This is a genomic window from Ethanoligenens sp. (genome assembly GCF_047718355.1).
Taxonomy (GTDB): Bacteria; Bacillota; Clostridia; order Oscillospirales; family Ethanoligenentaceae; genus Ethanoligenens.
The window spans coordinates 1-52,277 of sequence record NZ_JBDNLG010000010.1 but is presented as its reverse complement, the minus strand read 5'-3'; the positions used below and the strand labels follow the sequence as shown (position 1 = coordinate 52,277).

General features: G+C 47.6%; 53 protein-coding genes and 2 riboswitches. Of the genes, 33 read left to right on the top strand and 20 right to left on the bottom strand.

Features of this window, described 5'->3' with window-relative positions:
- Nucleotides 1-192: 192 nt before the first annotated feature.
- Nucleotides 193-849 (bottom strand): energy-coupled thiamine transporter ThiT, encoded by a 657-nt coding sequence (locus ABF463_RS02870; RefSeq protein WP_415532037.1) that lies wholly within the window; start codon nt 847-849, stop codon nt 193-195.
- A 44-nt stretch (nt 850-893) separates the two neighbouring features.
- A riboswitch (TPP riboswitch) is annotated at nt 894-1,005 on the bottom strand.
- Between the two features lie 283 nt (nt 1,006-1,288).
- The gene (locus tag ABF463_RS02865; RefSeq protein ID WP_415532036.1) at nt 1,289-3,637 is read right to left on the bottom strand and encodes an ATP-dependent helicase; all 2,349 of its coding nucleotides are present in this window, start codon (nt 3,635-3,637) and stop codon (nt 1,289-1,291) included.
- Between the two features lie 330 nt (nt 3,638-3,967).
- Here ABF463_RS02865 and ABF463_RS02860 point away from each other — a divergent pair, with 330 nt between their 5' ends.
- From ABF463_RS02860 to hisE, 14 genes are all read left to right on the top strand, one after another.
- Nucleotides 3,968-5,887 (top strand): HlyD family efflux transporter periplasmic adaptor subunit, encoded by a 1,920-nt coding sequence (locus ABF463_RS02860; RefSeq protein ID WP_415532035.1) that lies wholly within the window; start codon nt 3,968-3,970, stop codon nt 5,885-5,887.
- A 49-nt stretch (nt 5,888-5,936) separates the two neighbouring features.
- On the top strand, nt 5,937-6,629 hold the full coding sequence (locus ABF463_RS02855) for an ABC transporter ATP-binding protein (RefSeq protein WP_415532034.1): 693 nt from the start codon (nt 5,937-5,939) through the stop codon (nt 6,627-6,629).
- Nucleotides 6,626-7,813, top strand: a complete 1,188-nt coding sequence (locus tag ABF463_RS02850; RefSeq protein WP_415532033.1) for an ABC transporter permease — start codon at nt 6,626-6,628, stop codon at nt 7,811-7,813. Before ABF463_RS02855 ends, ABF463_RS02850 begins: the two co-directional genes overlap by 4 nt.
- A 71-nt stretch (nt 7,814-7,884) precedes the next feature.
- Nucleotides 7,885-8,403 (top strand): hypothetical protein, encoded by a 519-nt coding sequence (locus tag ABF463_RS02845; RefSeq protein WP_415532032.1) that lies wholly within the window; start codon nt 7,885-7,887, stop codon nt 8,401-8,403.
- A gap of 205 nt (nt 8,404-8,608) precedes the next feature.
- The gene (gene hisZ, locus ABF463_RS02840; RefSeq protein WP_415532031.1) at nt 8,609-9,802 is read left to right on the top strand and encodes an ATP phosphoribosyltransferase regulatory subunit; all 1,194 of its coding nucleotides are present in this window, start codon (nt 8,609-8,611) and stop codon (nt 9,800-9,802) included.
- On the top strand, nt 9,799-10,434 hold the full coding sequence (hisG, locus tag ABF463_RS02835) for an ATP phosphoribosyltransferase (RefSeq protein WP_415532030.1): 636 nt from the start codon (nt 9,799-9,801) through the stop codon (nt 10,432-10,434). The genes hisZ and hisG overlap by 4 nt, the downstream gene beginning before the upstream one ends.
- Nucleotide 10,435: 1 nt before the next feature.
- Nucleotides 10,436-11,722 carry a histidinol dehydrogenase gene (gene hisD / locus ABF463_RS02830; protein WP_415532029.1) on the top strand — a complete coding sequence of 429 codons (1,287 nt, stop codon included), beginning with the start codon at nt 10,436-10,438 and terminating at the stop codon, nt 11,720-11,722.
- Nucleotides 11,719-12,774, top strand: coding sequence for a pyridoxal phosphate-dependent aminotransferase (locus ABF463_RS02825; protein ID WP_415532028.1), 1,056 nt, complete (start codon nt 11,719-11,721; stop codon nt 12,772-12,774). Before hisD ends, ABF463_RS02825 begins: the two co-directional genes overlap by 4 nt.
- Entirely contained in the window at nt 12,771-13,349 is a 579-nt protein-coding gene (gene hisB, locus ABF463_RS02820) for an imidazoleglycerol-phosphate dehydratase HisB (protein ID WP_415532027.1), read from the top strand. Before ABF463_RS02825 ends, hisB begins: the two co-directional genes overlap by 4 nt.
- Before the next feature lie 69 nt (nt 13,350-13,418).
- Entirely contained in the window at nt 13,419-14,021 is a 603-nt protein-coding gene (gene hisH / locus ABF463_RS02815; protein ID WP_415532026.1) for an imidazole glycerol phosphate synthase subunit HisH, read from the top strand.
- Nucleotides 14,018-14,746: a 1-(5-phosphoribosyl)-5-[(5-phosphoribosylamino)methylideneamino]imidazole-4-carboxamide isomerase gene (hisA, locus tag ABF463_RS02810; RefSeq protein ID WP_415532025.1), complete on the top strand. Its 729-nt coding sequence runs from the start codon at nt 14,018-14,020 to the stop codon at nt 14,744-14,746. The genes hisH and hisA overlap by 4 nt, the downstream gene beginning before the upstream one ends.
- Nucleotides 14,736-15,494: an imidazole glycerol phosphate synthase subunit HisF gene (hisF, locus tag ABF463_RS02805; RefSeq protein WP_415532024.1), complete on the top strand. Its 759-nt coding sequence runs from the start codon at nt 14,736-14,738 to the stop codon at nt 15,492-15,494. Before hisA ends, hisF begins: the two co-directional genes overlap by 11 nt.
- A gap of 29 nt (nt 15,495-15,523) precedes the next feature.
- Nucleotides 15,524-15,850, top strand: a complete 327-nt coding sequence (gene hisI / locus ABF463_RS02800; protein WP_415532039.1) for a phosphoribosyl-AMP cyclohydrolase — start codon at nt 15,524-15,526, stop codon at nt 15,848-15,850.
- Nucleotides 15,847-16,173, top strand: a complete 327-nt coding sequence (gene hisE, locus ABF463_RS02795) for a phosphoribosyl-ATP diphosphatase (protein ID WP_415532023.1) — start codon at nt 15,847-15,849, stop codon at nt 16,171-16,173. Before hisI ends, hisE begins: the two co-directional genes overlap by 4 nt.
- Before the next feature lie 111 nt (nt 16,174-16,284).
- Here the strand turns inward: hisE and ABF463_RS02790 are convergent, their stop codons facing one another.
- Entirely contained in the window at nt 16,285-17,157 is an 873-nt protein-coding gene (locus tag ABF463_RS02790; protein WP_415532038.1) for a metal ABC transporter substrate-binding protein, read from the bottom strand.
- 259 nt (nt 17,158-17,416) lie between these two features.
- Here ABF463_RS02790 and ABF463_RS02785 point away from each other — a divergent pair, with 259 nt between their 5' ends.
- Nucleotides 17,417-18,184: a phosphopantothenoylcysteine decarboxylase gene (locus tag ABF463_RS02785; protein WP_415532022.1), complete on the top strand. Its 768-nt coding sequence runs from the start codon at nt 17,417-17,419 to the stop codon at nt 18,182-18,184.
- A gap of 16 nt (nt 18,185-18,200) precedes the next feature.
- Nucleotides 18,201-18,755 (top strand): flavoprotein, encoded by a 555-nt coding sequence (locus ABF463_RS02780; protein ID WP_415532021.1) that lies wholly within the window; start codon nt 18,201-18,203, stop codon nt 18,753-18,755.
- 35 nt (nt 18,756-18,790) lie between these two features.
- Here the strand turns inward: ABF463_RS02780 and ABF463_RS02775 are convergent, their stop codons facing one another.
- Nucleotides 18,791-19,054, bottom strand: coding sequence for a hypothetical protein (locus ABF463_RS02775; RefSeq protein ID WP_415532020.1), 264 nt, complete (start codon nt 19,052-19,054; stop codon nt 18,791-18,793).
- A gap of 7 nt (nt 19,055-19,061) precedes the next feature.
- On the opposite strand from ABF463_RS02775, the gene ABF463_RS02770 reads away from it, so the two are divergent.
- Nucleotides 19,062-21,260 (top strand): Ig-like domain-containing protein, encoded by a 2,199-nt coding sequence (locus ABF463_RS02770; RefSeq protein WP_415532019.1) that lies wholly within the window; start codon nt 19,062-19,064, stop codon nt 21,258-21,260.
- 54 nt (nt 21,261-21,314) lie between these two features.
- Here ABF463_RS02770 and ABF463_RS02765 read toward each other — a convergent pair whose 3' ends face one another.
- From ABF463_RS02765 to asd, 5 genes are all read right to left on the bottom strand, one after another.
- Nucleotides 21,315-22,940 carry a putative polysaccharide biosynthesis protein gene (locus ABF463_RS02765; protein WP_415532018.1) on the bottom strand — a complete coding sequence of 542 codons (1,626 nt, stop codon included), beginning with the start codon at nt 22,938-22,940 and terminating at the stop codon, nt 21,315-21,317.
- Nucleotides 22,941-23,112: 172 nt separating this feature from the next.
- Complete coding sequence (locus tag ABF463_RS02760) at nt 23,113-23,601, bottom strand: ACT domain-containing protein (RefSeq protein ID WP_415532017.1); 489 nt, start codon at nt 23,599-23,601, stop codon at nt 23,113-23,115.
- Between the two features lie 5 nt (nt 23,602-23,606).
- Nucleotides 23,607-24,371: a 4-hydroxy-tetrahydrodipicolinate reductase gene (gene dapB / locus ABF463_RS02755; protein WP_415532016.1), complete on the bottom strand. Its 765-nt coding sequence runs from the start codon at nt 24,369-24,371 to the stop codon at nt 23,607-23,609.
- Nucleotides 24,372-24,453: 82 nt separating this feature from the next.
- Nucleotides 24,454-25,356, bottom strand: coding sequence for a 4-hydroxy-tetrahydrodipicolinate synthase (gene dapA, locus ABF463_RS02750; RefSeq protein ID WP_415532015.1), 903 nt, complete (start codon nt 25,354-25,356; stop codon nt 24,454-24,456).
- Nucleotides 25,357-25,370: 14 nt separating this feature from the next.
- The gene (gene asd, locus ABF463_RS02745; RefSeq protein WP_415532014.1) at nt 25,371-26,453 is read right to left on the bottom strand and encodes an aspartate-semialdehyde dehydrogenase; all 1,083 of its coding nucleotides are present in this window, start codon (nt 26,451-26,453) and stop codon (nt 25,371-25,373) included.
- Between the two features lie 158 nt (nt 26,454-26,611).
- Nucleotides 26,612-26,788: riboswitch (Lysine riboswitch) on the bottom strand.
- A gap of 116 nt (nt 26,789-26,904) precedes the next feature.
- Here asd and queA point away from each other — a divergent pair.
- The 9 genes from queA (at nt 26,905) to ABF463_RS02700 (ending at nt 34,668) form a co-directional block, all read left to right on the top strand.
- The gene (gene queA, locus ABF463_RS02740; protein WP_415532013.1) at nt 26,905-27,933 is read left to right on the top strand and encodes a tRNA preQ1(34) S-adenosylmethionine ribosyltransferase-isomerase QueA; all 1,029 of its coding nucleotides are present in this window, start codon (nt 26,905-26,907) and stop codon (nt 27,931-27,933) included.
- A gap of 138 nt (nt 27,934-28,071) precedes the next feature.
- Complete coding sequence (gene tgt / locus ABF463_RS02735; RefSeq protein WP_415532012.1) at nt 28,072-29,202, top strand: tRNA guanosine(34) transglycosylase Tgt; 1,131 nt, start codon at nt 28,072-28,074, stop codon at nt 29,200-29,202.
- Between the two features lie 217 nt (nt 29,203-29,419).
- Nucleotides 29,420-29,731, top strand: a complete 312-nt coding sequence (gene yajC, locus ABF463_RS02730; RefSeq protein ID WP_415532011.1) for a preprotein translocase subunit YajC — start codon at nt 29,420-29,422, stop codon at nt 29,729-29,731.
- 164 nt (nt 29,732-29,895) lie between these two features.
- On the top strand, nt 29,896-30,306 hold the full coding sequence (locus ABF463_RS02725; protein WP_415532010.1) for a TIGR04086 family membrane protein: 411 nt from the start codon (nt 29,896-29,898) through the stop codon (nt 30,304-30,306).
- A 117-nt stretch (nt 30,307-30,423) separates the two neighbouring features.
- Nucleotides 30,424-30,564, top strand: coding sequence for a six-cysteine ranthipeptide SCIFF (gene scfA / locus ABF463_RS02720; protein WP_415532009.1), 141 nt, complete (start codon nt 30,424-30,426; stop codon nt 30,562-30,564).
- A 108-nt stretch (nt 30,565-30,672) separates the two neighbouring features.
- Nucleotides 30,673-32,028: a thioether cross-link-forming SCIFF peptide maturase gene (scfB, locus tag ABF463_RS02715; protein ID WP_415532008.1), complete on the top strand. Its 1,356-nt coding sequence runs from the start codon at nt 30,673-30,675 to the stop codon at nt 32,026-32,028.
- Between the two features lie 176 nt (nt 32,029-32,204).
- Nucleotides 32,205-33,005, top strand: coding sequence for a pyrroline-5-carboxylate reductase (gene proC, locus ABF463_RS02710; RefSeq protein WP_415532007.1), 801 nt, complete (start codon nt 32,205-32,207; stop codon nt 33,003-33,005).
- A gap of 87 nt (nt 33,006-33,092) precedes the next feature.
- The gene (locus ABF463_RS02705) at nt 33,093-33,731 is read left to right on the top strand and encodes a stage II sporulation protein M (RefSeq protein WP_415532006.1); all 639 of its coding nucleotides are present in this window, start codon (nt 33,093-33,095) and stop codon (nt 33,729-33,731) included.
- Between the two features lie 16 nt (nt 33,732-33,747).
- Nucleotides 33,748-34,668 (top strand): site-specific tyrosine recombinase, encoded by a 921-nt coding sequence (locus ABF463_RS02700; RefSeq protein WP_415532005.1) that lies wholly within the window; start codon nt 33,748-33,750, stop codon nt 34,666-34,668.
- 106 nt (nt 34,669-34,774) lie between these two features.
- On the opposite strand, the gene ABF463_RS02695 is transcribed toward ABF463_RS02700, so the two are convergent.
- On the bottom strand, nt 34,775-35,770 hold the full coding sequence (locus tag ABF463_RS02695; protein WP_415532004.1) for a tyrosine recombinase XerC: 996 nt from the start codon (nt 35,768-35,770) through the stop codon (nt 34,775-34,777).
- A 39-nt stretch (nt 35,771-35,809) separates the two neighbouring features.
- On the opposite strand from ABF463_RS02695, the gene ABF463_RS02690 reads away from it, so the two are divergent.
- A complete protein-coding gene (locus ABF463_RS02690; protein WP_415532003.1) occupies nt 35,810-36,364 on the top strand; it encodes a methylated-DNA--[protein]-cysteine S-methyltransferase in 555 nt (184 codons plus the stop codon).
- Here ABF463_RS02690 and ABF463_RS02685 read toward each other — a convergent pair.
- Nucleotides 36,308-37,012 carry a L,D-transpeptidase family protein gene (locus ABF463_RS02685; RefSeq protein ID WP_415532002.1) on the bottom strand — a complete coding sequence of 235 codons (705 nt, stop codon included), beginning with the start codon at nt 37,010-37,012 and terminating at the stop codon, nt 36,308-36,310. The two genes, ABF463_RS02690 and ABF463_RS02685, sit on opposite strands and share 57 nt — an antisense overlap.
- 140 nt (nt 37,013-37,152) lie before the next feature.
- On the opposite strand from ABF463_RS02685, the gene ABF463_RS02680 reads away from it, so the two are divergent.
- The 6 genes from ABF463_RS02680 to ABF463_RS02655 all read left to right on the top strand — a co-directional run bounded on the left by ABF463_RS02680 (nt 37,153) and on the right by ABF463_RS02655 (nt 44,070).
- Nucleotides 37,153-37,929, top strand: coding sequence for an N-acetylmuramoyl-L-alanine amidase (locus tag ABF463_RS02680; protein WP_415532001.1), 777 nt, complete (start codon nt 37,153-37,155; stop codon nt 37,927-37,929).
- Between the two features lie 35 nt (nt 37,930-37,964).
- Nucleotides 37,965-39,350 carry a DNA repair protein RadA gene (radA, locus tag ABF463_RS02675; RefSeq protein WP_415532000.1) on the top strand — a complete coding sequence of 462 codons (1,386 nt, stop codon included), beginning with the start codon at nt 37,965-37,967 and terminating at the stop codon, nt 39,348-39,350.
- Between the two features lie 460 nt (nt 39,351-39,810).
- Nucleotides 39,811-41,025, top strand: coding sequence for an efflux RND transporter periplasmic adaptor subunit (locus ABF463_RS02670; protein WP_415531999.1), 1,215 nt, complete (start codon nt 39,811-39,813; stop codon nt 41,023-41,025).
- On the top strand, nt 41,018-42,217 hold the full coding sequence (locus ABF463_RS02665; RefSeq protein WP_415531998.1) for an ABC transporter permease: 1,200 nt from the start codon (nt 41,018-41,020) through the stop codon (nt 42,215-42,217). The genes ABF463_RS02670 and ABF463_RS02665 overlap by 8 nt, the downstream gene beginning before the upstream one ends.
- Nucleotides 42,218-42,306: 89 nt before the next feature.
- Nucleotides 42,307-42,585 (top strand): hypothetical protein, encoded by a 279-nt coding sequence (locus ABF463_RS02660; RefSeq protein ID WP_415531997.1) that lies wholly within the window; start codon nt 42,307-42,309, stop codon nt 42,583-42,585.
- A gap of 978 nt (nt 42,586-43,563) precedes the next feature.
- Nucleotides 43,564-44,070, top strand: coding sequence for a GNAT family N-acetyltransferase (locus ABF463_RS02655; RefSeq protein WP_415531996.1), 507 nt, complete (start codon nt 43,564-43,566; stop codon nt 44,068-44,070).
- A gap of 115 nt (nt 44,071-44,185) precedes the next feature.
- On the opposite strand, the gene ABF463_RS02650 is transcribed toward ABF463_RS02655, so the two are convergent.
- The 9 genes from ABF463_RS02650 to ABF463_RS02610 all read right to left on the bottom strand — a co-directional run.
- Nucleotides 44,186-44,398 carry a hypothetical protein gene (locus ABF463_RS02650; protein ID WP_415531995.1) on the bottom strand — a complete coding sequence of 71 codons (213 nt, stop codon included), beginning with the start codon at nt 44,396-44,398 and terminating at the stop codon, nt 44,186-44,188.
- A gap of 72 nt (nt 44,399-44,470) precedes the next feature.
- Nucleotides 44,471-45,094 carry a metalloprotease gene (locus tag ABF463_RS02645; RefSeq protein ID WP_415531994.1) on the bottom strand — a complete coding sequence of 208 codons (624 nt, stop codon included), beginning with the start codon at nt 45,092-45,094 and terminating at the stop codon, nt 44,471-44,473.
- Between the two features lie 78 nt (nt 45,095-45,172).
- Complete coding sequence (locus ABF463_RS02640) at nt 45,173-46,093, bottom strand: M23 family metallopeptidase (protein ID WP_415531993.1); 921 nt, start codon at nt 46,091-46,093, stop codon at nt 45,173-45,175.
- 107 nt (nt 46,094-46,200) lie between these two features.
- Nucleotides 46,201-47,511, bottom strand: coding sequence for a hypothetical protein (locus ABF463_RS02635; protein WP_415531992.1), 1,311 nt, complete (start codon nt 47,509-47,511; stop codon nt 46,201-46,203).
- 45 nt (nt 47,512-47,556) lie between these two features.
- Complete coding sequence (gene ybaK, locus ABF463_RS02630) at nt 47,557-48,033, bottom strand: Cys-tRNA(Pro) deacylase (RefSeq protein WP_415531991.1); 477 nt, start codon at nt 48,031-48,033, stop codon at nt 47,557-47,559.
- A gap of 176 nt (nt 48,034-48,209) precedes the next feature.
- Nucleotides 48,210-49,409, bottom strand: coding sequence for a redoxin domain-containing protein (locus tag ABF463_RS02625; RefSeq protein WP_415531990.1), 1,200 nt, complete (start codon nt 49,407-49,409; stop codon nt 48,210-48,212).
- Between the two features lie 248 nt (nt 49,410-49,657).
- Nucleotides 49,658-51,418, bottom strand: coding sequence for an ABC transporter ATP-binding protein (locus tag ABF463_RS02620; RefSeq protein WP_415531989.1), 1,761 nt, complete (start codon nt 51,416-51,418; stop codon nt 49,658-49,660).
- Between the two features lie 67 nt (nt 51,419-51,485).
- Nucleotides 51,486-51,701, bottom strand: a complete 216-nt coding sequence (locus ABF463_RS02615) for a DUF3006 domain-containing protein (RefSeq protein WP_415531988.1) — start codon at nt 51,699-51,701, stop codon at nt 51,486-51,488.
- Nucleotides 51,698-52,277, bottom strand: a 580-nt coding sequence (locus tag ABF463_RS02610; RefSeq protein ID WP_415531987.1) for a ComEC/Rec2 family competence protein, incomplete at its 5' end; no start/stop codon positions are given. The genes ABF463_RS02615 and ABF463_RS02610, both read right to left, overlap by 4 nt.

Below are 52,277 nucleotides of genomic sequence, written 5' to 3'. Positions count from 1 at the left end.
ATAGCAAGTAATCCGCATTGTCAATTTATAAGTATAAAAAAAAGAGGCCTTTTGCAAATTTAATAATAGCGGAAATCACAGTGGCTGGGGACATGTCAGCACGGTGCATCCAGCACAGCAAAAATGAGGGAATATAAGGGTACAAAAGCGTCAATGTTTAGCCCAATATGAAAGAAGGCGTAAAGAGGAGCATCAGTGAAATTTAGGCTGGCTAAAACGGGCTTGGGGCTCGATCAGTGACCGGCATGGACGATAGAGCAAAATCCCTACGACCAGGCAGATGGCAAGGTCTGGAAGAAGATAGAACGCATTATAGAGGACAGAATAGGCCAATACATGTCCTTTTAAGAATGCGAGCGATTTTGGAAAACTGCCCACGTCGAACGCATATGCGTAAAAAATAACGACACCCGAGATGACGTGCGATACAAACCGAATGGCTACTGCTGTTACTATACCGAGCAGAAACTTGACAAAACCTCTGCCATAAATTCCGGCGAGACCCAGCGCTGAAAACGCAATGATATAATCAAGAAATGCAGATCCCACAATGCTTTGCCAGTGCATACCAGCAAAACTGGAAAGCAACCCTCCATCCAGTAGCAGTTTGATAATTGAGAATGTAAAACCGGTTAGTAGCCCCCATTTTGGGCCGTATTTATAGCCGGCGATAAGAATCGGAAGCATACTGCAAAAGGTGATTTCTCCGCCGAGCGGCATTTGCCACAGTTTTAGTAGACTGAGTACGACGGCAAGCGCGATTAATATTCCGCTTTCCACCAAGCGCAAAGTCCTTGCGTTCATTCTGGTTCTGGTTCCCCTGTTGAATGCTTGTTTTTGATTTTTCATTGTATTTACCTCCAATATACAAAAAACTGCGCTGGAAAACCGGCGCAGTTAAGTCTTCGTATTCCTACGCCGGCATTATCCGGATCAGGTTTCTGGGTTAGAAATATCAAAACATTTCTTCTCAGCCGAAATCATTCAGCACCCCATTCAATTGTTTTCCAATTATAATACATGTGTTTTCTTCTGTCAAGAAAGGCACACCGCTTCTCGCAGGCTTCCTTTGGGCAAAGACGGGCATATGTCTTATAACATGCACATTGTTATTCGCTGCAGGAATCGTACACACGCGGGGTATCTATGCACACAGCTTCTTTAAAGGTCTTGTGCCCGCTGGAATTTGCGGGGGAAGCTTTGCTGTCCGCCATAAAAATCCTCCTAAAGCGTAATGTAATTTCACTACACTACCATTCTATGAGGATGGACGGGAGATGTGATTGTATCAAAGTTTTTTCAGCCGGGCAAAATTGGCCATCAGTTTTTTGGTGCCGCAAGTATCAAATGCGATTTCCAGCAGCGTGTCTCCGCCCATAGATTTTGCTGATAATACTAAGCCATGACCGAATGTACCATGCCCAACGGCATCTCCTGGTGCGAACACGATTTTGGTTTGTACGGGTCTGGATACACCGGGGCGATCTAACTTGACCGGCGCGACAGGTGCCGCACGACGTATCTGCGGACGCTCGAAATGCGGCCGCATATCCTGCGCGTCTTTCAAGCTGTTTGGTATCTCATCCAGAAAACGAGACGGGCGATTGCGCACAGTCGTTCCAAATAACATGCGTGAGCCGGCGCAGGTCAATGTCAGACGACTTTTGGCGCGTGTAATGCCCACATACGCCAACCGACGTTCTTCTTCCAATTGCTCGGGATAAATCATGACACTCTGTCCGGGAAACACGCCCTCTTCCATGCCAGCTATAAATACGGCGGGAAATTCCAACCCTTTTGCGGCATGGATGGTCATCATCACGACAGTATCCGCCTGTCCGTCATAGTTGTCGATATCAGTCATCAGCGCTGCTTCTTCCAAAAAGCCTTCCAAAGAAGGTTCATCGGTGTTCTGTTCATAGTCGGCGGCGTTGGAAATAAGCGTGCTCAAATTTTCCTTGCGGCTTTTTGCTTCGTCGTCATCCCCAAGGGCAGAAAGATACCCACTCTCCTCCATCACCATGCGAATCAGTTCGTGCGGCGGAACCAACACGCATTGCCCCCGCATCCGTTCCAAGAAATTCATAAACGACTCGATACGCGCTGTTTTTTTGGAGAAATATTCATATTCCTGACAATGATCGAACACTTCATATAATGTTTGTCCGGTCTGTTCAGCAATTTGTTGTACGGCTGCCATGGTTGCGCTGCCAATGCTGCGTTTCGGTGCATTGACGATCCGCGAAAAATGCAGATTGTCACCCGGGTTGTTGATGACGCACAGATAGGCCATCATATCTTTGATTTCCAACCGCTCGTAGAACCGGTGCCCACCAATAATCCGGTAGGGGATACCCATACGCACAAAGGCCTTCTCAATCGGGCCGGACTGTGCATTCATTCGGTATATAACCGCCTGATCGGAAAATTTCATGCCGGCCTTAACATTATCTAAAATAGAATTGGCAATAAACAGCGCCTCACTGCTCTCATCTTCAAAGCGGCAGGCTCTGACCCGGTCCCCCGCCGGATTTTCCGTCCAAAGTTTTTTGCTTTTCCGGCCGGCGTTGTTTGCGATGACGGCGTTGGCCGCATCAAGGATCGCCGAGGTGGAGCGGTAATTCTGTTCCAGCTTGACAACCCGTGCGTTTTTGAATTGTTTTTCAAAACTCAAAATATTTTCAATTGTAGCGCCCCGGAATTTGTAGATGCTCTGATCGTCATCACCGACTACGCAGAGATTTTGACTTCTGCCGGCCAACAAACTGATGAGTTTATATTGTACAGGATTGGTATCTTGGTATTCGTCCACCAAGATATACCGAAACCGTCGCGCATAATGGTCCAGCACATCTGGATTTTTTTCAAACAGCATAACGGTCAGGCGCAGCATATCGTCAAAATCCAGCGCATTGGCTTGCCGCAGCGCCTGTTGATATTTGTAGTACACGGTGGCAATTTTTTTTAGACGAAAATCATCCCCTGCATCCAGTTCAAATGCGGCAGGACTCATATTCTTTTCTTTGGCACGACTAATGGCAGGCAGAGCTGTTTTATTAGCAAAACTGCGGTCATCACCGGCAACATCACGGCAACACTCCCGTAATACCCGAATGCTGTCGTCTGTATCGTAGATTGTGAAAGAGCGCGAATAGCCCAGTTCCAGCTTGTCAATCTCCCGACGCAGGATGCGCGAACATGCAGAATGGAATGTACATGCCCAAAGTTCCATCGCCTGTTCGCCGAGCATGTTTTCCAGTCGGCTTTTCATTTCATTTGCGGCTTTGTTGGTGAAAGTGATGGCAAGCAGCGCCCATGCGGGTGGTGCGTCCACAGCCAATAACTCCCTGAGCCGTTCATCTTGAAACGCGTTTTTTTCCAGGCAGTCTTTCAGATAGGTGAGATCGGATTCCGTCAGGTTTTCCGGAATCGCATCGCTTTCATAAGCAGAGCCATATTTTAAGATGCAGGCGACACGGTTGACCAGTACGGTGGTTTTTCCGCTGCCGGCTCCCGCAAGGACCAAAAGTGGTCCTTGTGTTGCAAGAACAGCCTGCCTCTGCCGGTCATTCATGCGGGAGAACTCCGCTTCAATAATTTTTTTTCGCAATGTAAGAAATTCGCTGCGTATATTCATGTTTTATTTACCCCTGCTTAAGCGATAATGAAGAACTGTTTTACAACATCCACTGATAAGCGTATTGCACGGGTCACGGCAACACACAAGTACCCCTTATTTTATGCTATTTTCTCGTAAAAAGCAAACCTACATAGAAATCAGAGAAAGGCGTGTATATCTGCCAACGGATTTCGGGTGCTCCCATCGCCTTCTTCACTTTCCTCATTTGGAATGTTTCAAGACCATTCACGCGGTTTTCATAAATCCGTCACAAATTTTCCGCATACTGATACTGGATTTAATTAATCACACGCGGGTCTACCGCGTGATAAAACGGGGGAATACCATATGAAAAAACCGTGGCGGACAAAAGACGCGCCGCAAAGCAGCACATCCTTGGATCCGGGCACACGGCAAAGTGGAGTCAAGTGGTATCGAAAAACATGGTTTAGAGTGACAGCTGTAATAGTTGTAGTTGCCATTGTGGGAGGCAGTGTTGTCATCTACCATGTGTCGGCATCGGCCAATGCACCAGTATCCACCACCACATTTCGCTTGGCGCAGGCTCGAACGGGAAATGTGGAAAAAACCGTTTCCGGGACCGGTACGGTGTCCAATGCCGCACAGGAGACGTTGACCGCTCCGGATGCCGGCACGGTGGACAGCGTTTCTGTCAAAAGTGGGGACACTGTGAAGCAAGGCCAGGTACTCGCACATATCAACAGCCCAGCAGCGCAGCAAACGCTCGAAACCAAGCAGGCTGCACTTACACAAGCGCAGAACACGCTTGCAAACGCACAAGCCTCCCTGAACAACCTGTATGTTACGGCGCCGCTTGCCGGGCGGATCAAATCGGTGCAGGTATCCGCGGGAGATACTGCCTCGACGGTCAGTGCGCTTGGCTATCTCTGTTATCTTTCCACCAGCCGCTCGATGACGCTGACGATTTCTGGAGCACAGACATCTGTTGCAAACGGAGCCGCCGTTAATGTAGGACTGAGTGACGGCGGCACGGTGGCCGGAACAGTTACAGCAGTCAGCGGTGGGCAAGGGGGAGCTTCAAGTATCACGGTTACCATCGGTACGGATACCCCGGCAGTCGGCTCAACGGCCACGGTGACGACGACTGATGGGAAATCAGTAGGCAGCGGCACATTGGCGCTCGTCAACTATTACAAGATCACATCTTCCGGCTCGTCCAATGCTTCCGGTGGTTCCGGTAATAGTGGTTCCGGAAACAGCGGCGGAACGGCTGGAAGCTCCAGTGGCAGTTCTATTACCAATGTATACGTGAGTGAAAACCAGATGGTCGGCAAAGCACAGAACCTGTTTAAGCAGGACGGCACCTCACTGAACAACACCATTGCTTCCGACCAGCAGGCGGTCACGTCCGCGCAAAACGACGTTGCTTCCGCGCAAGCTGCCGTGGATGCCAACAACATCACCAGTCCAGTCAACGGCACTGTTACTTCGGTGGGGGTAAAAGTAGGGGATAGTGTGGCGAGCGGCGGGACTATTGCAGGGGTGATTGATCCCACACAGATGGAAACGCAGGTGTCTGTCAATGAAGATGATATTGGCAGTGTCAAGACGGGGCAAACCGCCAATGTGACACTCAGCGCAATTCTCGGCAAAGCATACACTGGCACGGTGACAGAGGTTGACACCATCGGCACCAATTCTAATGGCGTGGCAACATTCAATGTCATGGTCGGCATCAATAACCCTGACAATGTTTTAGTTGGCATGTCCACCAATGTGAATATTGTAACCCAAAGTGTCCAGAATGTGGTGACGGTTCCTGCGGCCGCAGTTTTGGAAAAACGGGGGACCACAGGATATGTTATCCCATCTTCAAGCGTAACCGATTCCAACGGCAAAGCTAAACCCCTTGATAATGTCGATACGCGTGAGCTGGTGCAGAAATATGGCAAAGAAGTAACTATTGGTCTTGCGAACACCAGCACAGTGGAAATCAAGAGCGGATTAAGCGATGGAGATGGCGTGGCAGAACCAATCACAATTAATCTTGCGGCCGTCAAGAGTCTGACAGGCAGCCAAACCAGCTCCAGCCTAAGCACGTTGCTTGGCGGCGGTGGATACGGCGGCGGTGGCGGCTATGGCGGTGGTGGATATGGCGGTGGTGGATACGGCCGCCGCAGCACCGGTGGCACGGGTAATACTGTCGGCGGAGGAAATACGACGGCCGGCACAACCTCCGGCAGTGCATCCAAGACAACAACCGGCGGGGGGGCAAACGGAGGATGACTGCTTTTATAAGACAGCGCAACGGTAACGCAGGCGGGGAGGAATTGCAGTGGCGGCTACCATAGAGATAGAGCATCTTGTAAAATCTTATGTAATTGGCGACAACGAAGTGCATGCCCTGAACGATGTGTCCTTATCGGTATCGGAACATGAGTTTGTCGCCATCGTCGGTCCCTCCGGCTCCGGTAAATCTACGCTGATGAATATCATCGGATGTCTGGATATTGCCACTTCCGGCAGTTACAAATTAAAAGGGCAGGAAATTAGCCTGTATCGGGAGGATGAGCTTTCAGAATTCCGCAACCGGATGATTGGATTTATTTTTCAGCGTTTTAACCTGCTCAACAAACTGAATGCAGTGGAAAACGTGGAACTGCCGCTGGTGTATCAGGGGATTTCAAACAAAGAACGGCGTGAGCGGGCGACAGAGGCTCTTGAAAAGGTTGGACTGGCCAACCGGATGCTGCACACGCCAATGGAGCTTTCAGGCGGTCAACAGCAGCGTGTGGCTATCGCGCGGGCGCTCATCACCAACCCGCCTGTCATTCTTGCCGACGAACCTACCGGCAATTTGGACAGCACCACCGGCAAGGAGGTCATGCAGATTTTGCAGAGACTTGGAGATGCCGGGCATACCATCGTTCTCATTACCCATGATCTGAACATTGCCAAACAAGCGCGCCGCATCGTCCGTATTTCGGACGGCCGGTTGATTTCGGATGAGGAGGTGGGCCGCGCATGAGATTCACACAGGCGCTGCACATGGCTTTTAAAGCGATTGCGTCCAATAAAATGCGTTCCTTCCTGACCATGCTCGGGATTGTCATCGGAATCTCTTCGGTTATCATTATGCTGGCGGTCGGCAATGGTTCCAAGCAGACGATTTCCAACTCCATCGAGGGGATGGGTACCAATTTGCTGACGCTCTCACTGACCGGCAGCAAAACAGCAACGCTTTCAAGCGGTGACATTTCTACTTTGACGAAAAGCAAAAACATAGCAAACGTCGCGCCTGATTTAACGGGCACTGCGACCGTCAAAGCGGGAGACGAAAACGAAACCGCAAGCGTGGAAGGTTCCGTTTCCAATTACACCGAAGTGCGGGATGTATCGGTTGCATATGGCCGGTTTATCACACAGGATGATATCGATAACAATTATCAGGTGTTGGACATCGGCCCGGAAGTCATCCAAAATATTTACCCCAATCTCAGCACCAAACAGTATCAGTCGCTGGTGGGGCAAACCATGCAGGTAAACGGTGCAAATTTCCTGATTGTCGGTGTTTTGGAAAGCAAAGGGACATCCACAGTAGGGTCCAACGACAACCGTGTCATTATGCCGCTGACCACCGCCGAGCGGTTGCTTGGCACCAGCAATGTGAAAACCTATTATGTGCAGGCCGCTTCGTCTGATAAAATTGACGCGGCGACCACCGACCTGAACAATTTGCTGTATGACAAATTTTCCGGTGACACCACACAGTACCGCGTACTCAGCCAGAGCGACCTGTTGCAAACGTCCACGCAGACGACGTCTACATTAACCAACATGCTGACGGCGGTTGCAGCAATCTCGCTGATTGTCGGAGGAATCGGCATCATGAATATTATGCTGGTTTCCGTCATTGAGCGGACACGGGAAATCGGCATTCGCAAAGCGATTGGCGCTAAACGGCGGGATATTATGCTTCAGTTTCTCATTGAGGCGGTGGTTCTCAGTTGTTTGAGCGGTATTGTAGGTGTGGTGGTCGGGGTTGTAGCTTGTCTGGTTATGCCGCATTTTACGGGGCAGGTCATGGTGATGTCCGGCACGGTTATGCTAATCGCCTTTCTCTTTTCGGTGGCGGTGGGCGTTGCATTCGGACTTTATCCGGCGGCAAAAGCCTCCAAGTTACGCCCGATTGATGCTTTGCGTTACGAATAACCCGGTTATCTCCCTGTTTTTCTGCAGTATGCAGAAATTCGTATTCGGTTTTCATGAAAAAGGAGCTTCTTATGAAATCTTTACGCCTTGTCTCAATCCTTGCCGTTACCGTTTCAGTTGCCGCGCTTCTGGTGTCCTTTTCGGGATGCAGCAAAAAAGCGTCGGCTTCCGCGGTTTCAGAAACCAGTTCAAGCGTTGGAGAAAATCAGCGAAAAAAAATGGAACAACGTGTTAAGGAGGGCTTGTCTGATTTGGTTGCAGCAGGGACGATTACGCAAGCGCAGGCCGATAAGATTCAAACCGCTTTGACTCAGAATCTGGGGCAGCGCCGACAGAACGCAAGCAATAAGAGCCGTCCATCCGGTAGCGGCAGCCATCCGCAATGGAACGGCAGCAGGCCGGATGGCTCCGGCACGCCCAGTGGCGGAAGAGTCGGACGCGAATCGCAACTGCTTTCCTCTCTTGTATCGGATGGTACCATCACACAGGCGCAGTCCGATGCAGTTATCCAGAAGTTGTTTAGCTTTGAAGGTGGGAACTATCAAAGCGGTTCCTCTGACGCTGACCAAAATTCATCTTCGCAATCATAAATACTCTCAAAAAGCGGCGGAAGAAACCGCTGCTTTTTCTTGACTTCTTTATTTTACTATGCTAAACTGCTACTGTAGTGAAAATTTTAAAGCGGCGTGTACTGTTGCGATTGTCTGCAACCGTGTTATAATGTACGATGTGTTCCGCTCTTTTCCACATTGTGGCGAGAGGAGCAAAGCCGTGGAAACCAGGAGGATACGGGGAATGGCCAAATACAGAAACGTGACGCCGGATGGTGCTTACGACCTGTTATTCAAAGAATGTGAAGCACGTCGAAACGTGGAAACCAAACTGGTGGCCCTGTTTAGGAGCCACGGGTTTAGCGAGGTGGTTACGCCGTCGTTGGAGTTCTACGATGTGTTTCGAGATTCCACAATGGAAGAAGAGACCATGTACAAACTGATTGATGCGCGCGGACGGATTCTTGCGCTGCGCCCGGACAATACAACCCCTATTGCGCGGGTGGCCTCCACCAAACTTAAAGGGTTCGCACCGCCGCTGCGTTTGTTTTATAATCAGAATGTATTCCGTATCAGCCCGTCTATGTCCGGCAGAAGGGACGAAATCGCACAGTGCGGTGTGGAACTGATTGGCGTGGGGGGAGAACGGGCAGACATTGATGCTATTTCTATGGCAATCACAGCGTTGAGCAGTGTTGCACCAAATTTTCGATTTGAGATTGGGCATGTGGGCTTTTTTAAAACACTGATCGATGATCTGCCGGTGTCAGTGGAAGTCAAGGAACGCATCCGAGGCTACATTGATTCTAAAAGTTACGCGTCCATCAGCAGTTTACTTGCTCCATACGGCTGCGAAAGCGCAGCCTGCCGGGCGCTGACGGAACTTCCACACTTGTTTGGTGGTGACGAGGTGCTGGAGCGCGCGCTGGAAATCGCGCCGAACGAGCAGTCCATCGCAACCATCCGGTACCTCAAAGCGATTTATGATACCCTTTGCGATTTGGGCTGGAAAGAACATATCATGATTGATCTCGGACTGGTACAAAGCATTGATTATTACACTGGCGTGGTGTTTAAAGGATATATGCACGGCTCAGGCGAGCCTGTGCTTTTTGGCGGACGATATGACGACCTTTACGGTAAATTCGGTTCTCCGATGCCGGCCACAGGTTTTGCGCTCAACGTAGATGCCATTGCACGTGCCGGTATGGCAGATAATAAGTCCGACCGTGCAGATGTGTTGGTCTTTTATGAAAAAGGCCACGGCAAGGCCGCATTTGCTCATGTGGAAGCACTGATTGCATCCGGGCTGGTTTGTGAGCGCAGTGTATTTGATACGCCGGAGGAGTCGGTCGATTATGCCCGTAAGAAGGGCATCAGTCGTATCGATATCGTAACGGAAAGCGTAACGACTCAGATACTGGAGGCGGCAAAATGAAACCGATTCGCATTGCATTGACGAAAGGACGTCTGGAACGGGACACCATCGGGCTGTTTCAGAAGATTGGATATGACTGCACGCCGCTTCTGGAAAAGGGAAGAAAACTGGTCTTGCCAATCCCTGACGGCAATATGGAAATTGTGCTTGCGAAAGCGGCGGACGTTATCACCTATGTAGAACATGGCGTCTGTGACGTTGGCATTGTGGGTAAAGATACTATTTTGGAAAACGGACACAGTTTTTATGAGGTATTGGACCTTGGTTTTGGGCGCTGCAAATTTGCACTGGCAGGCCCCAAAGACAAGCCATTTTATACAGGCTATCTTGACAAACGCATTGCAACAAAATATCCCAAAATTGCGCGCGGCTTTTTTGAAAGCAAGGGCATGGATGTGGAAATCATCAAAATCGAAGGTTCGGTGGAATTGGCGCCATTGCTCGGTCTTTCCGATGCCATTGTGGACATCGTTGAAACAGGTGTTACGCTCCGTGAAAACGGGTTGGAGGTTATTGAGGACATTTGCTCCATCTCTGCCAGGTTAATCGTAAATATTCCCAGCATGAAATTGAAAAAAGACCAAATCGAAACGTTGACCCATCAGATCGAAATGGTGAAAGGAGCGGAATGATTTGAAGATATTGACCGCAGATGGTAAAAGTGAAGTTGAGTTGTTGAAAGCCATGCGTGGGCGCAGCATGGAGATCGACCGTCAAGTAACAGAAACGGTGCAGCAAATTTTGACCGATGTGCACACGCATGGTGACAATGCTGTGCGTGACTATACCGAAAAATTCGACGGTGTGCGTCCCGGCGTGTTTGAATTGCCCATGGATGCGTTAGAAAGTGCTTACCGGAAAGTACCGACGCAGTTTGTAGAATCAATGTCCCGCGCGGCAGAAAACATCCGTCTGTTCCATGAGCGCCAGAAGCGGGAAGGCTTTATCACTACGCAGACAAATGGGACGGTCATGGGACAACGTGTGCGCGGCTTAGCGCGTGTGGGGCTCTATGTACCCGGCGGAAAAGCGGCATATCCTTCTTCCGTGCTGATGAATGCAATTCCCGCCAAAGTGGCAGGGGTAGGGGAATTGGTAATGGTGACTCCGCCCGGAAAAGACGGGACGGTCAATCCATATATTCTCGCCGCCGCAAAGATTGCAAACGTCGACAGGGTGTTTGCTGTCGGCGGTGCACAGGCTATCGGGGCGTTGGCCTATGGTACGGCTTCCATTCCCAAGGTGGATAAGATTGTCGGCCCCGGGAACATCTTCGTCGCTACTGCGAAGCGTCTGGTCTTTGGCGCGGTAGACATTGATATGATCGCGGGACCGAGCGAGATTCTCGTCGTTGCGGATGAAACGGCCGATCCCACATATCTGGCGGCTGATCTGATGTCGCAGGCAGAACATGACCCACTGGCCTCTGCTGTGTTACTCACCACTTCTGCGGAATTGGCAGAACAGACGCTGGCAGAGATTGACCGGCAAAAAGCATACCTTTCCCGCAAGGAAATCATTGAGCAGTCACTGCAGGATTTTGGCGCCGTCATCGTTTGTAAAGATTTGGATGACTGCCTGCGCGTGGCGAACGACATCGCCCCCGAGCATTTGGAATTGATGGTAGAACAACCGATGCACTGGCTGGGCAAGGTGGAAAATGCCGGTTCGGTCTTCTTGGGTAAATATTCGCCGGAGCCGCTCGGTGATTATTATGCCGGACCCAACCATGTGCTGCCCACCAGCGGTACAGCACGGTTCTTTTCTCCGCTTTCCGTGGACACCTTCATCAAAAAATCCAGTTTCATTTACTATTCTCAAGCGGCGCTTGATGCAGGAAAAGATGACATCATTCTGCTTGCAGAGGCGGAAGGTCTGACTGCACACGCGAATTCCATCAAAGTGAGGTTTGACAAATGAACCTTGTGAGCGAAAAATTGGCACGTTTGAAACCGTATGACCCTGAAACTGCAACCAATGGTATTCATTTGGATGCGAACGAGAGTTTTGTACCGCTGTCGGACAATCTGCGGGAAGAAATAGGCAGGCGTGTATCGGCATTGGAGTTCAACAGGTACCCAGACCCGTTGGGCAGAGCAGTCTGTGAGGCGTTTGGCGGGTATTATGGCGTGGATGCGCGGTATGTGACGCTGGGCAACGGTTCCGATGAATTGATTACGTTGCTTTTTAATGTTTTGCTGGAAAAAGGTGACCGCGCGCTTCTCGTTACACCTGATTTTTCAATGTACCAACAATATTGCGCGTTGGGGGAAATTGAACCGATTATTTTGCAAAAAGACAGTGCATTGCAATTTGATGCGGATGCACTCATCCAATTGGCACGTGACAGACAGGTGCGGATGGTGCTGTTTTCCAATCCCTGCAACCCCACTTCGCAGGGTATTCCGGCGGCCGATGTATTGAAAATCATCGACAGCCTAGATTGTCTTGTGGTGGTGGATGAAGCCTATATGGATTTTTGGGATGAAGCGGTCGTGCGCGAAGCGCCGAAACGGGAAAACTGCATCGTTCTCAAAACGCTTTCCAAAGTAGGATTTGCGAGTATACGGTTGGGATTTGCTGTGGCAAACGACCGCTTGAGTGCGTATTTGCGTGTGGCCAAATCCCCCTATAACGTCAATGCCCTCACGCAGACTGCGGGAGAAATCATTTTGACCGAAAAGCATAGTCTGCAAAGCGCTACTGCCCAAATACAAGCGTCAAGGGATTTGCTTTACACGACGTTGCTGCCGCTTGCAAGAGATGGTCTTCGTGTTTTTCCGGCACACGCGAATTTTGTCACACTCCGCAGCCCGCAAGCCTCCGGACTGCATGAGGAACTGCTGGCACGCGGTGTTTCGGTTCGTTGCATCGGTGGGGAATTGCTGCGTGTTACGGCGGGCGCCCCTGAAGAAAACCAAGCGTTTATACAGGCGCTTTCAGCTTGCTTGAAAGAGGGAGTTCACGCATGAGAATGGCAAAAGGCTCACGCAAAACAAAAGAAACCACTATTGAGCTTTCATTGAATCTGGATGGGCGTGCGTATAATGAGATTCAGACCGGTATTGGTTTTTTCGATCACATGTTGAACAGTTTTGCCACGCACGCGGGTTTTGACCTGCTGGTCAAGGTGCAGGGCGATTTGAATGTGGATGGGCATCATACGGTCGAGGACACAGGCATCGTTCTGGGTGATGCTTTTGCCAAAGCCATTGGCGATAAATCGGGCATTGCGCGGTATGGCAGTTTCTACGTGCCAATGGACGAGGCATTGGCTTTTTGTGCGCTGGATATCAGTGGTCGTCCATTCTTGGTGTTCGACGCGCCGCTGGAAAGCGGGCAGATCGGCACATTCGATGCGTGTCTGACGGAAGAATTTATGCGTGCTTTTGCGTTCCACGCCGGCATCACGCTGCATCTCCGTATTTTATATGGGAAAAACGCCCACCACATGGCAGAGGGACTTTTTAAAGCGCTGGGCCACGCGCTGCGCATGGCTTGTGTGGAATCCGGTGAAGGCGTGCTTTCCACAAAGGGAAGCCTATGATCGGTTCGACTAATTTGCTAAATAAGATGAATTTATGCCGACGCGAAGCGGCTGAATGGAGCTTTGTATATGATTGCGGTGATTGATTATAACGTCGGCAACCTGTTTAGCGTAAAGAACGCGCTGGATTTTATCGGTGAAACCGCTGAAATCACTTCGGATGCCAAGGTGCTGGAAAAGGCGGACGCCTTAATTTTGCCTGGAGTAGGTGCGTTTCCGGATGCAATGCGCGAACTGGAAAAAACCGGACTTGTCCAAACGATCCGCGCACAGGCGCAGAAAAAACCATTGTTGGGCATTTGTTTGGGTATGCAGATTTTGTTTGATACCGGTTTTGAATTTGAGGAATGTAAGGGCTTGGGTCTAATCGAGGGAGAAGTCGATAAAATCCCATCCGGCAATTTAAAAATTCCACACATGGGATGGAACAGCCTGCGTTTTCTGAACCCCTGTCCGTTGCTAGAGAACGTAGAGGACGGGGATTTCGTATATTTCGTGCATTCATACATGGCTTTTACGGATGACATGTATATTGCCGCCTATGCAGAATATGGCGCGAAGATTCCGGCGGTGGTATGCAACGGGAATGTGTATGGTATGCAATTCCACCCAGAAAAAAGCGGCGAAGTCGGTTTGACAATCCTACGCAATTTCGGGAGGATTAGCAAATGATTCTTTTTCCTGCCATCGACATTAAAAACGGTACCTGTGTGCGTTTGAAAAAAGGGGATTTTGGCACCGCGGAGAAAGTGGCGGAAAATCCGTTTGATACTGCCGCGCGTTTTCGGCAGGCGGGTGCGCATTACCTGCATATGGTTGATTTAGACGGAGCAAAAACCGGTGAACGCCCTAACCGCGATTTGATTTTGAAAATTGTGCGGGAAAGTGGGATGAGAACAGAACTTGGCGGTGGTATCCGCGACATGGCTTGCGTGGAGGACTACCTTGAGCACGGGATTGACCGGGTCATTCTTGGTTCCGCCGCATTAAAGGACCCTCAGTTTTTGAAAGAAGCGGTACATGCCTTTGGGGAACGAATTGCTGTAGGCATTGATGCAAAAAATGGATTTGTCGCCACACAGGGCTGGCTGGAAACATCGACAGTTTCCTATCTCACATTTGCCAAAACCATCGAAAGCATTGGTGTAAAGTATATTATCTTTACAGATATAGACCGTGATGGAATGCTGGGCGGACCAAATTTCGAGCAGCTCGCGGAATTGCAAAAAAACACATCCTGTCAGATCACGGCAAGTGGCGGGATACGGGATGTGGGACATATTCAAAAGTTGAAACAGATGGGGTTGTATGGCGCCATCTGTGGAAAATCGATTTACAGCGGCACACTGGATCTTGCGCAGGCTGTTAAAATAGGAGGTAATCAGTATGTTGGCTAAGCGGATTATCCCTTGTCTGGACGTCGATGGTGGCAGAGTAGTCAAAGGCATCAATTTTGTGGATATTCAGGATGTAGGCGATCCGGTAGAATGCGCCGCTCTTTACGATAAGCAAGGGGCTGACGAAATCGTTTTTCTGGATATCACCGCAACCAGTGACGGCAGGGAGACAATGGCCGATGTTGTGCGCCGCACTGCCAGAAAAATGTTTGTTCCGCTCACGGTGGGGGGCGGTATCCGCACATTGGACGATTTTAAGGAAATCTTACGTGCCGGGGCTGACAAGGTGTCGGTTAATTCGGCTGCTGTACGGGATAAAGAACTCATCTCACGGGCGGCGGATCGTTTTGGCAACCAATGTGTTGTAGTGGCCGTTGACGCACGCCGAAATGGACAGGGCGGATTTGAAGTGGTCATCAATGGCGGACGAGTGGCAACGGGACTGGATGCGGTAGAATGGGCGGCAGAAGTAGAGCGCTTGGGCTGTGGCGAGATTTTACTGACGTCCATGGATGCCGACGGCACAAAAAACGGTTTTGATTTGGAGTTGACGGAAACGATCTGCAACAAGGTCAACATTCCGGTCATTGCTTCCGGCGGATGCGGCAAACTGGAACATTTTTCAGAAGTTTTTGAAAAAACGGGTGCAGATGCAGCACTGGCTGCATCTTTGTTCCATTACCGTGAACTGACCATCGGAGATGTAAAAGCACATTTGAAGGAGCGCCATATTCCTGTGCGACTGTAAAATTAATGCACTGAAAGAGAAAGTAAATGATGGATATACAAAAATTTTTCAAAAAAAATCCACTGATTCCAGCTGTCGTTCAAGAGGCTTCCACAGGTGAAGTGCTGATGCTCGCCTACATGAATGCTGAATCACTGCAAAAAACGATGGAAACCGGATATACCTGGTTCTTCAGCCGTTCACGGCAAAAATTATGGCACAAAGGCGAAACGTCCGGACATGTTCAACGTGTTCTTTCCATCACCGGGGATTGTGATGATGATACGTTGCTTGTGCGCGTGGAACAAACAGGCGTTGCGTGCCATACCGGCAATAAGACCTGCTTCTTTAATGTAATTTGGGAGGAAAAGGCATGAACGATACCATCCAAAATTTGTACGATGTGATTGAGAGCCGCAAAGGCACCCATATAGAGCATTCCTATACTTGCTACTTGTTTGAAAAGGGAATCGACAAGATATTAAAAAAAGTAGGGGAAGAGACCTCTGAAGTGATTATCGCGGCTAAGAATGGGAAAAACGAGGAAACTGTTGGAGAAATCAGCGACTTAATTTATCATTTGCTGGTATTGATGGCCGAGCAGGGTATCAAACCGGCAGACCTGCAAACAGTGCTCAATGACCGTGCAGAAAAGACAGGGAATTTAAAGACTTTCCATCAGGTGGATCACAATTCCTGAATGGATACATGAAGTGGTTTCACAACCATACCGCAGCGGTTACAACGGCCTTGAATATACAAAAAGCGAGGGATGCGCCATGGCACACCCCTCGCTTTTGGGGCTCTTGTTTTAAGTCTCATTTAGGCTGGCGTTGATTTTGTCCAGATTCTCTTTAATACGAGTCAGATAATCTTTGTTATCTTCGCGGCCTTCCATCGTATAGATCGTCTGCACTTTAGCACCGACCTCGTTTGCCAATGTTTGCGAGACATTGGGACTGACCATCGTCTCGGCAAAGATGGTTTTAATATGATTCTCTCGGCAATAGGTTACAAGCTCAGCAAGTTTTGCAGCACTGGGTTCGCCGCTGGCAAACACATCTTCCACACTTTTTTGTTCCAGCCCAAAATCACGGCACAAATAGGCAAACGCCGCGTGACCTGTAATGAAATCCTTGCGGCGCGCGGATTGAAATTTGGAAGCATAGGAGTCATACAGCTGCTGTAATTGCGTATTGAATGTCTGCGCGTTGGCCGTATAATACGCTTCGTTTTTAGGGTCGGCCTTGATAAGACCATCGGCAATGTTTGTAACCTCTATCTGCGCACATTTTAGGCTCATCCACGCGTGTGGGTCATCTTGTCCGTTTTCACTCGAATCTGCACTTTTGATAGGCTCTACCCCTTTAGACGCTTCTACCACAACCAACGAGTGGTTATTTGCAGATTTTACGGCTTTGGGCACCCAGTTTTCCATATTAAGGCCATTGTATACCAAGACTTTCGTAGTACTGAGACTCTCTAAGTCTTTAACTTTCGGCTCAAAATCGTGTGGTTCGGTACCGTCTGGGATAATTGTTGAAATCGACACTTTATCTTTTCCAACCGCATGGACAAACTCTGCCATGGCATTGAATGTCACCGAAACGGGCACCTTCCCTTTGGTTGTGTCGGTATTTGTTTTTGTATTGCCACACGATGATAAGAGCACAACAGCCAACATCGCCGCGACAATATGCCATTTTTTCTTTTTCAAAAAAATCTCCCCTGATCTGATTGGATTGTAAATCAAACGCAAATAGAATGCATTTGCATATTACAAGTATACTGGTTTATATTTCAAAAATCAAGCCGGATTTCAAGATATGTGGCATTCTATGTTAAAATTATACCTACTCAATTGACCTTTATCCGCAATCCATGTATACTTAAATTGAAAAAGTTTCCCAGTCGCAATGAATGAAATCACAATCAGGTGTAAAATGGAATGGATTATTACAGCGGGGGCCACCTCGGAAGATATTGATACCGTAAGATCTATTACAAATCATGCCACAGGCGCGCTTGGATGCAGTATTGCGGAGAAACTTGCCAACAAAGGTGGCAGTCAAGTTTCAAAGATTTATTATATTTGTGAACCATCTGCAAAAAAGCCGGATTTGCCCTGTGTGGAAATCCGGCTTGTCCATGGTGCGGTCGAAACCGCAAGGGTCCTGCAAAAGCTGCTGTGTACGCGTCCTATTGCGGCAGTGGTACATTCCATGGCAGTCAGCGACTATATCGTGCAGGCCGCAGCGGATATTGAGCAGTTGGCGGCTGCATTGGAAGTAGGGTTACAACAGGATATCCTGCCAACCAAGGAAAGCTTATCTGCTTTTTTGCAGGAAAGCCTGACGGATGGCATCGCTTTTTCCAGACAGGGAAAGCTCTCATCCAATGTGGATCAGCTGTTGCTTTTGCTGCAAAAGACACCGAAAATCATTGGTATGATTAAGGAGATTTCTCCTCAAACACAACTGGTAGGATTTAAATTGCTGGATGATGTTTCCTATGCACAGTTAATTGACACGGCCTATACGCTTTTGATAAAAAATGCATGCGACTATGTGTTGGCAAATGATTTGAAGGACATCCGTGCAGGCCTCCATACGGGATATTTGGTTGAACGCGACCGCACGGTTACAAAGGCGGCTGGGAAAGCAGCGATTGCGGAACTGATTGTGGACAGGCTCCTATCCTCTGCTTGCTAGGAAAGATGATTAAAACATGAAAACAATTTTACTTGGAATCACTGGTAGCATTGCGGCATATAAAGCTGCGGAAATTGCCAATTGCTTAACAAAAGACGGCTATTCGGTTGAAACAATTATGACAAAAGGCGGATGCGCTTTTATCACGCCGCTCACATTGCAGTCTTTGACAAAAAACCGTGTGTATACCGATGTGTTTGAAGAAAAATATCCGCGCGAGGTACAGCATATCTCTTTGGCACAAAAGGCTGATTTGATGCTGGTTGCACCTGCCTCGGCTGATATTATCGGTAAGGCTGCCTGCGGTATTGCCGACGATATGCTCTCAACAGTTCTTTGTGCCATCAGCGGTATACCTGTTTTCTTCGCGCCGGCCATGAACACCAACATGTATGGAAACCCCATCGTGCAGGAAAACATGGAAAGATTGCGTCGAGTCGGCTATCAAATAATCGAACCAAGAGAGGCCATGTTGGCTTGTGGTGATATCGGAAAGGGGGCGATGGCCGATGTCGGGGAAATCGTGACGTTGGTAGAAAAAACCTTACACACAAATTCTTTTGACGGATAGGAGATAAATGAGGTTTTTATGAAAAAGAAAAGCGTTCAACCAATGCGGCTTTTAGCATTTGTGGCAGCGACTGCCTGTGCATTATCTTCTACATGTATGGCCAATGCCACGTCAGTGCCATCTGATGTCTCTAAAGCATCTGACCTGTCCAGCTTCGTTTCAGGCACATCCGGTGATTCTTCCACATCCAGTTCTGCATCGAATTCTTCGTCTAATTCCACGGAAGCGTCCACCACATCAAAAGCACCTGCCAATACGCAGAGCACATCGTCTGCCGTTTCATCCAGTGCATCCTCCACCCCTGCATTGGCTGCAAATCCACAACCAGTTTATCAGGCGACTTCCGCACAAGCAGTTCCACTGACCGACATTGACGTACCTGCTAATGGTGCAAATGTAAGCGGTACAATCAATGTTTCCGGTTGGGCGCTGAATGCTTCGGGCATTGACCGCGTGGACATTTACGCTTATGACAGCAATGGTCAAGCACACAGCCTCGGATCAGTGGTAAGTAAGAATTTGACCAATCGCGGGGATGTGGCACAGGCCTTTGCAAATGCAGGTTATGCAAACATCAATAACAGCGGGTACACCTTGTCGGTGGATACGACCCAGCTTGCAAGCGGCACTTATACGTTGGCGGTGGCGGGCATCGGCAACAACAGTGTGGTGCAGTGGGCAACGCAATCCATCCATGTAGCCACACCGAATCCGCAGACCACTATTGATGCGCCATCCAATGGCGCAAGCGTAACCGGCACAATCAATGTTTCCGGTTGGGCGCTGAATGCTTCGGGCATTGGCCGTGTGGATATGTACGCTTATGACAGCAATGGTCAAGCACACAGCCTCGGATCAGTGGCAAGTAAGGATTTGACCAGCCGCGGGGATGTGGCACAGGTCTTTGCAAACGCGGGTTATGCAAACATCAACCATAGCGGGTACACCTTGTTGGTGGATACAACCCAGCTTGCAAGCGGCACTTATACGTTAGCGGTGGCGGGCATCGGCAACAACGGTGTGGTGCAGTGGGCAACAAAATCCATCTATGTGGCCACACCGAATCCGCAGACCACTATTGATGCGCCATCCAATGGTGCAAACGTAACCGGCACAATCAATGTTTCCGGTTGGGCGCTGAATGCTTCGGGCATTGGCCGTGTGGATATGTACGCTTATGACAGCAATGGTCAAGCACACAGCCTCGGATCAGTGGCAAGTAAGGATTTGACCAGCCGCGGGGATGTGGCACAGGTCTTTGCAAACGCGGGTTATGCAAACATCAACCATAGCGGGTACACCTTGTTGGTGGATACAACCCAGCTTGCAAGCGGCACTTATACGTTAGCGGTGGCGGGCATCGGCAACAACGGTGTGGTGCAGTGGGCAACGAAATCCATCTATGTGGCCACACCGAATCCGCTGACTACTATTGATGCGCCATCCAATGGCGCAAACGTAACCGGCACAATCAATGTTTCCGGTTGGGTGCTGAATGCTTCGGGCATCAACCGCGTGGATATGTATGCTTTTGACAGCAATAGCCAAGCACACAGCCTCGGATCAGTGGCAAGTAAGGATTTGACCAGCCGCACGGATGTGGCACAGGCCTTTGCAAACGCGGGTTATGCAAACATCAACAGCAGCGGGTACACCTTATCAGTCGATACTACTCAACTCTCAAGCGGCACTTATACGTTGGCGGTGGCGGGCATCGGCAACAACGGTGTGGTGCAGTGGGCAACAGAAGCTATTACGATTACGGGCAGTGTGACCATAACGTCCAAGCCGTTTAATACCACATTGGATTTGTTGGCCCAATATAATCATGTAACCGCTGATTCCATTAATCCAACGACTCTATTTGCGGATAAGCAAAGTAAATATGAATTTATTTCTTTGTATGGCTTGTCCGGCGTGACCGCGAGTGATATCAACACGATGTTGACAAATTGCGGGGTGCTTACAGGGCAAGGGCAGGCGGTAGTGGACGCCGCAAGTACCTACAATATCAATCCGGTCTATTTAGCGGCACATTTGCGGCTTGAATCCGGTAATGGCACATCCAAGCTGGCAGTGGGGATTCAAGTTGCTGCTGGAACCTATACGGATTCTAAAGGGAAAACCGTGACTGTATCAACAACCGGTACATATTATAATTTACTCGGTATCCATGCCTATGACGGCAATGCAGTACCAGATGGTTCACAATATGCTGCCAGCCAAAATTGGAACTCCATCCAGGCGGCGATTGTAGGCGGGGCGGCTTGGGTCTCTAAGAACTATATCCACAATTCACAGATGGGCAGCGCTTATTACGATCAACCCACCTTGTACGAAATGAAATGGGATCCACAAGGTACGGTAAAGCATAATGCGCAAGGTCAAAGTGAATATGCAACTGATCCCGACTGGGCTTATAATATCGCCAGCACCATGGCACAATACTCCAACATCTTTGTAGGAAAAAACATCACATATTATGTAGCCAAGTTCAACAGCTAAAAAAGACGCATATAACAAAAGGGCCGCTCTTAATAAAGAGACGGTCTTTTTTGTTTATACAAGTTTACAATTCATTAAATGTAATTTTTCCAACAAATGGACAATTGCGCGGCCTTTTGGCAGTAACAGGATGTCATCACGTTCCAACGTATGATTTAAGAACAAAATAAGCATATAGTTAACCAGTGCAACGAGAATGCTGAAAAATGCTGCTTTCAACAGTCCCAGAGAGGAAAGCGTAAGCCGAAAGGCTACAAATCCGGTCACCCCCATCACGGCAGACGGTATTAACGCCTTATCGAATAAGTGCCGGACAGAAAGGCGTATATCTTTGCATTTTCCAATGGACATCATGTTTAAAACAGAAGCCAACGTGTAGCAGACGAATAGTCCGACCGGTGCCCCAAAGATACCGATTGATTTTTGGCCGATCAGTACCCAGTTACATAATAGGCAGGCGATACCGCCAATAATGGAGGAGCAAGTGGGTGCAAACAATTGGTCTACTGCCTGCAAAATTGCTGATGTCAGCATAAAAATGGTGATAGGAACAGCGGTGGGTGCCAATACAGTCAAAATCATGGCGGCAACTCTCGCGGCTTGCGGTTGCCGAAAAAACAACAGCATGACAATCGGATAGGAAAGCGATAGGAAAAGCGCGGCAGAAGCCATTCCGATAATTACGGTGATACGCAGGGAAGCACATGCCGTCCGATTGACGCGGGCGATATTTTTACAGGCATATGCATACGAGAGAACGGGAAAGACACTTACAATGAGTGCTGATACAATGGTAATCGGCAGAGAAAAGACGGTAAACGCCATGTTGTAGGTACCATAAAGCATATTGGCTTGCTGTTCATTATAACCAATGGACTCCAACCGTCGCATTACCACCACATTGTCCATTGCATTGATTGCACTGATAACAATCGTGCCGATACCGATAGGGACAGATGTGGCAAACATTGTGCTGATGATTTTTCCTGCCGACATAACCGGCTGTGTCTTCCTTTTTGGATGTGGTGTACGCGATCTCATTTTATGCCTGTGGATCAACGCGAGAGAGAATGTCGACACAAACTCACCGGCAGTAATGCCGAGGATTGCGCCCGCCGCCACGATTTGCGGTTCATAACCCGCTCTATTCAGATACCAAGACAGAGACAAACCGACAACCAATCGGCAGATGGCTTCGGTGATTTGCGAAATCGTGGTAGGAATCATGTCATTGATTCCTTGATAATAGCCTCGGTAGGCGGACATCAGCGCTACAAATAGGATAGCGGGGGAAAGGGTAAGAATTGCTAAATAGGCGCGGCTGTTGCCAATCCATTGTGCATATAATCCGGCACCTGAAAACATTAATGCCGTGAAGATCAACCCGATCACCAAAAAACAATTCCTGGAAACCTTAAAGATTTTAATTGCTTCCTCATGGTTGCCATGCGCACAACTTGCGGATACCATTTTCGAGACGGCGAGTGGAAATCCGGCCGTGGCTAAGACGAGAAAAATATCGTATACGATGAAAGAAGCGTTATATAAGCCCATACCGTCTGCGCCGATGATATTGGCGAGTGGCAACTTAAAGAGCGCACCAATGATTTTGACGATTAAATTACCAGCAATGAGTACCAATGTGCCTTTTACAATGCTGTTTCCCTCTTTTTTTGCCAAGCCTCCACCCCCTGCATTATCCGTTTTCTACCATACAACGTATTCGAATATTTCCCAGGAAATTACAAATACTTGGCAGGCTGTTCAGCGGAAAAATTCCGGGGGGCATATGGAAAACCCGCCGATTCAATATCCGGCGGGTTTTTTGGGTGCTTATGATATTTTTATTTGGTCAGATATTTTGGGCAATCTGCGGATGTACGGCAAGCACTTGTTCCAGCCGCCCGCGTACATCCATACATTCTGCTTGCGGAATTAGAATAGAAATATCCACTTCCGATGTGGTAATCATCCGAATATCAGTTCCAATCTCAGCCAGCGCATCAAAAGCGCGTGCCGCTACGCCTGGCATAGTACGCATAGCTTCACCACTCAAGGAAATTTTACAGTTACCTGAATTGATATCGGTCTTGATCTGAGGCGTTTCCGTGCGCAAAAGCGCGCAGACCTCTAAGATCTTGCCGATTTGATTATCCGATACGCTGAAGGATAGGCTCACAAGATTTCCGACTGGCGTAGTCTGTGAGATCATATCTACATTGACGCCTTTTTTGGCAATCTCCGAAAACACATGGGAAATAAAACGGATGTCGGCAGGTGAGCAGCGCAAAGTGATTAATGCTACATCTTCCGTAACCGTAATCGTAGTGATTCCCTCCATTTTATTCAGCCTCCAATTGCTGATACCAGATGGCTCATATCATACAGCCCTGGTTTTTGTATCGAAAGAAACAATGCCGCATTGATAGCTCCCGTGGCAAAAATGCGTTTAGACGAAGCAGAATGGCGAATGGCGATCACTTCATCTGTTCCAGCAAAAAGCACCTCGTGTTCACCTACAATCGTACCACCCCGTACTGAATGGATGCCGATTTCATTTTTCTCTCGTTTTTTCCTTTGAGAATGACGGTCATACATATAATGCGGTTTTTGCGGAAGAACAGATGCTATTCCGTCCGCCAACATCAATGCCGTGCCGCTGGGCGCGTCAATTTTTTGATTGTGATGCATCTCAACAACTTCAATGTCAAACGAATCAGAAAGGACAGCCGCTGCTTTTTTGCATAATTCCAAAATCAGATTTACGCCGAGCGACATATTGGCTGAAGAGAAAACCGGGACGACTTGGGATAACTGCTGAAGCTGTTTACGCTGATCGGTGGACAGCCCGGTCGTTGCAACTACGACTGGCATCCGCCTTGCAGATGCAAAACCCAATACTTTGGGGAAATAGGATGGATGGGAAAAATCGATCAAGACGTCGGCTGCCCCTTCAAACTCGGTTGGTTCCGCATAGACAGGCACGGTGCTCTCGGATGCCGCGTGGATATCAAATCCAGCAACGACAACGCAGTCCTCGCGCTCCGATACGGTTTGTGCAACCACACGCCCCATTTTTCCATTGTAGCCACTCAATAAAATACGTTTCATGCTGCACTTGCACTTCCGTTTCTTTTCGCCCATTCAGGCTTCTTTTTAAGGACTGGACACCAGAGAATGTACAAACAAGGTATTATGAAAAAACTTTGTTTAACAGCCCTTGTTTTTGCAACTCCGTTTTTAAAATAGCAGTTTCTTTTTCAGAGAGGTCGGTGAGCGGCAGACGGCACGCGCCCACGTCCAGACCCATCAGATTCAGTGCTGCTTTAACAGGGATGGGGTTAACCTCAATAAACAACGCATCAATCAATGGAATCAGTTCTAATTGCAAACGGCGGCTGCCTTCCACATCTCCGGCAAAATACCGTGCACAGATATCATGCGCTTCATGCGGCATAACATTCGACAAGACGGAAATCACACCTTTAGCACCCAATGAAAGCAATGGTACGATTTGATCATCATTGCCGGAATAAAGAACCAGTTCGTCGCCGCAAAGCGACGCAGTCCGTGCCGCTGCGGTGATATCCCCGTTAGCTTCCTTGGCGGCGACGATGTTGGGATGCTTCGAAAGCTCCAAATACGTTTCCGGTTTGATGTTCACACCGGTACGACTGGGCACATTATAGAGGATAATGGGGAGTTTTACCCGGTCGGCGATATAGGTAAAATGTGCGATCAACCCCGCTTGTGAAGTCTTATTATAATACGGCGTCACACAGAGCAGAGCATCTGCACCGGCATCTTGCGCTTCTAAAGATAATTTGACAGCATATGCGGTATCGTTGCTGCCGGTTCCCGCGATTACCGGGACACGTCCAGCTACTTTTTCTACAGTGTAGCGAATGGCCTCGGTATGTTCTTCGTGCGACAGGGTAGAAGACTCTCCTGTTGTTCCGCAAATAACAATAGCATCTGTTCCATTATTGATTTGAAAATCAATAAACTGTCCCAATTTTTCAAAGTTCACGGTGCCGTCCGTATGCATAGGAGTCACAATCGCTACAGCGGCGCCGGTAAAAATCGGTTTTTTCAAGATAATACCTCCGGTCAATCCATATATCCTTCGGCGCAAAGCAGTTCGGCCATTAAAATACCGCCGCCTGCCGCACCGCGGATGGTGTTGTGTGATAGGCATACAAATTTGATATCATACTGGCTGTCCGGACGCAGACGGCCAATTGAAACGGCCATGCCGTTTTCAATTTCACGGTCAAGCCGAGGCTGTGGACGGTCATTTTCAGTAAAGTAGTGCAAAAATTGTTTCGGTGCGCTCGGCAACTGTAATTCCTGCGCTCTGCCTTTGAAATTCTCCCAAATTTGCAAAATTTGTTCGATTTCCGGTTTTTGCTCAAAACTGGCGAACACCGCGGCCACATGCCCGTCGGACACTGGGACACGCAGGCATTGGGTCGTGATAGACGGGCCTTCTGTTTCCGGAATGATTGCACCGTCTTGGAGCGTCCCCCAGATTTTTAAGGGTTCCTTTTCGGATTTTTCTTCCTCGCCGCCAATATAGGGCACGACATTGTCCAGAATTTCCGGCCAACGCTCAAAAGTTTTGCCGGCACCCGAGATAGCCTGATACGTGCAGGCCAACACACGGGTCAAGCCAAAGCAGCGTAGGGGATGCAGCGCAGGCACATAGCTTTGCAGCGAGCAATTGGATTTGACAGCGACAAAACCCTTCGTGGTTCCTAACCGCTTACGCTGAAAGGGTATGACCGCGGCGTGGTCTGCGTTAATTTCCGGCACGATCATAGGGACGTCCGGTGTAAACCGATTGGCGCTGTTATTAGAAATTACCGGGCACTCAGCTTTGGCGTATTTTTCTTCGAGCGCACGGATTTCATCTTTTTTCATATCGACGGCGCAGAACACGAAGTCCACCTGGGAAACAATGGATTCCAAATCGGCCTCTGCGTCATAGATGATTTTTTCTTTCAGTGCCGCGGGAATCGGCTTTTTCATCGCCCAGCGCCCAGTTACTGCTTCTTCATATGTTTTGCCCTTTGATTTTGCACTTGCGGCCAACACCTCTATTGTGAACCAAGGGTGTCCCTCAAGCAGCGTGACAAATCGCTGGCCTACCATACCTGTCGCGCCGATGATGCCTATTTTGTACTGTTTCATTGCGTACCTCCCGCGTTTTACGCACAAGTGTTTTACGCACCCGTGCGGCGACTGCCTGCATTCGAATTTCTGCGCAACAAAAAAACCGGTTGAAAACCGGCTGTCCATGCAATATAATAGAAGCACTGTCGCTTTGCAGTCGAATGCAAATCCGAAACAAAGTGGATAGCTCTCCATCAATTGCATGATGACAGTCGCTGCGCTTTTAGCAAAGCAACCAGGCGAACCAGCGATCCGGCGCTGCTCCCTTCGGCGTTTTTGCCTTTTGCCAGCTTTCCGCGGTCCCGGATAACCTCCGGCGGACTACTCATCAAAAACGCGCCTCTATCACAGTATATTCAATTGAAAATATATTACCATTTTCCCTATGGGATGTCAATTGCTTTGCAGTATAAACATCATTTTACCAGTGCCAAGGCAAAATCAATTAGAAATCAGGTTGAATAATTTCATGAAAAAATCGGACTTTTACTATGAACTTCCACAGGACCGCATTGCCCAGGAACCTCTTGCGCAACGCGACCAGTCGCGCTTGATGACACTTGAGCGCACAACCGGCGCGGTATCGCACCGACATTTTTACGAGCTGCCGGAACTGCTCAAACCCGGTGACTGCTTAATTTTGAACAACTCTCGTGTGCTGCCGGCACGATTGTACGGAAACCGAGAGAAAACGGGCGGACAAGTGGAATTTGTCCTGCTCAATGAGAAAAGGCGGGATGTCTGGGAGGTTTTACTACGGCCCGGCCGTACTGCAAGGGTCGGCGCGCGATACGTTTTCGGCGACGGTCTTTTAAAAGCCGAGGTGATGGAAATCATCGAAGGCGGCAACCGCATCGTGCGCTTTGAGCATGACGGCGATTTTTATCATTTACTGGAGCAAATCGGTGAAATGCCACTTCCGCATTACATCACCCATACTCTGGAAAACAAGGAACGTTATCAGACGGTTTATGCCAAAAAAAGTGGTTCTGCGGCAGCTCCCACAGCAGGACTGCATTTTACGCCGGAGCTTTTACAAAAAATACAAGACAGCGGTGTGCGCATCGGCTATGTTACCTTGCATGTTGGATTAGGGACATTCCGCCCTGTCAAAACCGATACCATTGAAGAGCACACCATGCATACCGAACATTATGTGCTGCCGGAAGAAACAGCAGCGCTGATTCGGCAAACAAAGGCTGCCGGCGGACGCGTAGTCGGCGTGGGTACCACGAGCTGCCGTACGCTCGAATCTGTTGCGCAGCAAAATAACGGTGAAATCTGCGCCGCAGAAGGGTGGACAGGCATTTTTATCTACCCGGGTTACCAATTTAAAGTGCTGGATGCACTCATTACGAATTTCCATCTACCGGAATCAACCCTTATTATGCTGGTTTCCGCTTTTGCAGGGCGAGAGCATGTGCTGAATGCGTATCAACAGGCAATTGAAGAAAAATATCGGTTTTACAGCTTTGGAGATGCCATGTTTATCTATTGACCCCGATTATCTGTGTTCATTTTATTATTGAGACATATGTAAAGCTATATGGCTTTACATATTATAAATCGCCTGCTTATACGCATCCACAGACAACCACACGTAAGATGTCTAAAATAAAGGATATTGAGGGATACGATGTTTGAATTGCTCCAGACCGAGAAAAAAGCACGACGCGGGCGTCTTTCCACTGTACATGGCAAGGTGGAAACACCAGCTTTCATGAACGTAGCTACCAGTGCCGCAATCAAAGGCGGTCTGTCTTCCTATGATCTCGCCGACATAAAATGTCAGGTTGAACTGTGCAACACATATCACCTGCATCTGCGGCCTGGAGACGACGTGGTGCGGGAAATGGGAGGGCTGCGTCCGTTCATGGGCTGGCAAGGGCCTGTCCTGACTGACAGCGGTGGATTCCAAGTTTTTTCACTGGCGCCATTGCGGCGTATCACGGAAGACGGTGTTTATTTTTCTTCACACATTGATGGCCGACATATTTTCATGGGTCCGGAAGAAAGTATGCAGATCCAATCCAATCTGGGTTCGACTATTGCCATGGCATTTGACGAGTGCGTAGCCAATCCTGCGGAATACACATATGCCGTTCAGTCTTGCGCGCGCACCACAAGATGGCTGGAGCGCTGCAAACAGGAAATAACGCGCCTGAAAGCCGCGCCAGGTACAATTAACCCAAACCAGCTGCTCTTTGGCATCAATCAGGGAGCAACGTTCGATGACTTGCGCGTTGATCATATGCAGCGTATTACTTCGATGGATTTGGATGGGTACGCTATTGGCGGATTGGCGGTAGGGGAGTCTGCCGAGGACATGTACCGCATTATTTCCGCTGTAGAGCCTTATATGCCGGTGCAAAAACCCCGCTACTTGATGGGAGTTGGGACACCGCTGAATATTTTGGAAGCGGTCGAACGCGGTATTGATTTGTTTGACTGTGTGATGCCCAGCCGGAATGCCCGCCATGCACACGTCTTTACACGCGCAGGCAAACGTAACTTAATGAACGCAAAATATACACGCGACCCGGCGCCAATTGATGAAACCTGTGATTGTCCGGTTTGCAGGAAACATTCGCGTGCTTACCTGCACCATCTGTTCAAAGCGGACGAATTGTTGGCTATGCGGCTGAGCGTTATGCACAATCTTTATTTTTACAATACGCTAATGGAAGATATCCGCCAGGCGATAGACGAAGGGCGCTTTGCCGCATTCAAAAGGCAGTTGAGTCAAACGATTGATACCCGCATCTAAATCTAAATTGCAGAGACAGTTAATCAACCCTGTTTTTCATGTTTTTTTGATATTCTTCCACCTTTATAGAAATATAGCTTGCCAAGTGTACAGGTTATAGTTATAATCAAATGGTATGGTTTGCGGTTGAAATATAAGTTTCTGCAAACAAAGGAAGCAGATAGCCCATTGGGATATCTAATCCATCGATTGTTCACATATTTTCGGAGGTGTTTTTATGCAGTTTTTGGCAGCTTCCACAGCGGGTGGAACATTATCCAGCCTGTCTATTTTCGCTGTAATCATCGTCATGTTTGTGGTGATGTACTTTTTCATGATCCGGCCGCAGAAGAAAAAGGAAAAAGAGGCCAAAAATATGCGCGACAATTTGGTGGTGGGTGACGAAATCACCACCATCGGCGGTATTGTTGGACGCGTCGTCTCTCTTAAAGAAGATACGATTGTAATCGAGACCGGTGCGGATCGCGAAAAGATCCGCATCAAAAAATGGGCAATACAGAGCGTGGATACATTGCACGACGACAAATAAAGATTACTGCTGACTTTTGCGGTATAGGCGATTCATTTTACGCATACCCTTTGGTAAATAACCTTTCCATGTTCGACTTTGCATGTCACTGCCATTCCACAAGTGGCCTCGTAAATGCGATGGTAAAGCCGAACAGGTGGAATCCGAAAGCTGAGGGGATTGCCATGAAAAATGTCGCTCAGGCGCAAACAGGATTGCGGGATGCAGTACTTTCGGTACTGATTGGAATGCTTGGCGGTGTACTGTTCAGCATTTTATTGCTTGTTGTCTTTTCCATTTTGATGGTTCTGCGGGATATGCCGGCGGGTGTGGTGCAGCCATTTGCTTTTATAGCAATCGCAGGTGGAGGCTTTGGCGGAGGGTTGTTTGCTGGCCGCCTTTTTGGTCGAAAAGGATTGATGCTTGGCGCTGCGACAGGCCTTTTTTACCTGTTATTGTTGTTTATCAGTGGAGCGTTTCTAGGGCAGGCAGCACTCGACGGTATGATGCTTGCAAAACTGCCGGTCTCTGTATTGGCAGGTATCATTGGCGGTATTGTGGGAGTTAATACACGACATCGCCGCGGTCGTTCCTGAGCAATGCAAGATGAATTGCTTTGGGCGTTATGTTGAAATACTATGCATTCTGTGATATGCTTCTTTATACGAATGCATTCTGTGAAAAACCAATTTTTAAAAACACGGGGGAAAACTATGAAACACATTAAAACATTAAATGAACGGAAATTGCAGAACACAGCGAAAAATGGCGGCTGCGGCGAATGCCAGGCATCCTGCCAGTCGGCTTGCAAAACTTCTTGCACAGTTGCCAACCAGTCCTGTGAGCAGAAATAAATCTTTCTAAGCGCTTATTTTGATTCAGGGACGTTTTTTCGTCCCTGAATTTTTGTCATGTTTAATATTAACGGCTTTGTCCCCGTTATTTAACGCAGAGGGGTCTACATGATACATACTTATACATTAAACGGCCATCGCATGGTGGTAGATGTGAACAGCGGTTCGGTTTGTGAACTGGATGAAATCAGTCATGCACTTTTGCGTTTTGCGGGAGAGGATATGTCTGCAAATCTGCCGGAACAGGCAAAAACCGCTTTTCACAGCTATGGACAGGAAGCGCTGCAAGAAGCATGGGCAGAACTGTTTGCGCTCAAAGAGGACGGCAGACTTTTTTCTCCGGATATCTACGGCTCTTATCAAAACGCTGGCGATTTGGCGCCGGTCAAATCCATGTGCCTGAATGTAGCGCATGACTGCAACCTGCGCTGTTCGTATTGTTTTGCGTCTACCGGTGATTTCGGCGGCGGGCGTAAGTTAATGCCGTTTTCTGTTGGGAAGAAGGCAATTGATTTTCTGCTGGAACATGCGGGAAACCGGCGAAATTTGGAGCTTGATTTTTTCGGCGGCGAACCGATGATGAATTTTGAGGTTGTAAAAGCCGTTGTCGCTTATGGACGAGAAGAAGAAAAAAAAGTTGACAAGCATATACGCTTTACAACCACTACAAATGCGCTTCTGTTGGATGATGAGAAGATTGATTTCATCAACCGTGAAATGCACAATGTCGTACTGTCAATTGATGGACGTCAATCTGTTCATGACCGGATGCGGAAGCGGGCAGACGGCAGCGGCAGTTACCAGACCATCCTGGCGAATATCAAGCGTCTGGTGGAAAAACGCGGACACCGTGGTTATTATGTGCGCGGTACATTCACAAGAGAAAATCTTGACTTTTCCAAAGATGTGCTGGCCTTGGTGGATGAAGGATTTAAAGAAGTCTCAGTAGAGCCGGTTATCCTGCCGGAAGATCATCCACTTGCTTTACGGCAAGAAGACTTGCCGCGCATTTTTGAAGAATATGACCGCCTGGCCAAAGAAATCATTCAGCGCACACAAGAAGGACGCGGGTTTAACTTTTTCCACTTTATGATTGATATGGAGCATGGCCCGTGCGCCATCAAGCTGTTGCGTGGGTGTGGATGCGGAAACGAATATGTGGCGGTCACACCGGAGGGGAATCTATACCCTTGTCATCAATTTGTAGGTGACCCTGCGTTCGTGATGGGAAATGTGAATGACGGGCAGTTTGATCAAGAGATGAAAACGCGCTTTTCAAAGGCAAATATCTTTACGAAAAAAGGGTGCGCAGATTGTTGGGCAAAATTCTATTGCAGCGGCGGGTGCAATGCAAACAACAGTGCCTATGCGGGTGACATCCTGACACCATTGCAGATTTCTTGTGCACTTGAGCGAAAACGTGTGGAGTGTGCACTCATGATAAAGGCCGCATTAGCTGATTGAAATAATCACCAAATATGTTTTGTATCCCTCAAAATAGCGGCGGCATTTTTGGGCAATAGGACTAAAATGTCGAAAGTGCAAACTGGGTTCTTGCATCTTGAAAGAAAAAGGTATATGATTGTCGATACCACATTATAAAAAGAATTCCTTGACATAGGGGCTGGGGGGAAACACGCATGACAGAGCACATCGGATTTGTTGGCGCCGGCAATATGGCCAGCGCTATTGTGAATGGGTTGCTGGGACGTAACGTTTGTCCCGCCGCGCAGATAGCGGTATATGATCATCATCATGCACATTACGGACGCTTTGAAGATCAAGGTGTACACGGTGTTGAAACAGTTCAGCAACTTGTTGAATTTGCGGATATCATCTTTTTGTCTGTAAAACCGCAGAATTACGACGAAGTATTACAAAACATCAAGCCATTTGCGGATGGAAAGATTATCGTGAGTATCGCGGCCGGTATTTCTTCGGCATTTATCAAAAAACGGCTGGGCGAATCTGCTAAAATCGTGCTTGCGATGCCCAACACACCGTTGCTTTTGGGCGAAGGCGCTACAGCGCTTTGCCAGTGCGCGCCACTTACGGATGCAGAATATGCCATAGTTAAGGCTATTTTTGCTGCTGGCGGGGTTGTGCAGGATCTGCCGGAAGAACAGATGACAGCTGTCATTTCGGTGAGCGGCAGCAGCCCCGCATATGTCTACCTGTTTGCTAAGGCTGTGATAGAGGAAGCCGTGGAGCAGGGGATTGAAGCTGCTGTCGCCAAAGCATTGATTTGCCAGACATTAATCGGCTCTGCTAAAATGCTTACGGATTCCGGCAAGGAACCCGAGGAACTGATTCAAATGGTATCTTCCAAAGGCGGCACGACAATTGCGGCGCTCAATGCACTCTACGCACATGGATTTGAGCAGGCAATTCAGGATGGGATGCGGCATTGTACAAAGCGCGCTGAGGAACTTGGAAAATAATCAAAAAGGAAACCCATGGCAAGCATAGCCCCCTTTTTATCTGCATACATTGAACTGTGCAAATAAAAGGTAAAGGGGGTCAAGCCCTTGACAAGAAAAAGGATGGGGCATCCAACAAGGAAACCTGTGAACACAGGGAATGGCAAATTGTTTTTTCCTTATTTTGGACTGGCTGTATTGATCTTGGTGGGTGTAATGGTTGGCGCGCTGTTGGCGGCCGGCCGGACAACAGCGGAGACATCCGGATTGCAGTTGCTTTCCCAGGAATTGTTATCCAAATCGGCGGCTTCCAGAGGTTTCTTCGACCTGTTTGTTTCTTCATTTTTTACAACGGCGGTTTTATTGTGTGCGGCTTTCCTGTTTGGGTTGTGGGCGGTAGGCGCCGTAGGTATTGTGTTGGTGGCATTGTTCAAGGGTGCTGGAATTGGGCTTTCCATGGGATATATTTATATTCACTATGGTGTATCCGGTTTTTTGATTTGTGCACTTTTTATTCTGCCATGGGCATTGATCACTTCGTTTGCAGTTGTCGTAGCTTGCCGCGAGGGACTTTCATTTTCATTATATCTAATACGTGCGATTTCACCCGCAGAAAATGCACATCTTTGGCAGATTTTTCACCTATATGCCTTACGGTTCGTCGTCTGTTTTGGATTGGCTGCTTTGGCCGCGTTGATTGAAGCGGGATCAACCATAGCGTTTTCGGCGCTTTTTTTCAGCGCATGAAAGAGGAAAGAAAAGTATGGACAACTACCTGGATGGTTATTCAGTTTATCTACGTACCCAAAAATCCGTTTCGGAAAGTACGTTTCAGTCTTATCAGAGAGATCTAAAACAATTTGTACTGTATTTGCAACAGTTGGAGATCTTCGATATCGCTGCCGTCACCGTAGATGAACTGGAAATCTATCTGGATATGTTACGGAAAAAAGGACGATCCGGTGCAACGCTTTCGCGCTTCGCCGCTTCGATTCGCGGCTTTTTTCAATATCTGTATCTGCGCGGAGTAATCGAAGCCAATCCCGCAGCATCGTTGCATGTGCAGCGAGAGAAGCATTGTCTGCCGGATATTTTAAGCAGCGAAGAAGTCGATCTCCTGTTTGCACAGCCAGTTTGTGACGATTTCAAAGGGTACCGTGACAAAGCCATGTTGGAGCTTCTGTATGCGACAGGCATTCGGGTATCCGAATTGATTGCATTGGATACCAGCGACATCAATTTGGATATCCGTGTGCTTTTTTGCCGCAGTCCGGAAAAAAATCGTTCTGTTCCAATCTATAAAGAAGCAGCGGACTCTGTCACGAGTTATCTAAAAGAAGCGCGTTCGGCGCTTCGCGATATTCGCGGCGAAAAAGCATTGTTTGTCAATGCCAGTGGAAAACGGCTCTCCAGACAAGGATTCTGGAAGATCGTTAAAAGTTATGCCCAGCAGGCCGGCATTGAGAAACGTATCACACCACATACGCTTCGTCATTCATTTGCCGCGCATTTGCTGGAAAACGGAGCTGATCTCAAATCTATTCAAGAGATGCTGGGGCATTCTGATATATCTTCCACGCAGATTTATGAGCAAATTGTGGGTAATCGATGCAGATCAATCTATAACAAATGCCATCCAAAAGCAGCAGCTTTTGACCATGCTTGGAAAAAACAAGCGTTTTAACCAGTGATTCAGAAATACATGATAGATACTCATCCTGAAATTCTACCTAAGGAAGAAGCAGTAAAGCCCATCTTTTCAGATAACGTCAAAAAGAAAAGAAACCACTTTATGTGGTTTCTTTTCTTAATGAACGTTTTTGTTTGGAAAAGTGTGCCAATGGCGAGTGGTCTGCAGCGTCCTGCAATTGCTTGTCCGATAGGTGTGTGTAAATTTCAGTGGTATTTAAATTCTCGTGTCCTAATATTTCCTGTAAAACACGGACATCAACGCCGCCATGTTGATAAAGCAGAGTGGCGGCAGTGTGCCGCAACTTGTGTGTGGAAAGGCCTCTATTGCCCAGCCCTGCGCGTTCCAAGTTTTTATGTACGATCCATTGCACAGTTTTAGGGCTGATTCTCTGCAAGCGCTTGCTGAGGAATAATGCATCCCGGTCTTTCACACTGTCACACGGACGCTGTTTGAGATATGTTTCTAGTGCCTGCAGACAGGCTTCATTGAGATAAATTGTGCGTTGTTTGTTTCCTTTTCCGGTCACCGTCATGGTGCTGCTGCGTATATCGGAAAGATTCAAGCCCACCAATTCAGAAAGGCGCATCCCGCAGTTTAAAAACAAAGTCATAATACAATAGTCCCGTGTAGCAAATTCACCGCCAATATCATTTAAAAACTCCATGCTTTCCTCTAGTGTGAGGTATTTAGGCAAGGATTTTTTCGGTTTGGGCGCCTCAAGGTTACGTGTTGGATTTTCATGCAAAACGCCGGTTCGTTCACAAAGGTAGTTATAAAACGAACGTAAGCTGGACACCTTGCGTGACCGGGTAGCGGCTCCGTTTTTTCGCTCGTTTGTGATATAATATAAGTATTCGTAGATATCTGCCAACGTAATCGACGCCAAAAACGAGAGGTCCACATCGTCGATTGCGATCTCAGCAAATGGCATTTCTTTCGGTACAAGACTGCGCATCTGTTTGATAAACCGGAAAAATGTGCGCAGGTCGTTTGCGTATTCCCGAACAGTGTTGGGGGATTTTCCTTTGATTGTTTCCATATACACTAGAAAATCCTTGACCGATTTGGGCAAGGCCAGTATTTTTTCATCCATGTGCAGTGCCGCCTTCCGAGATTGAGATGAAAGGGAAAAATGATGACATTATATTGTGCATCTATGGATTCGCCGATTGGCAAACTCACATGTATTTGCGATGATGTCTCTATTATACGACTTCTGTGGGCAGCTGACAATGAAAACGAAGCGTTCAAAGAGCTTTCGCGCGTTTGGGAGGATGTGCAGATAACCGATGCAAACGAAACGGCTGCCATTGTTTGCAGGGAATTACAGGCATATTTTGACGGTCATTTAAAGCAATTTTCAGTACACCCGGCATTTGTTTCGGGGTCGGTATTTGCGCGGAAAATCTGGGCGGAAGTTGCCAATATTCCCTATGGGAAAACCATATCCTACCAGAAACTAGCTGAAAATGCCCATCTGTCCGGTTCCCGCGCCGCGGGTAACGCAGTGGGAAGAAATCCGATCCCTATTTTGGTGCCCTGTCATCGTGTTTTACGAAAAAATGGAGAACTCGGCGGATTCGGCGGCGGAATACCGATTAAACAGCAGCTGCTGCGCTTGGAAGGCGTTTTATTCGATGAGATAGAACCCCAGCGCTTTGTAAAAAGGTGCAGTGATACGGTCTGACTGCTGTAGCCCCTGATCACGCTCAAAGTGCAGCACCGCCTGATGGAATCCCCATGAGTCGTAACGCCCATTGCAGCTTCCAGTAAAATACCCCAGATCCCGCAGACGCTTCTGTACAGCGAACACATCTTGACCGTACATGCCTGGTCCGATGGTACGGAAGCCAGTACCGAATGCACCGTATATCCCGTTGACAATTAGGACGGTCGTTCCATACGGTACCAATGTATAGAGGGCGCGGATGTCCTTATCATACATACGAAAGCAGCCGTGTGAGGAGGACTGCCCGACGGAATCCTGACGGGTTGTGCCGTGAATACCGTAATTGCCCCAGGGACAATTCAGGCCGAGGAAATAGCCGCCAAACCCTTCTCCCCAACGTGCTTTTCGATTGATCTGAAATGTTCCACTTGGAGATGGCGTATTTGTTTTGCCAGTTGCACAACTGTAGGAATGATAGAGTTTTCCGTTTTTAAACAACGAAAGCCTGTTTTCCTGCACTTGAATTAAAATTATATACGGGTTTGGGGATTTGGTCGGCATACGTTGGCCATTTGCCCGGAGAGTGTGCTGAAAAATAGAAATTACGTTTGCCATCAACAACAAAGACAGGATGGCAATCAGCAGATTTTCCAGTTTTTTTTTCACGGTGTTCATCTCCAGGCAGATCACATTGCAGTCTTATCTACTTTATGACGGCGATGAAGATTTTAAACCCAAAAAGACATTTGCCCAATGCACATAAATGTCCTTTTTCCCGCATACTTTTTTGCGGGGGTGGTTCACCGATGCGTCCGCTGAACTGGATTTTGCCGCTGATTGCTGGGGTCACGCTCTGTTTGGTGGCCGCGAGTACGCTTCGATCCATCCAAAATCAGGATTTGGCGCCCGCTTCAACCACGGTACCATATGAAAAAACAGTTATCATTGACCCGGGACACGGTGGACCGGATGGGGGAGCCGTTGGCGTGGAGGGTAACAACGAGAAGGACATTAATCTGTCAATCTCTTTAAAATTGCGCAGCTTTTTTACCGCGGGCGGCTATCAGGTCATCATGACCCGGCAAGACGACCGCTCTATACATAGCAGCGGCAGCGATACGCTCCGTGAACAAAAAGTTTCGGATATCCACAACCGGTTGAAAATTGCGGATCAGCATCCCAAGGCGCTCTTTTTAAGTATCCATCAAAATTTATTTACGGAATCGAAATATAGTGGCACGCAGGTATTCTACTCCACCAACAACCCTGACGCTAAAGTGTTGGCACAGTTTCTTCAGACGGATATTCACACCTTGCTTCAACCGCAAAACGACAGGGTCATTAAACCTGCGGGCAGCAACCTGTATATTCTATACCACGCGCATTCACCAGCGGTATTGGTAGAATGCGGTTTTGTCTCTAACCCTGCTGAAAATGCAAAATTGCAGGACGATACCTATCAAAACCAGATGGCTTTTTCCATTTACTATGGTACTGTGCATTTTTACGCGGAACAAAGGAAGTCTGCGGCGTCTACACCGAGTCCGTCCGCGCCAGACGTCAGCGCACAATCTGTAAAATAGTCCAAAACATAGAAGGAAGTAAAAGGGGATACAACATGGCAAAGGCAAGGACACAATACGTTTGCAGCAATTGCGGGCATGTAGAATCCAAATGGGTGGGGCGCTGTCCAGCCTGTAATGAATGGAATACTTTGGAGGAGATGGCTGCTACGGCGGATCGTGCATCCACACGCACGTCTGCTCCGATGAGCCGCTCAATGGCTTCCGCTTCGCGTTTGTCGCAGGTGGAAACCAGCAACAGTGATCGTTTAGTGACGCGGATACAGGAATTCAACCGCGTAATGGGCGGCGGCTTGATACGGGATTCTCTCACGGTCCTTTCATCCCCTCCAGGATGCGGCAAAAGTTCTCTTGCACTGATGATCGCACAAGACCTTGCACAACAAGGATATAAAGCGCTGTATGCGTCTGGGGAAGAGAGCGCCTCCCAGATCAAGCACCGCGCAGACCGTATATTGGCAGGTATCAGCGATAATCTTTGGATTCTTTCCGACACCAGCATGAACAATGTCCTGCGCCATATTGATGCTATTGATGCGGACTTTATTGTGACCGACAGCATTCAAACGTTTGTGATGGACGGGCTGGATTCTCGTCCCGGTTCTCCCACACAGACCATGCAGTGTGCAAGCGAACTGCTCTACACCGCAAAAAACCCGGCTCGACCGCGTGCCGTTGTTATGATTGGGCAAATGACAAAAGAAAATGAACTGGCCGGGCTGCGCGCGCTGGAACACATGGTAGACACAGTCCTATTGATGGATAGCAATACTGGTGAGGAGATCCGATCGTTGTACTGTTCCAAAAATCGGTTTGGCAGTACAGGGGAGATGGGGTTTTTCTCTATGACGGAATCTGGACTGGTATCTATAGACAATCCATCCGCTTATTTTATGACTAAACGAGAAGAAGGGGAGAGTATCTCCGGGAGTGCGCTTACCGTGGTGCGCGAGGGGTCGCGTCCCATCATTGTGGAAATTGAGAGCCTGGTTTCCCGCTCGTTCACACCCTATCCCACACGTATTGGTGAAAGTCTGAAACGGGACCAGCTAAACACCTTAGTCTCTATTTTGGAACAGCGGGCGGAAATCACCTTGTTTGATAAAAACGTGATCTTAAAAACAACCGGTGGTCTTCGCCTTTCGGAGAACGCCGTCAGCCTGTGTGTTATCATGAGTATCGTTTCCTCGGTATTCCATAAAGGCATTCCGGGCGATACGTTATTTATCGCGGATGTGGGACTAACTGGCGAATTAAAGAAGGTACCTTCTTTGGAATCTCGTGTAAAAGAAGCCGATCGTATGGGTTTTCGTCGTGTCTTTGTTGCAAAAGACGCAGCCTTGCATACACAGGAACAACTTGCGATACAAGTGAACCGTTGCAAAACTGTTAAACAGGTGATTACAGCAGTATTCTCCTAAGCAGATCGTATTTATTGCTTTGCGGCATTGGGCGGCGCGCTGTGTCTCTCGGATTGCTGATAATATAAGCAATCACTTTTTACTTCGTTAGCGGCATTGGTCATGCGCCCGGCCTTTTCAAGATTGCAATATCCATCTTTTTGAAATTTGCAGTCATTTGTGCATTGTATCAGGCTCATAAAAAAATCCTTCCGCTTCCCTTGTAAAAATTGATTTTAATTATTTAATGATAGGTGACCGCATGTTATTACACGAGCGGCCGCCTTTTTCCTTTGGTTTTGTGATTTTACTTAGTATTTTCAAAAAGGAGCAGCCTATTCTGGAATCAGGCCGAAAAATATATGCCCCTGTTTTCTAAAAATGGATAAATTCCCTCTCTGCTGCCAAACTATAAACAATGAATAGTGATACGGAAAGATTATTTTTATGGACATGCAGAGAGATTGGGGCCGGTATCGGAATGAAAAAATGGATTATGCTGCTGACTTTGACCACCGCGATCATCGTATGGATCTCAATTTGGCCCACTGCTTCTGTCCTGGCATGGAACAGTGAAAAAGTGATCGTTGTACAAGTGCATACTGGTGAATATGATACACAGGTACAGTGTTCAGGGACGATTCAGCCCGCAGCGGAGCAGGCTGTCAGTTTTGGATTGCCTGTAAAACCAACAGCGATTCATGTTGCGGTGGGCGACACTGTACATGCTGGACAGGTGTTAATGGATATCGACCGTAATCAGTCAATTGCGGCGATCGCTTCCACACAGGGCAATGCAAACAACGATGGTTCCAGCATATCCGACGCATCAGGCAGTGACAGTGGGTCCAACTCCAGCGAGGAAACCCAACGTATTCAGCAGGCCATTAACGATTGGGTGCCTGGTGCGGCCGGGACACCAACTGTTTCTGGAAGCATGGGCGCACTTATGCAGCAATATGCACAGTATGCCGGAACGAGCGAAACATCCAAGATACAATCTGCGCTTTCTTCACAGCTAGCACAGGGTGCAAGTAATTCCGCCAATTCTTCGAGTGCGGAAAGCGTTTTAGAGCAACAAATTCCGAATCAGATTATTGCGCCGATTTCCGGCGTGGTGACACAGATGAACGCCAGTGTGGGAAGTTTTTCGGCAGCCACGGATAGTTTGGTGGTAATCAGTGATCTAAGTGCTTTAAGCTTGCGTGCACAGGTCAATCAATCGGATATCACACAGGTACGTGATGGACAAAATGTACAGATCACAACATCGGGTTCCAACACTGATACAGACAATCATTACACGGGAACTGTTACACAGATCTTTCCGAAAGCCCACAGTGTTTCCGGCACAAGCGGAACTCAAAATGTAGTAGACGTACTCATCCGTATCACCAAACAGGATAAATATTTGTTGCCGGACATGAATGCTCAGGCAGCCATTATTACTAACGTAAATCCCCAAACAATTTCGGTTCCTTATGAAGCTGTTCAGCAGGATGATGCTGGACAGGAATATCTTTTTGTATTGAGGGACAATTGTGTTTATCGTCAAAACATCAGAACCGGGAATGAATTTTCTTCAACCGTCCAAGTACTATCTGGTTTGCAAAGCAATGATAAGGTTGTATTTTCTCCAAGCTCTTCCTTAAAATCAGGGATGCCTGTTCGAGTGGAAGGAATACGCCATGTGTGATTTTATAATTGATTTATTATTGAATGCGGTGCGCAATCTTGGACGCAAAAAACTACGAACCGGAATGATGGTTTTAGGTATCGCAATTGGCGTATCATCTGTCATTCTAATTGCATCTATTGGTGAGAGCGGGCAGAACGCAATCACCTCACAACTGAACAACATTGGGATGAACGGACTAAATATCCAGTCTGCCAATCCTGCTTTAAGTCAGTCAACATTAACGGATAGCGACCTCCATAAAAGCAGGCAAGTCAAAGGCGTAAAAAACGCAATGCCTATCATCATGCAGATGGGCGGTGCACAGCTTAGAAACCTGCAAAAGCAGGTATTGATATGGGGAATTGGGGAACAAGCACGCCAGATGCAGACAGTCCATCTCTTACATGGAACTATGTTGACAAATGCCGATATTCAAAACAATGCCAATGTTTGCTTGGTAGAGGATGCATATGCTCGTGCCGCCTATAAACGCAGTAATATTGTTGGCAAAACCATCACCATATTTGTCAACAATACAAGCACGCCGTTGACCATTAAAGGAGTCGTTGCAAATGGCAGCGGTATGTTTTATAATTTAGTCGGCAGCTATATCCCTGGCTTTGTATATGTACCATATACAACCGCGGAGGTTCTCCGAGGAGCGGACGGCTATGACCAGATTGCCGTGCAAACCAATTCCAACACAAATAACGACGCAATAGGTAATCGCATCATTTCCGCGCTTTCTACCGATAATTCCGGCAATACGTATGTGGCTATGAATATGTTTAAGCAGCGGCAGCAGCTTTTAAGCGTGCTGGGTATTATTACTTTGATTATTTCAGCGGTTGGTGGCATTTCTTTGATCGTAGCCGGTCTGGGGATTATGACAGTCATGACAGTGTCTGTCAGTGAGCGCACCAAGGAAATTGGAATTAAAAAGGCAATTGGAGCGCCAAGGGGAGCTATTTTATTAGAGTTTTTATTTGAGGCTCTGGGCATTTCCATGTTGGGGGGGGCTGCAGGTCTTGCCGCAGGATTGTCATTGGCATATATCGCTATGCTGATCATGCATATCCCGTTTGCATGGACAATTCAATCTGTTTTAATCAGTACGCAACTGTCTATCGCAATAGGGGTAATATTTGGCGTATATCCGGCGATGAAAGCTGCACGTTTAAATCCAGTGGAAGCATTGCGGTGCGAGTAGGGGAAAAAACAGACATGCAAGTAGGAAGGTAAAAAATGAAATACTATTATACAAAATAAAAATTTTGTATAATTGAGGGGATTCAAAAAATGAAAAATGAATTCACGGTAATGTTTATGGACGAAGCAAATTATAACTTTGGATTCATAGAATCCGGTAACATTGTAGACGCTGACACGAATGAAATTATAGCCACATATCAAATTGGCGCAAAAATCACAGACAACACGCTATTTTTCTCAACGGCAGACAAAGCCAAGCACTATATACAAAATCGAATTGCCGAGCATCCAGGCACAAGCAAAATGCAATTTATGGTAATCCAAATTCACAGTATGCCACAATTCATCAAACCACGCCAAGCCTAAAAATCAACATTCAAAGTTCCACAATTTCAAAAAAAGTGATAAAACGCCGCTAGATAGACAGGCGGCGTTTAGGACGCAAGGGGCGGAAACCCCACCGAGACGGGACCCCCGAACCCCGTCTGCGGCAGGGCCCCTCCGGCCGATGCATGGCGTAGCATAACAACGACTGCCAAGCTAACGGCAATTCACACAAAGCAACAGCCACTAAGGGGGGCGTACCGCCCCTTGTGGCATCGTCAAGGGCGCTACGCGCCGCCAAAGGCGGTTGACGATGTCAACCCATTGACTACTTGCCCCAAGGGCGCGGTAAAAGGCAGACATGGGCGCTAAGCAGCGCCCCGGGCTGTTCAGCCCCTCCAAAAACCAAAGCAAGGAGGAAAGAACCAGCCACATGGGGAAAGGGCGAATAACAGGAAGCAACAGGGGCAGACGCATAAGCCTAAAGCAAGACGAGTTTTGGCTTATAGAAATAGCGTGCAAATACATACAAGGCGATCTAAGACAACTCATGACCGGCAACGCAAATAACGACATCGGAACGACAGCGACCTACTACATACGCTTATATCGCGATTTACTGGTAAAAATAGTGAATTTGCCACCAGAAACCAAGCGCAAAAGAACCGGATAGCATTTCATTTCCGCACCGAATTATCGCATTGCTAACGCAATTCCCATACACCAGCCGTGCCAGACCTGCCGGTAAAACGTCAAATTTGCATTGCTTCGTGCGCGTCCCAATACTGCATTTTCCTGTCTTTCCGGCAGGTCTGGCACGGTCTGATTTTGTGAAGTCCTGTCGAACTTAACGACAAACTCATTGCAAAAATGAATGCGTCCGGTTATTATACTAACAGGATAGGAGGAAATAAACGACCAAACCAGCGATGCAGATAAGAAGCAAAATGCCAGACTTCCCTACTCGAAAAACCGCCGAATAAAAAGTAAAAATTTTGTATAATTTAGGGGATACAAAATATGAATCTATCTGAAAAAAGGATTACATTCCGAACAGTCGCTGAACGAGATGTTTCTGCATTATTACAAATCTATCTATATTACATACGTAATTCCACGGCAACATTTCAAATAGCAGACATTGATGTTGAGCAAATGCGCCAGCTGGTGATCAACGAGAATCCCAAGTACCATAGTTTCTCTATATTTGTAGACGGCACGCTTTGCGGCTATGTAGCATATCATCCATATCGAGAACGTGAAGCTTTTTCGCAAACTGCGGAAGTTAGCATTTATTTAAAACAAAGCCTTGGTGGACAAGGAGTTGGTACCCAAGCAATACAGATGTTAGAACCATTTGCTAAAAATGCTGGTATCCATGTATTAGTGGCATTGATTTGCCATGAAAACACAGGCAGCATTCGGGTATTTAAAAAATGCGGTTACCAACAACAGGCATATTTAAAAGAGGTGGGGTACAAATTTAACCGATATTTGAATATGGTAGTTCTGCAAAAGAAACTATAGGCTTAAATTTTACAAAATTCTGCGCCACGCTGTAATCCATATGAAATAAAAAATGCCCTAAATTGCCGAAGCGACAATTGGGCAAATAAATCAAAACATGTTTAAACATATCGTTTCAATAATCGCTGTATCTGTTTTCTTTATTTATGAGTTCACGGACGATATTGGTTATTTGGGCAGGGTTTTGCTGATCGTCTGCAGCTTTCATAATCAAACGAATCACCACATTGATTAATTGATCGTTATTTAACTGATTCAAATCCCGCACACCAATGATTTCTTCGCATTCTGATTCAGCATAGTTTTTTAAAGTTTCCTTTGACAGCATGAAAGTCATCCCCTTTCAAAACAAATTGTACACGAGTGCATAGAAAAACGCAATAGATTTACACAAATCCAGTCATTTAGCAGCTCTTCTTTGTACATTTTTTATATTACTGCCATGCCAAACCAGCGAAATCATCAAGTAAACAGCGGCCGCTAACAACGTGATATTGTGCGCATGAATCAGCAACCAAAATCCATAAGATCCTACTGGCAATAGAACCAGTACCGAACATATATAAAGGATATGTTCCGCCGTCTGGGGTGTGGCGTGCGCGCAAATCAGTGCTTCTAATGCACGCCCTCCATCCAAGCTTCCAACTGGCAGTACATTAAACATAGCCAAAACAAGGCTCATTGAAAAAACAGCTTGCGCGGGGCCTATCCATATTCCAGTCCTCCAAAAGATAGCCATTACCATACAAAGCAAAAGATTGGCTAGTATACCCGCCAGTGCCAGCAAGACCTCTTGCTCATAAGAAAGGCGGTCTCTTTCGTCTGCGTGGATGTCTACTCCAAATAAGTGAAATGCGATTTCTTTGATATGTATCTGAAAAATGAATAGTACTAAGAGATGCCCCATCTCATGAATGGCGGCGCAAAACAAAGCCAATGCCGTTAATCCGGTAGAGTCCAGCGCCAGCAAGCAAGTAATCAGTACTAAAAAGTACACGCTAAATGTTATTCGGCAGGCTTTCAATCCACGTCCCACCTCTATTCTTGTAAAAAAGCAGCTTTTCCGCCATTTACACAGAAAAGCTGTAGTGATGCATATCAGTTAGATCTGCACCCCAAGTGCACGTGCGGGATTAACACAGACATGATCGACATGAATCTCAAAATGCAAATGATAACCTGTGGACATTCCGGTCGTGCCAACCTTTGCAATCGTATCCCCTATTTTAACAGGTGTCCCCTGCCCTACAAGCAACTGATCGCAATGCCCGTAAAAAGTTTCAATGCCGCCGCCATGATCAAGCAACAAAAAGTTTCCATAGTCTACAGACTGTCCTGCCTGTTCAACTACGCCAGGCAAAGCCGCTACGATTGGTGTATCTTTAGGTGAGGCAATATCCATACCTGTATGGAAACTCGTTTTGTGTGTGACTGGGTTTATGCGAAACCCAAACTTGGATGTGATGCGTCCCTGTACAGGCCAAATCGGTTGAGCCGACAATAGATATGGCCCCAAGCTGACGGAGGATGGTGGTATCAGTACGCCATTTATAGTTTGCGCAACCAAATCCGCCCCCCCCTCCCCTTCTTTGGAGGTGGTGGCAACACTTGTTTTTTCAGAACCTGCGGATGAAGCCGAACTTGAGGTAGAAGTTGTTTTTGCTGTTTTAGATGATGTGTTGAATACACCTTTTACGTCAGGCATTCCAATTTGTATGCGTTTCATCGCTTGGGAAACCCGGACTGCCAATTCTTTTTGATTAAGCTTACTGCTCAGCGCATTGCTCAATGCCTGTCGCACAGTTTTGTCCACAGGGCTTTTAGTGATGTGCAGTGCAAAAACCACCAGTAAAGACAGAAGACAAACGATGACCTGTACTGCCATCACATGAGGCACAGGTTCTTTCTTTGTTGGTTGACCTCGACGCCTGTTGCCCCGCATGGTTTCGCGGGTATATGTATGCGAATAATCCCGTGCATATGCACGACGTTCAGTACGCTCGCCATTTTCTTCGTCCATCATGCCGTTCCCCTCCCGTCAAATTATATGCCAACAGAGGAACAGATAGTCCATGCGATTTTGGATGATATATGGTCAAATAAGCGTACCATTACTTGATGCACAATGGATTATGTCTCAGCAGGCAGTTCTCGGACAAGCAACGCGAGAAAATATTTACACGTTGCCCAATCATCCCGTGTTCCTGCCAGATTACAGCTGAAGGTTAAAGAATCCTCATAAACAGTTGCACACAAAGAAATATCAGGCTGGTTGTAGATCGGGCCGGTAATATACACATCATTGATATCTACTTCACCAAACGCCAAACGGGAACCATCGATCTTCCCAATGTAGTTAAATAAATAGTGCGGCAGTTTTGCAGACAACAGATGCTCCTGCGCGCGTTTAGAAGAAAACGGGAAAAAACCAAGTGCCTTTGCATTTTCTATTACAGCGGACAGCTTTTCCAACCTGCTGAAACGTTCGCGTACCATTGTAAGCGTCTTGTTAAAATCACTGGGTAATTTTGCGGGTGCAACAAACAAATTTGGCAATGACAGACCACAAATCACATGATCAGATCCCCAAGACAAAAAACGTCGCAGATCTTTTTGACAGGCAATCAGAAAAGGGCCTTTTGATCTATCCCGCAGCATTGCATAGATAGCGCGGATATACGCAGTCAATAGAACCTCTTCTATCCGTACATGGCGGTACACTGCATAGCGCGCCAAAGTTTGATATCGGCTTACCGGCAAAGTATGGGTCACAATAAAAGGAACGTCCCCTTTTCCGCTTAGCGGAAAAACAGCTTGCACAGGTGGAATCTCCAGCGGCACTTGCTGATGCACCTGTGCTTTTAACCGTGCAACCAGAGGCAGCGTATGCAAAACACGCTGAATATATAATTTCTCTGGTTGAGGAGATTGAAAAGTCGGGGAATGTAGATCGGTGTAAATTTGGCTAAGCAAATAGAGGTATTCTTTTAGACCAGCCTCATCACAAATCATTCGGTTAACAACGATGCATAGTGTATCGCGTGCTTGCCCACGCACCAGTTTAAATCGAATCTGCGGGCCACGAAAACTATCGGTGCAGACGGGTAAGAACGCCACTACCTCATCATCTGTGCAGTTGGTCGTAACAGTACTGAATATCTCATCGATATTCGCTATATGTACCTGCCAATATGGCTGCTTGTCATCGGGGATATATCGGCTGTGTAATTGTGGAAGCGCGTCCAACGACCGTAATATTGCCCGTTTTATGCGTTCCAGATTCAGACTGCCTCTAAAAAACACGGCGCAACGTACTTGACCATCATGTCTTTTTTGTACAGCATATTGTGCATACTGCGCAATATCCCATGGCTGTGCGTAGAGATGTGGCTGCCGTATCTTGTTAGTAGACTGCCCTGAGTTGTGATGAAGTAGCCGCATTTATATCCTGCCCTTATTGGTTGATTTATGAATAGTGATGCCACATCAATTTTTTCGAATGAGAGTGGCAAATTGTCCATGAACGATTTGTTCCAGCGCTTCTGGCGCAAGAATCACCTGTATGCCGCGGTGTCCCCCACTGATGCCGATACGGTCATATTTTTTGGCACTTTCATCTATATAGACCGGATACGGCTTTTTCATGCCGATTGGAGAGCAGCCTCCCCGCAAATACCCGGTCAGAACCGGAAGCTCTTTTACATGAATCAGTTCCACCCGTTTTTGCCCGGATGCCGCTGCGGCGGCTTTTAAATCCAGTTCCGCCGCCACAGGAATGCAATACACGAACAAGGTTTTGGTGTCCGCACGCGCTACCAGCGTCTTAAAACATTGCTCCAACGTAATAACAGTCACCTGCGCGGCAGCGTGCACACCGCTTAAATCATTTTCATCATATTCATATGTCGCGGTTTCATATGGAATATGCGCGCGATCCAACATGCGCATAACATTTGTTTTCATACCACATTGCTTCTTATAACATAGTAGGGTGGTTCTGCCTCAAAACACACCTAAAGGTGGGGACGAATGTAAAACCTACCAGTTTTCATTATAACACGCACCCGTCTGTTTGCGCAAGAAAAAGCAGGGTCCAAAACACATAGGAGTGCTCTGCCCTGCTTCCTTTTTATCCAGACTTATTGTTTATACGGGAAATCACGCATCATGAAATACTCGCCGCTGCTTGAACCGTCACTGTCTTCAGCATCTTCTTTATCTAACAGGTCGCCAAGCAGCCGCCGATTCTGATCGGCAATGCTGGAACCGGATGTTTTGCGGAGACCGGACGTATTACCATGTTGACGAACAGCCGCCTTTGCCTTAGCTGTTGGTTGGGGTTTTGCATCCGGCTTTGCCTGGGGCGGCATATGTACAAAGGAAGAAATGGGTGCAACAGTGTCAGATGCGGCTGGATAAGTCGGCTGCTCCGGTGCGGAGACTTGTGGCTGCGCTTCAGCCAAGGCATCCCATACAGATTGAGAAACCGGGCGTAAAGGCTGCTGATGGGAACTTGCTACTGGTGCAGCCGCCGGCTTGTTAGTTTCCTGTTCGGGTTTAGAGTTGGACGAATCGATTGGTGCAGGCTGATTAGTGTTATCATACGCAGGCTGGGTCTGCGCGTTTGACCTAACCTGCGGCTCGGACTGTGCTGCTTGTGCCCAATCAGAATCTGTTTTTTCCGCTGTCTGCATCGGCAAAACAGCACTGCCTTTAGGTTGTTGGATATCGCGGCGCTCTGTGGGTTGTTGCGTTGTTTCCAAACCGGTGTATGGTACGGAAGGAGTTTCATTCTCAGTTGTCGGCTTCCAGTTTGCCGGCACAGAAACACCGCTGTCTTCCACTGCCTGCAAAGCAAGCAATAACCGAAAAATTTCGGCGGTACTACGTCCGATGCCGCGCGGATACAGCAGAACCACGCGGATTGTGGCCTGCGGATCTATGATAAAAACACCGCGTACCGGACGAGCTGCACCTTGCGGCAACACACCATACCGTTTTGCAATTACACCGCCATCGTCAGCCACAAGCGGGATGCCGGCAAACGCTGCCGCTCCGCCCGGGGCGCTTTTCTCCAATTCCTTCATCCATGCGGCGTGTGCCTCGCTGGAATCGGGTGAAAATGATAACAGTGCACAGTTTTTTTCGGAAAACTTCTGTTGCATACTGGCCAATGCTTGAAATTCACTTGCACAGACCGGGTTGAATGCGCCCGGATGGCTGAGTAAAATAATCCATTTTCCTTTGAAATCTCTTGGGAAACGGATGATTCCTCGTGTGGATTGTGCTTGAAATTCCGGTGCTTTCTCACCGATTTGTGGCATGGTCATAGTATCCATTGCATATCCTCCTGACATAATGGCAATGTGCTAAACGGCTTGCACGATACATCACTAAGCCACCATTATGATGGCAGCTAGTAATATCGTCTTGAATGATTCCGGCAAAAAAATGACTATCTTGTTTGCCCGCACTGTTTCAGTCTATGCACCAGAAAACAATTTGAGCGCATGATTTGATAAAAAAGCAGGCACATTCACATATTTTATGTAAATGTGCCTGCTTTTAGATGACAAGTACTATTCCTTTACAGTAAAAAGCCGTCTACCGGATCCAGTCCCTCAAATTGCATGTGGTAGTAACGGGCATAGATTCCTTTATTCTTCAGGAGTTCTTGATGATTGCCTCGTTCCATGATACCCTCGTCAGTAATGACGATAATTTCATCTGCGTTTTTGATGGTACTCAAGCGGTGGGCAATTACAATTGTGGTACGATTCTGCGAAAGTTTCTCCAAAGACTGCTGAATGTGCCGTTCGCTCTCATTGTCAAGCGCGGATGTCGCTTCATCCAGGATAAGGACTGGTGGATTTTTCAAAAAGACCCTCGCAATTGAAATCCGTTGTTTCTGCCCGCCAGAGAGACGTACACCGCGCTCGCCTACATAGGTATCATATCCATCCGGCAGGGACAGGATGAATTCATGGATATTGGCATTTTGAGCAGCTTCTTCGATTTCCGCATCAGTAGCGTCAGGATCGCCATATGCAATATTCTCCTTGATAGAGCCCGCAAATAAATACACATCCTGTTGTACCACACCAATAGCATTTCGCAAAGAAGGAAGCGTAACATCGCGGATATCGGTGCCATCAATGGTGATACTCCCCTGACTGACCTCATAAAAACGCGGAAGCAATGAACACAAGGTTGTTTTACCCCCTCCGGACGGTCCAACCAGCGCAATGGTACGTCCCGCCGGAATATGGATATTGATATCCTCCAGCACGTTGCCCTCTTTTGCGGCATAAGCAAAGGAAACATGGTTATAGTCAATTTCTCCAGTTACCTGTTCCAGTGGTTTTGCCGTGGGTTTTTCAACAATCTCGGGCTGGGTCTCCACAACGCCAAGAAACCGCTTGAAGCCCGCATATCCTTTTTGGAACTGCTCTGTGAAATTGATGAGCAGCTCCATGGGATTAACGTAAATATTGATATACAGGGCATAGATGGCAAGATCGGAAATGCGGAGTGTGTGTCGCGCGATAAAGAAACCTCCCGCCACCAATACGACAACATACAGCATTCCCTCAAAAAAGATATTGCCTGCAAAATATCGCCCCATAGCGGTATAACTATCGACTTTGGAAAGAAAAAAGTGGTGGTTACTCTTATCAAATTTTCGCTTTTCCACATCCTCATTTGCAAAGGATTTGACCACGCGAATACCAGATAAACTGTCCTGAACCTGCGAATTGATGCCGGAAATCTTTACACGGTTATCGTAAAACACAGCGCGCATTTTTCGGTTCTGATGAAAAGAAAAAAGCACCATCAACAAACTGACACCCATCAAAATGAACGTCATTGGCACATTGATGGTAAGCAGTATGATAAATGCACCCAACATTTTTAGTGCCGAAATGAACAGGTTCTCGGGACCGTGGTGTGCAAGCTCCGAAATGTCGAACAAATCGGAAACCAGCTTGGAAATCATATCGCCCGTGTTGTTTTTATCATAATAGGAAAATGAAAGACGCTGTAAATGATAGAACAGGTCGCGGCGCATATCGCTTTCCATACGGGCGCCCATGATATGTCCCCATGAAGTGATGTAATATTGACAGAAATACCGCAGGACATACATACCGACCAACGCCAGGCAGACAACGCCGATGGCCTGCATAATCTGGTTTGGGCTTTTGATGAACACGGTGTGTGCTAAATAACTTAAAATTAAAGGAAATGCCAGGTCAACCAATGAAGCCAACACCGCGCAGAGCAGATCGGTATAGAACAGTTTCCGATAGGGTTTATAATAGGATAAAAACTTTTTTAAAATGTGCATCGATGCCTCATCCTCTTTCTCTCTTTTTCATTCTTTATTGTCTTTCAAGTTGTTTTATAAAAATGCATTAGTTAAACAAATCGTTCATTTGTTCGGCAATCGCTTCCGCGCGTCTTTTTGTAGCGGCGGCATCCACAGAAAAGATGCCGTTTGTTTCTGTAAGCACATCGCCCTGTTTGGCACCCATAGGCAGACAGCTTTTGAGTACATCACGCATTTTGCCGCCGCTGCCTTCCAGTACGGCAAACGTGCCTTCGAACCGGTCAATGATATATTGCTTCATGCTGCATTCTCCGTTTTGACCGTCATATTTTCGCCATCAGTCTGCATCACGATCGTTCCCTGTTCATCCGTGCGATAAAGCTGTACGCCTGCCGCACGCAGCCGGTCAAGAACCGGCAGATTCGGCAAACCGTATTTGTTGTCTTTCCCAACGCTGATAATGCCGTAACGCGGTGAGACAGCTTGCAGAAAGGACGGGGATGTCGCCGTTTTACTGCCGTGGTGTCCAACTTTCAGCACATCTGCACTTAAATCTTCCCCTGTTGCAAGCATATCTGTCTCGGAAGCAATTGGTGCGTCGCCGGTAAATAGAAATGATCGGTTCTTAAATTGCAGTTTCAACACAATAGACATGTCATTTGTGTCACTGTATTCTTTCACTGGCCCTTTGATGGTGAAGGACGCTCCGCCCAGCGTATACCGGTCGTTGGCCTTGGCACGCAGCACTTTTACCTTTCGGTTTTTGATTGCGGTGACAAGCCGTTGAAAAGTTTGTGTGTTGGCGGTCGCGTCGGTCATAATGGCATTTTGCACCGACAGTTTCTGCACCACATTAACCAACCCACCTGTATGATCC

What these genes read in the sequence shown, in the direction of transcription:
- ABF463_RS02870 (WP_415532037.1), bottom strand. Translation starts at nt 849, where the DNA reads ATGAAAAATCAAAAACAAGCATTCAACAGGGGAACCAGAACCAGAATG.
- ABF463_RS02865 (WP_415532036.1), bottom strand. Translation starts at nt 3,637, where the DNA reads ATGAATATACGCAGCGAATTTCTTACATTGCGAAAAAAAATTATTGAA.
- ABF463_RS02860 (WP_415532035.1), top strand. Translation starts at nt 3,968, where the DNA reads ATGAAAAAACCGTGGCGGACAAAAGACGCGCCGCAAAGCAGCACATCC.
- ABF463_RS02850 (WP_415532033.1), top strand. Translation starts at nt 6,626, where the DNA reads ATGAGATTCACACAGGCGCTGCACATGGCTTTTAAAGCGATTGCGTCC.
- ABF463_RS02845 (WP_415532032.1), top strand. Translation starts at nt 7,885, where the DNA reads ATGAAATCTTTACGCCTTGTCTCAATCCTTGCCGTTACCGTTTCAGTT.
- hisZ (WP_415532031.1), top strand. Translation starts at nt 8,609, where the DNA reads ATGGCCAAATACAGAAACGTGACGCCGGATGGTGCTTACGACCTGTTA.
- hisG (WP_415532030.1), top strand. Translation starts at nt 9,799, where the DNA reads ATGAAACCGATTCGCATTGCATTGACGAAAGGACGTCTGGAACGGGAC.
- ABF463_RS02825 (WP_415532028.1), top strand. Translation starts at nt 11,719, where the DNA reads ATGAACCTTGTGAGCGAAAAATTGGCACGTTTGAAACCGTATGACCCT.
- hisB (WP_415532027.1), top strand. Translation starts at nt 12,771, where the DNA reads ATGAGAATGGCAAAAGGCTCACGCAAAACAAAAGAAACCACTATTGAG.
- hisH (WP_415532026.1), top strand. Translation starts at nt 13,419, where the DNA reads ATGATTGCGGTGATTGATTATAACGTCGGCAACCTGTTTAGCGTAAAG.
- hisA (WP_415532025.1), top strand. Translation starts at nt 14,018, where the DNA reads ATGATTCTTTTTCCTGCCATCGACATTAAAAACGGTACCTGTGTGCGT.
- hisF (WP_415532024.1), top strand. Translation starts at nt 14,736, where the DNA reads ATGTTGGCTAAGCGGATTATCCCTTGTCTGGACGTCGATGGTGGCAGA.
- hisI (WP_415532039.1), top strand. Translation starts at nt 15,524, where the DNA reads ATGGATATACAAAAATTTTTCAAAAAAAATCCACTGATTCCAGCTGTC.
- hisE (WP_415532023.1), top strand. Translation starts at nt 15,847, where the DNA reads ATGAACGATACCATCCAAAATTTGTACGATGTGATTGAGAGCCGCAAA.
- ABF463_RS02790 (WP_415532038.1), bottom strand. Translation starts at nt 17,157, where the DNA reads ATGTTGGCTGTTGTGCTCTTATCATCGTGTGGCAATACAAAAACAAAT.
- ABF463_RS02785 (WP_415532022.1), top strand. Translation starts at nt 17,417, where the DNA reads ATGGAATGGATTATTACAGCGGGGGCCACCTCGGAAGATATTGATACC.
- ABF463_RS02780 (WP_415532021.1), top strand. Translation starts at nt 18,201, where the DNA reads ATGAAAACAATTTTACTTGGAATCACTGGTAGCATTGCGGCATATAAA.
- ABF463_RS02760 (WP_415532017.1), bottom strand. Translation starts at nt 23,601, where the DNA reads ATGGAGGGAATCACTACGATTACGGTTACGGAAGATGTAGCATTAATC.
- dapB (WP_415532016.1), bottom strand. Translation starts at nt 24,371, where the DNA reads ATGAAACGTATTTTATTGAGTGGCTACAATGGAAAAATGGGGCGTGTG.
- asd (WP_415532014.1), bottom strand. Translation starts at nt 26,453, where the DNA reads ATGAAACAGTACAAAATAGGCATCATCGGCGCGACAGGTATGGTAGGC.
- queA (WP_415532013.1), top strand. Translation starts at nt 26,905, where the DNA reads ATGAAAAAATCGGACTTTTACTATGAACTTCCACAGGACCGCATTGCC.
- tgt (WP_415532012.1), top strand. Translation starts at nt 28,072, where the DNA reads ATGTTTGAATTGCTCCAGACCGAGAAAAAAGCACGACGCGGGCGTCTT.
- yajC (WP_415532011.1), top strand. Translation starts at nt 29,420, where the DNA reads ATGCAGTTTTTGGCAGCTTCCACAGCGGGTGGAACATTATCCAGCCTG.
- ABF463_RS02725 (WP_415532010.1), top strand. Translation starts at nt 29,896, where the DNA reads ATGAAAAATGTCGCTCAGGCGCAAACAGGATTGCGGGATGCAGTACTT.
- scfA (WP_415532009.1), top strand. Translation starts at nt 30,424, where the DNA reads ATGAAACACATTAAAACATTAAATGAACGGAAATTGCAGAACACAGCG.
- scfB (WP_415532008.1), top strand. Translation starts at nt 30,673, where the DNA reads ATGATACATACTTATACATTAAACGGCCATCGCATGGTGGTAGATGTG.
- proC (WP_415532007.1), top strand. Translation starts at nt 32,205, where the DNA reads ATGACAGAGCACATCGGATTTGTTGGCGCCGGCAATATGGCCAGCGCT.
- ABF463_RS02700 (WP_415532005.1), top strand. Translation starts at nt 33,748, where the DNA reads ATGGACAACTACCTGGATGGTTATTCAGTTTATCTACGTACCCAAAAA.
- ABF463_RS02695 (WP_415532004.1), bottom strand. Translation starts at nt 35,770, where the DNA reads ATGGATGAAAAAATACTGGCCTTGCCCAAATCGGTCAAGGATTTTCTA.
- ABF463_RS02690 (WP_415532003.1), top strand. Translation starts at nt 35,810, where the DNA reads ATGATGACATTATATTGTGCATCTATGGATTCGCCGATTGGCAAACTC.
- ABF463_RS02680 (WP_415532001.1), top strand. Translation starts at nt 37,153, where the DNA reads ATGCGTCCGCTGAACTGGATTTTGCCGCTGATTGCTGGGGTCACGCTC.
- radA (WP_415532000.1), top strand. Translation starts at nt 37,965, where the DNA reads ATGGCAAAGGCAAGGACACAATACGTTTGCAGCAATTGCGGGCATGTA.
- ABF463_RS02670 (WP_415531999.1), top strand. Translation starts at nt 39,811, where the DNA reads ATGAAAAAATGGATTATGCTGCTGACTTTGACCACCGCGATCATCGTA.
- ABF463_RS02665 (WP_415531998.1), top strand. Translation starts at nt 41,018, where the DNA reads ATGTGTGATTTTATAATTGATTTATTATTGAATGCGGTGCGCAATCTT.
- ABF463_RS02660 (WP_415531997.1), top strand. Translation starts at nt 42,307, where the DNA reads ATGAAAAATGAATTCACGGTAATGTTTATGGACGAAGCAAATTATAAC.
- ABF463_RS02655 (WP_415531996.1), top strand. Translation starts at nt 43,564, where the DNA reads ATGAATCTATCTGAAAAAAGGATTACATTCCGAACAGTCGCTGAACGA.
- ABF463_RS02650 (WP_415531995.1), bottom strand. Translation starts at nt 44,398, where the DNA reads ATGCTGTCAAAGGAAACTTTAAAAAACTATGCTGAATCAGAATGCGAA.
- ABF463_RS02640 (WP_415531993.1), bottom strand. Translation starts at nt 46,093, where the DNA reads ATGATGGACGAAGAAAATGGCGAGCGTACTGAACGTCGTGCATATGCA.
- ABF463_RS02635 (WP_415531992.1), bottom strand. Translation starts at nt 47,511, where the DNA reads ATGCGGCTACTTCATCACAACTCAGGGCAGTCTACTAACAAGATACGG.
- ybaK (WP_415531991.1), bottom strand. Translation starts at nt 48,033, where the DNA reads ATGAAAACAAATGTTATGCGCATGTTGGATCGCGCGCATATTCCATAT.
- ABF463_RS02625 (WP_415531990.1), bottom strand. Translation starts at nt 49,409, where the DNA reads ATGGATACTATGACCATGCCACAAATCGGTGAGAAAGCACCGGAATTT.
- ABF463_RS02620 (WP_415531989.1), bottom strand. Translation starts at nt 51,418, where the DNA reads ATGCACATTTTAAAAAAGTTTTTATCCTATTATAAACCCTATCGGAAA.
- ABF463_RS02615 (WP_415531988.1), bottom strand. Translation starts at nt 51,701, where the DNA reads ATGAAGCAATATATCATTGACCGGTTCGAAGGCACGTTTGCCGTACTG.